Origin of the sequence: Frankia sp. QA3 (assembly GCF_000262465.1) — a bacterium.
Classification (GTDB): Bacteria; Actinomycetota; Actinomycetes; order Frankiales; family Frankiaceae; genus Frankia.
This window is the reverse complement of sequence record NZ_CM001489.1, coordinates 2,813,735-2,869,852: the sequence shown is the minus strand read 5'-3', so window position 1 is coordinate 2,869,852 and position 56,118 is coordinate 2,813,735. Positions and strand designations below refer to the sequence as shown.

Here is a 56,118-nt window from a genome sequence, read left to right as displayed (position 1 = left end):
TCGCCGTCGTGTTAGGCGCGACGGCCTGCGGTTCGTCGGACGGCGGCGGCGGCTCAGGCGGTTCCATCAAGGTCGGCGCGGTCGCCTCGCTGACCGGGCCGGTGCCCTTCCCGGACGCGACCGCCGGCGCGAAGGCCGCGTTCGACGAGATCAACGCGAAGGGCGGCATCGACGGGCGGATGATCGAGTACGTCGTCAAGGACGACGCCAGCGACCCGGCCACAGCCACGCAGGTGGCACGCCAGCTGGTCGACGAGGAGGGAGTGGTTGGCAACGTCGCCTCACTCAGCGCCGCCGGCGACTGCGTCACCAACGCCCCGCTCTACGAACGCAAAAAAGTCTACACGATCGGTCTGGGCCTGCAGCTGCAGTGCAGCACGATCTCCACGTTCGCCCCGGTCAACGCCGGCCCGGTGATCTCCGGCGCGCTCCAGGACATCTACGTCGCCGAAGAACTCGGCATCCCTGAACAGTGCTTCTTCGGCGTCACCGGCCAGGGTGCGCGGGCCACCTACGCGGCCATCCGTCGGATCGCGGAGTCCAAAGGCGTCACCTTCAAGTACTTCTCCGACACGTTCGCGGCGAACGACTCGCCGACTCCGTTCATCGTCAACGCCAAGCAGGCCGGCTGCCGGTCGCTGTACCACTCCGGCGTCGAGCCCTCGCTGGTCGCCACGCTGCAGGCCGCCGACGCCCAGGGTTACGAGGGCGTCATCGTCAGCACGACGAGCGCCTTCACCGAGTCCGTGATCGAGGCGGCCGGTGGGGCCGCCGAAGGCGTCTACAGCGCGACCGAGTTCGCCCCGCTCACCTCCGACGACGAGGCCGTGGTGAGCTACCGCAAGGCGATGGAAGCCTCCGGCGGCCCAATCAGCGCGCTGTCCGAGGGCGGCTACATCGCCGCCCAGCTGTTCGCCTCCGTCCTCGGCTCGATCGACGGCGACATCACCGCCAAGTCGGTGGCCGCCGCGCTCGACGCGAAGACCCCCCTCTCGAACCCGCTGCTGCTCGACAAGTGGGTGTTCGGCCACTACCCGAACCGCTCCATCCAGATGATGCAGGTGACCGACAGTGCCTGGGCGCCGGTCGGCGACGTCCAGACGCTGCCCGAGTCGGCGCTCCGGCAGTGAACCGCCGCGCAGTGCACCGCCGCGCAACCAGCCGCCGCGGTCTCCCGGGGACGATCTCGTGATCCAGGCAGGGGTGTCGGGGCTCGTCTCCGGCGGGGTCTACGCGCTGCTCGGGATCTGCCTGGTGCTGACGTACCGGATGGCCGGGGTGCTGAACCTGGCCCTGGCGGCCGTCGGCGCCTTCGCGGCCTTCGCGATGATCGAGCTGCAGGAGGAGGGCTGGCCTTACCTCCCGGCCGTCCTCGCGGGGTTCGCGGTCGGCGGGGCCGTCGCCGTGGTCCTCGGCCTCGCGATGAACCGTTGGTTCGGGGAGTCGGACACGCCCACCCGCGCCGGCGTCTCGATCGCCGTCCTCGTCGGCCTGCTCGCTCTCGGCAGCCGCCTGTTCGGCGGCGACGCCAGGCCCTTCCCGGCGATCCTCCCCGACGTCAAGGTGCGCATCGCGGGCGTGGTGCTCACCGCCGCCACCCTCATCGCGCTGGCCGCGTCGGTGGTGATCGCCGCCCTGCTCACCGCGATGCTGGGACGCACCCGCACCGGCCACCAGCTGCGGGCGGTGGCGGCCCGACCGGTGACCGCCGAACTGCTCGGCATCCCCGTGCGCCAGCTCACGACCGCCGTGTGGGCCGCCTCCGGACTTGTCTCGACCGGGGCGGTGCTGCTGATCGCGCCGGTCCAGTCGAGCCAGTTCTCGAGTCTGAGCCTGCTCGTCCTCCCGGCGACGGCTGCGGCGCTGCTGGGCGCGTTCCGGTCCTTCTGGCTGACGGTGGCCGGCGGGATCGGCATCGGGGTGCTGAGCAGCCTGATCGGCGACAACGAGCGGATCGCCGCGTTCAGCAACATCATCCCGTTCGTCGTCGTCGTGGTCGTGCTGTGTGTGGTCCAGCGCAGGGAGGTGTGGGATGCGGCTCGTTAGCCCGCCTGGCGCGGTCGGCAGGTCGACTGCCGTGGCGATGGTCGCCGTCGTGGCGGTGACGCTGCTTCCCCTGGGGTTGACGAGTTACTGGCTCTTCCTCGCCACCTCGGGGGTGATCGCCGCCTTCACGGCGCTGAGCATCGGAGTCGTGTCCGGCCGCGCCGGCCTGATCTCGCTGTGCCAGCTCAGCTTCGCCGCGATCGGCGCCTGGGCCGTCGCCTGGCTGAGCATGCACCACCCGGATCTGCCCGTGCTGGTGCTGGTGCTGGCGGGAGGCGCGGCGGCCGTGCCGTTCGGCCTGCTCGCCGGACTGCCGGCGCTACGGCTGCGCGGGGTCAACATCGCCATCGTGACCCTGGGCTGCGCCTCGGTCGTCGACACGCTCCTCAACCGGTACGGCATTCCCGGGGTGGACGACGGGATCATCGTGACGCGCTCCGGCGTGTTCGGCGACGACCTTTACTACTTCTGGCTGTGTTGGGGACTGCTGCTGGCGGTCGTGGTCGGCCTCGCCCTGCTCGGCGCGCGTCCGACCGGCGCCGCCTGGCTGGCGGTGCGGCGCAGCGAGCGGTCGGCCGCGGCGATGGGGCTGTCCGTCCCGCGGGCGAAGCTGACGGCGTTCGCCGCGGCGGCGTTCGTCGCGGGTCTCGGCGGGGCGCTGCTCGTCGTACAGCTGGGCCTGGCCGCCAACCAGTCGTTCGGTTCCTTCCCCTCGCTGGTGGCGTTCACCGTCGCGGTGATGTTCGGCGCCCGCTTCCCCGAAGGGGCGATGTTCGCGGGCGCCGCGACGGTGCTCATGCCGGAGCTGCTCCGGCGGGTCGACGTGCCCGCCGACGTCGGCAGCATGCTGTTCGCGGTGGGTACGGTCTTCGCCCTGCGGCAGGGATCGGGCGTCGCCGAGGCGTTACGCGCCCGGGCGAGCCGACGGCGGGCGGACGCCGCGCTCGGTCGGTCCGCCGCGATCTCCGGCGAGCCGGCACCGGTCGCCCTGCCGGTCGCGGTGCCGGTCGCGGTGCCGGTCGAGGCCACCCGGCCGGGGGCGCGGCGGGCCGCGGCGGGCTCGGCGCGACCGGGCCCGGCCGACGCGCTGGAGGTCCGTGACCTGACAGTCCGTTACGGCAGCGTCGTCGCCCTGGACGCGGTGAGCTTCACCGTGCCGGCCGACCGGGTCATCGGGCTCATCGGCCCCAACGGCGCAGGCAAGTCGACCCTCGTCGACGCCGTCAGCGGATTTCTGCCGGGCCACACCGGCGACGTCCGACTCGGCGGCCGGTCGGTGACCGGGCTGTCGGCGGCGAAGCGGGCACGGACCGGTATCCGGCGCACCTTCCAACAGGGCCTGGCGGTGCCCGAGCTCACCGTCGGCCAGTACCTGCGGCTGGCCGCCGGGCGAGCGTTGCCCCGGGCGGAGGTCCGGGCGCTGCTGGAGTTCGTCGGCGGCCCGCCGTCCGACCTGGTGATCGCCGACATCGACGTCGGTACGCGACGGCTGGTCGACGTCGCGGCGGGTCTCGCCGCCCGGCCGCGGGTCCTGCTCCTCGACGAACCGGCGGCGGGGCTGCCCGCCGACACCTCCGAGCTGCTGGCGGCGCGGATCGCCGAGATCCCGGTCCGCTTCGGCTGCGGGGTGCTGCTCATCGAGCACGACATGACGATGGTGCAGGCCGCCTGCTCCGACGCCGTCGTGCTCGACTTCGGCAAGGTCATCGCCGCTGGTCCGGTCGAGGAGGTACTGGCGCACGCGGATGTGGTGAGTGCGTACCTGGGTGGCCAGCAGTTGGGCGGTGGCGCGGAAGCGGGTGGTCCCGGCGGCCAGCAGGTGGTGGCGGTATGAGCGGCGTGGCGAGCGGGCTGCGGCTCGAGGCTGTGCGGGTCGACCGGGGCGGTTTCCCGGTCGTGCACGGCGTGGATCTCGTCGCACCGGCGGGGGAGGTGACCGTCCTGCTCGGGCCGAACGGCGCCGGGAAGACAACGCTGATGGAGGCGGTGTCCGGGGTCGTCCGGGTGGTGTCGGGGACGGTGAACCTGGGCGGGCGGGTGCTGACCCGGGCGAGCCGGGTGGCCCGGGTGCGGGCCGGGCTGAGCCACGTCGAGCAGGGGCGGACCGTCTTCGCCGACCTGACGGTCGAGGAGAACCTTGAGATCGCGGGCGCCGGCGGCTACGACCGGGCCCGGGCACTGTTCCCGGAGCTCGCGAGCCGGCGCAACGTGCGGGCGGGCCTGCTCTCCGGCGGCGAGCAGCAGATGCTCGTGCTCGCCAGGGCGATCGCGCGTGAACCGGCGATGATCCTGGTCGACGAGCTGTCGCTCGGCCTCGCCCCGGTCATCGTCAAGCGGCTGATCCCGGTCGTACGCGCCCTTGCCGACGAGGGGGTCGGGGTGCTGCTCGTCGAACAGTTCGCCGCCGACGCACTGAGCATCGGGGACAGCGCCTACCTGCTCAACCGGGGCACGATCGTGCACCACGGCCCGGCAGAGGTGCTCGCGGAGCAGCCCGAGCTGCTGCGCCGGGCCTACTTCGGTGGGGGCGACGAGCCCGCCGACGATGCCGTCCCCGCCTACGCCGCGACCTCCGCGGACGCGGCGGTCACCGCGGACGCCGCGGAGGCCGCGACACACCCCGACCCCAAGCGAGGCTGACATGAACTGTGGGCACGTGATTCGCAAGTCCGGCAGGTACAGCGCCGACAACGTCGCGGTCTGGTTCGACGGCGCTTCGATGACCTACGGCCAGCTCTACGAGCGCTCGTGCCGGCTGGTGAACGTCCTGCTCGACCTCGGGATCGCGCCCCAGGACAGGGTCGCGACCCTCGGACCCAACAACATGTGGTCGCTCGAGGAGATCGCCGGGCTCGCCCTCGGCGGGTTCGTGCGGATCCCGCTGCATTACCGCAACACCGTCGACCTGCACCTGTTCATGATCTCCCATGTCGGGGCGCGGACCCTCGTGGTCGACGAGCCGCGTTATCGGGAGCTCGCCGACCGGCTCGACGAGGTGCCCTCCCTCGAGCTCGTCCTGGTCCACGGCCTGGCTGACGCCGGTGGCGGTACTGGCGACGGTGACCGCCGCCGGGTACGCGTCCTCGACTACGAACGTCTGCTGCGGACCGTCAGGCCCGACGACCCGGAGATCGTCGTCCATCCGGACGACATGCTGCACATGGCGTTCACCTCGGGTACGACAGGGCGGCCAAAGGCGACCGTGCAGACCCACCGGAGCTGGCTGAACGTCACCGCCGAAAACATGATCATGTTACGGCCGATCACAGGGGACGACCGCTATCTCGCCGCGGGGCCGCTGTCGCACGCCGCTTCCACCATCATCTTCGCACTGCTCGCCAAGGCGGCCGGCAACGTGGTGATGGCGAGCTTCGAGCCCAGACGAGCCGCGGAGCTGATCGAACAGTACCGGGCGACCATCACGGTGCTGGTGCCAACGATGATCCAGATGCTGGTCAGCGAGCCGTCCACCGCCGACCGCGACCTGTCGAGCCTGCAGGCGGTGCTGGCCACCGGGGCGCCGATCACCGAGCGCACGATCCGGGAGGCGCAGGGGGTCCTCGGCGACGTGCTGTACCTCGGCTTCGGCCAGAGCGAGGGCATCCCCGCCACGATCCTCACTCCCGCGGAGATCAGGAGCGGTCTCGCTGCCGACCCGTCGCTGCTGCGTAGTGCCGGGCGCTGCACCCCCCGTTCGATGGTGAAGATCCTCGACGAGGACGGCAACGAGTGCCCGCCCGGCCAGCAGGGCGAGATCGCGATCGACACCCCCGGCAACATGAAGGAGATCTGGGGCGATCCCGAGGCCACGGCGAGCCGCTTCACCTCCGAGGGCTTCATCCTCACCCGCGACATCGGCTACCTCGACGAGCGTGGCTATCTGTTCCTGGCCGATCGCAAGGAAGACATGATCATCTCTGGCGGGTTCAACATCTGGCCCGCCGAGGTCGAGAACGCGGTCGCCGCGCACCCCGCGGTGCTCGAGGTCGCGGTCGTCGGCGTGCCGCATCCCAAGTGGGGGGAGACCCCGCGCGCGGTCGTCGTCCTGCGGGCTGGCCGCACCGCCACGGAGGACGAGATCGTCCAGTGGTGCCGCGACCGGATCGGCTCCATGAAGAAGCCGACCAGTGTCGCGTTCCGCACGCAGCCGCTGCCCAAGAGCCCGGTCGGCAAGCTGCTGCGCCGCGTTGTCCGGGAGCAGGAGTGGCCGGCGGACGCCGGCTCGATGATCGGCGGTGCCTGAAGCCGGCCACGCCGCGGCGGGCGCTGTTCCTGGTGTCCCACCGGCACGTTCCGCCCTTCCTTCGGCCCAGGGCCCACCCAGGGGCGACAGCGACGAAAGGTCCGTCATGAGTGGTCCGGCCAGCAGACGTCCCGACGACCGGGACGCCGTGATCGTCGATGCCGTGCGCACACCGATCGGCCGCGGCCATCCTGAGCGCGGTGCCTACCGGCGCCTGCACGCCAGCACCCTGCTCGCGCATTCGCTGCGCGCCCTGGTCACCCGGACCGGCATCGCACCCGAGCTCGTCGAGGACGTGCTGGCCGGCTGCGGCGCGCAGCTCGGCGAACAGGGCCGCAACATCGCCCGCAACGCGTGGCTTGAAGCCGGCCTCCCGGTGGCCACCCCGGCGATCACGCTGGACCGGCAGTGCGGCTCCGGGCAGGACGCGGTGAACTTCGCGGCGGCGCTCATCGCCTCCGGCGCGCGTGACGTCGTGGTCGCGGCCGGCGTCGAACATATGGGCCACGTCTCGTTCGCCGTCGGCGAGCAGGTCGCGCGCGATCACGGCAACCCGTTCTCGCCGCCGCTGCGCGACCGCTACGAGCTCGTGCCGCAGGGAATCAGCGCGGAGCTCGTCGCGGAACAGTGGGGCCTGTCGCGCGGCGAGCTCGACGAGCTCGCGCTGCGGTCCCACCAGCTGGCCGCCCGGGCCAGCGAGCAGGGGCGGTTCGCGGCCGAGATCGTGCCGGTGCCGCTCGGGGGCGGCGAGGGCGAGGTGACCGCCGACCAGTGCATCCGCCCTGACACCACGCTCGACCGGCTCGCGGCCCTGCCACCGGTCTTCCGGGAGGGCGGGACGGTGACCGCGGGCAACGCCTCGCAGATCGCCGACGGTTCGGCCGCCGTCCTGCTGATGAGCCGGGGCAAGGCCGCGGCGCTGGGGCTGCGCCCGCGTGCCCGGGTGGTCGACCACGTCGCTGTCGGCGTCGACCCTGTGATCATGCTGACCGGTCCGATCCCGGCCACCCGCACGGTGCTCGACCGCAACCGGATGTCCGTCGGCGACGTCGACCGCTTCGAGGTCAACGAGGCGTTCGCGTCGGTCCTGGCGGCCTGGGCCCGTGAACTCGAGCCCGACCTGGACCGGGTCAACGTCCGCGGAGGCGCGATCGGGCTCGGTCATCCCCTCGGTTCGTCTGGAGCCCGGCTCGTCACGACGCTGCTCAACGAGTTGGAGCACTGCGGCGGGACGACCGGCCTGGTCACGATGTGCTGCGCGGGCGGCCTGGGGACCGCGACGGTGATCGAACGTGTCTGACCCTGCCGGCACGACCCGGCTGACGGTTGACGGGCTGACGGTGGACGGTCTCGCGCTTGACGGGCTCGCGCTTGACGTGGCCGACGGTGTCCTGCGGGTCCGGCTCGACCGGCCGGGCAGCCTCAACTCCCTCACCGGGCGGATGCGGATCGGGCTCGCCGAGGCGTTGCGCTGGGCGGCTGGCGCCGCGCGGGTGCGGGTGGTGGTGCTGACCGGAACGGGGCGCGCCTTCTGCGCCGGCCAGGACCTCGGCGAGCTGGCCACCGACCCGGACGACTCCGGCGACCGGCTGCGCACCGAGTACGCGCCGCTGGTGACGGCGCTCGGCGAGCTCGACAAACCGGTCCTCGCCGCGGTCAACGGTGCGTGCGCGGGTGCCGCGCTGTCGCTGGTCGCGGGCTGCGACCTGCGGATCGCGGCGCAGCGGGCGACGTTCGTGCCCGCATTCGTCGATCTCGGCCTGGTGCCGGACGCCGGCGGTTCCTACCACCTGCCGCGGCTGCTCGGCCGCGGTCGCGCCCTGGCCTGGCTGGCTTCCGGGCGGCGGCTGTCGGCGGCCCAGGCATACGAGATCGGCCTGGTCGACGAGGTGGTGCCCGACGGCGAGCTCGACAGGCGCACGGCGCAGTACGCGGCGTCGCTGGCCGCCCGCTCCGCGCCGGCCGTCGAACAGACCAAACGCCTGCTGCGCGCCGCCGCCACTGCCTCGCTCGCCGACCAGCTCGAGGCCGAGGCGCGGGCCCAGCACCGGATGAAGGCCACGGCCGAACACGCGGCGGCGCTCGCCTCGGTGCTCCCCCCGGCCTCCAGTCGCTGACGGGACAACGCCATCAGCCGCCGTCCCGGTGCCGGACCGGGGACGGCCCCGGTGGCTCCGGGGCCGCCTGGCAGCTCGTCGTGGTGGCCCTGGACGCGGGCCTGGGGCTGGACAACCTGCCGCGGTAGCCGGGGTGAACCATGCCTGCCGGGGCGCTAGGCGCGAGGGCCGCCCGCGACGTAGAGGATCTGGCCGGAGACGAAGGACGCGTCCTCGCTCACCAGGAACGACACCGTGTTGGCGATGTCGGCGGGCTGCCCGACCCGGCGCACCGGGATCTCCTGGGCGGCGACGGCCTGGAACTCCTCGAACGTCATGCCCACCCGGGCCGCCGTGGCCGCGGTCATCTCGGTCACGATGAAGCCGGGGGCGATCGCGTTCACCGTTACCCCGAACTTGCCGAGCTCGATGGCCAGTGTCTTGGTGAAGCCCTGCAGGCCGGCCTTGGCCGCGGCGTAGTTCGCCTGCCCGCGACTGCCCAGCGCCGACACGCTCGACAGGTTGACGATGCGGCCCCAGCCGGTCTCGGTCATGTAGCCCTGCACCGCCCGGCTCATCAGGAACGACCCGCGCAGGTGCACGGCCATGACCGTGTCCCAGTCGTCCACGGTCATCCGGAACAGCAGGTTGTCGCGGAGTACCCCGGCGTTGTTCACGAGCACAACGGGGTTGCCCAGGCACTCGGCCACCCGGCGCACGGCCGCGTCGACCGATGCCGGGTCGGTCACGTCGACCTCGGCCACGACTGCCCGCCCGCCCACGGCCTCGATCTCCTTGGCGACGGCCGTGCAACCGTCCGCGTCGAGGTCCAGGACCCCGACGCTCAGCCCGTCGCGGGCGAGCCGGCGGGCCGTGGCCGCGCCGATCCCGCGGGCGGCTCCGGTCACGATCGCGCACCTGCCGGCTGGCGGCCCGGACGAGTTCGACGCGGTGTTCCCCGACATGGGTTCCTCCTTGGGACGGGATGATCCGAGATGGGGCCCGGTCGCCACTGGCGTGGACCGGCGGCGATTGGCACACAGGTCATCGAATACGATCCAGGGGATTCTTGGAGACGTGACCCCGAGTGTGGTGACAGTGCTTACTCACGTCGGGGGTGTGTCGTTGCGATGAACCGCGGCCGTGAGCACTGGCCGTAGTACGTGCAGACCGAACCAGCCCGCCTAGGTGCGGCGGTGTCGCTGCGCGGTACTCCTTGTTGGGGGAGATTGAATCATATATGTTCTCCTCGATGGTTGTTCTTGATCGCGAGGCTGAGGGTGTCCCGCGCGGGGCACCAGAGTCCACCACGCAGGACGCGAGGTCCGATGACTGCAGTCAGCGCCGGGGCCGTATCGCCCACCCAGGCCGTATCGCCTACTGAGGCCGTATCGCCTACTGAGGCCGAGCGCGTCCCCTGGCCCGGGTTCGAGCGGGCATCGACCATGGAGCACCTGGCGCTGGAGTTCGTCATGGAGGTCCGCCTGCGGTTCACGCGGGTGCAGACCATCCCGACGATGCCGACCGGGGCCGGCCGGGGCGCCGTCTACGTGGACGGCGGCGAGTTCGAAGGCCCGCGGCTGCGCGGGAGGGCGGTCCCGAACAGCGGCGGCGACTACTCCCTGTTCCGGCCGGACGGCGTGCTCGCCTTCGACGCGCGCTATCTGCTCGAGGTGGACGACGGCACACTGATCATGCTGTACAACCGCGGCTACCTGTGGGGCCGGCAACCCGAGACCATGCAGCGGCTGCGGGGCTGGGCGTTCGCCGGGGGCCCGCCCGTCGACCACGCCGAGTACTACCTGCGCGCGTTCCCCACCTTCGAGGTGGCGGCCGGCAGGCACGACTGGCTGATGCGGCACGTGTTCGTGGGGGTTGGTGAACGCCGACCCGACGGCAACGTCATCCGCTACTACGCGCTGCTTTAGCCCGCGCTGCGCTGGCACGCACTGCTCCAGCACCCCCTTCGCAACCGGCTGCGGGGATTCCCGGCAGTACCAGTCCTACGGAAGGACCGCCATGACATCCAGCCTTGCCCCGGCCGACCCCGAGATCCGTTCCCTGCCGACGGGCATCCTCGTCGGCGGCGAATGGCGGGAGGCGGCGTCGGGGCAGACGTTACCCGACATCAATCCGGTCACCGAGGAGGTCCTCGCCGACGTCGCCGCCGGCGGTGAGGCCGACATCGACGCCGCGGTGCGGGCCGCGCGCGCACAGTTCGACGGGGGCGAATGGTCGCGGCGCTCCGGTGCCGACCGCGGCGCGCTGCTGCTTCGGCTGGCCGACCTGATCGAGCGCGACGCCGACCGGCTCGCCCGGATCCAGTCCCTGGAGAACGGCGTGCCCACCGCGATCGCTCGGGTGAGCGATGTCGCGAACGCTGTGCAGACCCTGCGCTACTTTGCCGGCTGGGCCGACAAGATCTCGGGGACCGTCGTCCCGACGTCGGGGTTCATGGGGCGCCCGACGCACTCGTACACGGTGCGCGAACCCGTCGGGGTGGTCGGCGCGATCATCCCGTGGAACGCGCCGCTGGCAGGGGCGGTCTACAAGCTGTGCCCCGCGCTGACGGTCGGCTGCACCGTCGTGCTCAAGCCTGCCGAGGACGCCCTGCTCACCGTGCTGCATCTCGGCACGCTGATCGAGGAGGCAGGGTTCCCGCCTGGCACGGTCAACATCGTGCCCGGGCTCGGCGAGGTCGCCGGCGCCGCACTGGTCGCGCACCCCGGCGTGGACCTGATCTCGTTCACCGGCAGCCCGGACGTCGGCCGTGTCATCCAGCGGTCGGCGGCGGAGACGTTCAAGCGGACGACCCTGGAGCTCGGCGGCAAGTCGCCGCAGCTGGTCTTCGCCGACGCCGACATTCCGGCGGCGGTCGCCGGCACCGCGATGGGCTTGTTCGCCAACCAGGGCCAGATCTGCGCCGCGGCGACCCGCATCCTGGTCGAGCGGCCGGTCTACGAGGAGTTCGTCGCGGGGCTGGGTGCGGCGGCCGCGGGTGTTCGCCTTGGTGACCCCGACGCCGCGGACGTCGACATGGGGCCGTTGATCAACCGGTCGCAGCTCCACCGGGTGCTCGGCTACATCGAGGTGGGCCGCATGGAAGGCGCCCGGCTGGTGGCCGGGGGCGGCCGGCCCGAGGGGGCCGGCTACTTCGTCCAACCGACGATCTTCGCGGACGCGACGAACGACATGACGATCGCGCGGGAGGAGATCTTCGGCCCGGTCGGCACCGTCATCCCGTTCGACGACGAGGCGCAGGCGGTCGCCATCGGCAACGACTCGATCTTCGGCCTCACCGCGACCGTGTGGACGTCGGACCTCTCCCGCGCCCACCGGGTCGCCGGGCGGGTGCGCGCCGGTCAGGTGTGGGTGAACGCCTGGGGCGCGTTCCACCCCGGCCTGCCGTGGGGCGGGTTCAAGCAGAGCGGCGTCGGCCGCGAGCTCGGGCTGAGCGGCCTGCACGAACTCACCGAGGAAAAAGTCGTCACCGTCGTGCTCTGACCCGTCCGCAGCTCTGTGGATGCGGTCTGCCGCGGTACGGGTACGTGTCCGGGTCCGGGTGGATGCCGGTCGCCGCGTTGCCGGCGCCGGCCGGAGAGAATCGAGGCACCTCGTGAGTGTGGTTGTGACGGGCGCGTCGGGGCAGTACGGCCGGCTGGCCGCGCGGCGCCTGCTGGCCCGGATCCCGGCGGCCGAGCTCATTCTCACCACCCGCACCCCGGGCGACCTGGCGGAGTTCGCGCAGCGCGGGGTGGACGTGCGCCGGGCCGACTTCGACGAACCGGAGACCCTGCGCACGGCCTTCGCCGGAGCTGAGCGTCTGCTGCTGATCAGCACGACGAGCGTCGGTCGCCGGGTCCGGCAGCACAGCCACGCGGTCGACGCGGCCAAGGCGGCCGGCGTGCGCCACGTGGTGTACACGTCCTTCGTCGGCACCGACAGCTCCAGCGCCGCCCTGGTGCTCGTCGACCACCGGGGCACCGAGGACGCGTTACGCCGCTCGGGCCTGGCCTGGACGTTCCTGCGTGACAGCCAGTACGCCGACGCGATCGCGGACGTCATCGCGCCGACGGCGCTGGCCACCGGCAGGTGGCGGGCCGCGGCCGGTGACGGTCTGATCGCGCCGGTCGCCCGCGAGGACTGCGTCGACTGCGCGGTCGCCGTCCTCACCGGGTCCGGGCACGAGAACACCGCCTACGACATCACCGGGCCGCAGTTGTTGTCCTACCGCCAGGCCGCCGAGCTCGTCGCCGAGGTCGCCGGCCGGCCGGTCGACTACGAGGTGATCAGCGACGGGGAGCTGTACGAGGTGTTCGACGCGCTCGGCGTCCCGCGTTGCGCCGACGAGGCCAGCGGCGCGCAGATCCCGTGGTCCAGCGACGACATGGTCTCGTTCGAACGAGCCATCCGGGACGGGGAGCTGGCGGTGCGCTCCGAGCACGTGCGCGAGCTGCTCGGCCGGCCACCGCGTTCCCTGCGCGACCTGCTTGCAGGCCGGGACTACAGCGCTGGGGCCCGGCGGTCGACGTCCAGTGAACATGGCCCCGCTGGGGGAGCCGAGGGTTGTTCGCCATGAGGAGCTGAACGTTCTGTGCTAGATCATGTACGAGTGTCACGAACCTCCGGCAGGTGCACGACTACGAAAGGGCCGGCCTGCTGCCGCGGGCGGTCGATGTCGAGGACTCGGTCGGCCAGCTGAACACCTGCTACGAGTTCGTCCGGGTGGCCGATGACGGGTCCCGGTTCGTGCCCTACGAGCCGAGCCTGCGCTGCGGCGCCCGGCTCGACCGCTGAGACAGGACGGAAGCGCACGGTGACCGTGTCCGACGGGACCCCCACTTGCATGCTGGTGGCCGGGCAGTGGCGCGCCGGCTCCGCCGGGACGTTCGGGGTCGCCGATCCCTCTACCGGCCGGGAGCTCGCCCGCGTGCCGCGGGCCGGCGCGGACGATGCCGCGGCCGCGGTGGCCGCGGCGTCGGCCGCGCTGCCGAGCTGGGCGAGCGCCGCCCCGCGCGAGCGCGCCGAGGTGCTGCGCCGGGCGTTCGACCTGACGCTCGCCCGGCGGGAGCAGCTCGCCTTCCTGATCAGCCTGGAGATGGGTAAGTCGCTGGCCGACGCGCGGGGCGAGGTCGGCTACGCCGCCGAGTTCTTCCGTTGGTTCTCGGAGGAGGCGGTGCGGGTCGGCGGCGAGCTGCGTACCGCCCCGGCGGGCGCGCACCGCATCCTGACGCTGCGCCGGCCGATCGGCGTGACGCTGCTGGTCACGCCGTGGAACTTCCCGCTCGCGATGGTGACCCGCAAGCTCGCGCCGGCGCTGGCGGCGGGCTGCACGGTGGTGGTGAAGCCGGCCGAGGACACACCGCTGACCGCGTTGGTGCTGGGTGGGCTGCTCGCGGAGGCCGGCGTGCCGCCCGGGGTGGTCAACGTGCTCACCACCGACCGTCCCGCCGAACTGGTGGGGCGGGTGCTGGCCGACGACCGGGTGCGCAAGCTGTCCTTCACCGGTTCCACGCAGGTCGGGCGGAGCCTGCTCCGGCAGGCCGCGGACCGGGTGCTGGGAGTGTCGATGGAGCTGGGGGGCAACGCGCCGTTCATCGTGCTCGACGACGCCGACCTGGACGCCGCTGTCGACGGGGCGATGGTCGCCAAGATGCGCAGCGGCGGGCAGGCGTGCACCGCGGCCAACCGCTTCTTCGTCCAGGCCGCTGTGGCCGGTGAGTTCGCGGACCGGCTGGCGGCACGCATGGCCGCGCTGCGCACCGGGCCCGCCACCGACGAGCGCACCGAGCTCGGCCCGATGGTGAACGAACGACAGGTCGAGGGGATCGCTCGGCGAGTCGAAGACTCCGTCGCGGCCGGGGCGAAGGTGCTGCTCGGCGGCTCGCGCCCGGCCGGGCTTGGTTACTACTACCCGGCGACCGTGCTCGTCGACGTGCCGGCGGATGCGCCGGTGGCGCGGGAGGAGATCTTCGGCCCGGTCGCGCCGGTCGTCGCCGTCCGTGACGAAACCGAAGCTCTCGCGCTGGCCAACGACACCGAGACCGGGCTCGCCGCCTATGTGTACACGGCCGACCTGGCGCGCGGGCTGCGGGTCAGCGAGCGCCTCGAGGTGGGAATGGTGGGCCTCAACCGCGGCCTCGTGTCCGACCCCGCCGCCCCGTTCGGCGGGGTCAAGCAGTCGGGCCTCGGCCGCGAAGGCGGCTTCGAAGGCATCCACGAGTACCTCGAGACGGTCTACGTCGCGACCGCCTGGTGACCGCGGGGCGCGCCCGGCGCCAGGATTCGGCAGCGAGGTCTTCCAGCAGCCAGAAGGCGCCATGACGGAGCAGTCGGCGCCCGCCATTCTCGGTCTTGCCATACGAATCCGTCGGGCCACGAGGAGCGCCGATGTCGAGTTTTGTGCGTGAGCACTGGTACGTGGCCGCTTACCAGCGCGAAATCGGACGGGAACTGTTCAGCCGCACGATCTGCGGCGAACCGATCCTGTTCTGGCGTACCGAGGCCGGTGGCGTGGCGGCGATGGCGGACCGGTGCGTGCACCGACGGTTTCCGCTGTCGCAGGCGCCGAGCCAGCTTGTCGGCGACACTGTGGTCTGCGGCTATCACGGGTTCACCTACGGCGCGGACGGCGGGTGCGTCTCCGTACCCGGCCAGACTCGCGTTCCGCGCACTGCCCGGCTGAAGTCCTACCCGGTCGTCGAACTGGACTCGTTCGTCTGGGTGTGGATCGGCGATCCGGGCTCGGCGGACCCCGAGACGGTGCCGCGCGTGCCGTGGCTGGACCAGCCCGGCTGGACGACGGTGTGCGGGATGGAGCCACTGGCGGCGCGCGCCTCGCTGCTCGTCGACAACCTGCTCGACCTGTCCCACGAGACGTACCTGCACAACGGGTACATCGGGACGCCGGAGGTCGCGAGCACACCGGTGACGACGAAGGTCGACGAGCAGGCGTCGATCGTCTACAGCAGTCGGCACATGCCCGACGCCGACTGCCCGCCCTTCTACGCGAAGTCGACCGGCATCACCGGGCGCATCACGCGCTGGCAGGACATCGAGTACCACGCCCCGTCCCTCTACCTGCTGCACAGCAGGATCGCGCCGGTCGGCGTGGTGCCAGCGCCCGACGGCAGCGATCCGGACGGCTTCCATGTCAAGGTGGTCTACGGGATCACTCCCGAAACCGAGCACAGCACGTTCGACTTCTGGGCCGTGGCGCGTGACTTCGCGGTCGACGACACCGCGGTGTCGGACTACCTGCTCCAGAACAACCGCACGGTGGTGCTGCAGGACGTCACGGCGCTCGGCGTGCTCGAGACGGTGATCGCCGCCGAACCCGCCGGCTACCAGGAACTGAGCATCGACATCGACGCAGGCGCGCTGGCCGCGCGGCGGGTGCTCGCGAAGCTGGGCGCGCGGAAAGGACAGTAGGTAGCCCGCAGCGCCCCCCGCCGGGCGGCCGTGGTGCTGTGCCGGCAGGTCGGGAGCTGCGGGACCGGAACTGCCAGCGGGGGGACGTGGGCGGGGGCGGACGGGTCAGGCGTACTGCGCGAGGAAACGGAGCAGGTGCTTGGTGAAGGCCGCCCGGTTGAGCCGCTCGTCGTGGATGCCGTGGCCGGCGCCGGCCAGCCTGACGACCCCGTGCACGTTTTCGGGGAAGGCGGTGGACATCGTCGGCGGGCGGCCGCCGCTGGGGCGGACAGCCACGAAGGTGGTGGGCGGCTCGGCGGTATACCGGGCCTCGACCTGGGGCGCGACTCAGGCCCGCGACCTAGTGCTTTCACGTCGCGGAAACATGGCTTGGCGGTGGGCGGGCCACCGGGCAGCCTTCGTCGAGCACGGACCCGCTGCCGGAAAAACTTTTTCCCGGGGGACTGCCGGGCCGCGCGGAGGAGGAACAATGGCCCTTCCAGGCCAGCAGCCCGGACGGCCGGCTTTCCGGCGGATGGCGGTACGTGCCCGGTTAGCCGTCGCACTCGTCGGCGTCCTGACAGCGGCTCTGCTCACGACGGTGGTGTCGACCGCGAACGCGGCCGAAGGTGACACCGTCACCGTGGAGCAGGGGCAACTGCGGGGAACTGTCGGCGACGGCTACCGCTCGTTCGTCGGTATTCCCTTTGCCGCACCACCGACCGGTGACCTGAGGTGGAAACCGCCGAGTGAACCCGCGTCCTGGTCGGGCACCCGATCGGCCACGACAGCGGGCAGCGACTGCGCACAGAACTCCGTCGACGCGTCCGGCAACCCGACGGTCGGCGGCAGTGAGGACTGCCTCTACCTGAACGTGTACACGCCCCATACGGCGGGGAAGAGCCTGTCCGATGCGCCGGTGCTGGTGTGGATCCACGGCGGCGTCTTCGTCCTCGGGTCCGGCTCCCAGTACGACCCGACCACGCTCGTGACCGAGGGCAACGTCATCGTCGTCACCGTGAACTACCGGCTCGGGCCGTTCGGCTTCCTCGCGCACAGCGACCTGGACGCCCGGGGAGCGAACTCGGGCGTCTATGGCCTGCTCGACCAGCAGGCGGCGCTGCGCTGGGTACAGGACAACATCGCCAGCTTCGGTGGGGACAGCTCGAACGTCACCGTGGCGGGCGAGTCGGCGGGCGCGATGAGCATCTGCGACCAGCTGCTCGCGCCGAGTTCGGCCGGCCTGTTCCAGAAGGCGGTCGTGATGAGTGGGCCGTGCGACGTCACGCCGCTGCGGGCCCGCAGCGACGCCCAGGCCGCGGGGGCGGACTTCGCGGCCCAACTGGGTTGTTCCTCGAACACCGCCAGCTGCCTGCGGGCAGAAACCACCGCCGACCTCCTCGCCGCCAGCAGTGAGCTCGGGTTGACCGCCTGGACTCCGGTGGTCGACGGCAGCTTCCTGACAACGGGCGCCGAGGGGTTCCGTTCGGGTGACTACACCAAGCTGCCCTCGATCATCGGCGGCGTGCGGGACGAGGCGCACGTCTTCGTCGAGCAGCAGTTCGACGGGACGGGTAATCCGGTGACCGCGGCGCAGTACCCCGACGTCCTCACCGGGATCTACGGCTCGACGAACGGGCCGCTCGTCGCCGCCGAGTACCCGGCCGAGAGCTACTCCTCGCCGAGCCTGGCGCTCGCGGCCGCGCAGTCCGACTTCAGCCCCACCCTGCCCCTCGGCGCGTGCAGTGACCTCGCCACCTACCAGGCCACCGCACCGAATGCGGCGGTGTTCGCCTACGAGTTCGCCGACACGGCCGCGCCGTCGGCGAGTTCGGCACTCGGCACCACCGCCGGCGCCTACCACGGCAGTGAACTGCAGTACCTGTTCACGATCACCGGGTTCGGGGACGGCCCCGATCTGTCGTCCACCCAGGCCACGCTCGCCCACCAGCTGCGGCAGTACTGGGCGAACTTCGCGCGTGGCGCAGACCCCAACGGGCGCGGCCTGACGAGCTGGCCCCGCTACCGCAGCTCGTCGTCGGTGCTGGCCTTCGCTCCCTCCGATGGCGGCGGGACCCGCACCGTCGACATCGCGGCCAGGCACAACTGCTCGTTCTGGACCGAGCTGGGGTACTGAGCGTCCCGGTCGGGACGGCCCGGCGCGCGGCCCTTGGGCCCGCGCCCGCCGTCCCGGCCGGCCGCCGGGGCCTGCGGGAGCCGTCGGCTACTGCAGGGCGGCGGCCCCGGCCACGGCGACGGCGTGGTCGTCCTCGACGGTGCTGCCGCTGACGCCGACGCTGCCGACCACCTCGCCCGAACTGCTCCGCAGCGGGACGCCGCCCGGGAACGTGATCAGCCCACCGTTGGACACCTCTATGTTGAACAGCGGGCCGCCGGGCTGGGACAGGACGCCGAGCTTGCCGGTGTCCAGGTTGAAGTAGCGCGCGGTGCGGGCCTTCTTGATGGCGATGTCGATGCTGCCCAGCCAGGCGTCGTCCATCCGGGCGAAGGCCTTGAGGTGGCCGCCGGCGTCGACGACGGCGATGTCCATGAGGACGCCGATCTCGGCCGACTTCTTCAGCGCGGCATCCACGACGGCCTGTGCCTGATTCAGAGAGATGTCTGCCATGTTCGCTCCTGTGTTGGTGTGGGCGAGATCGGGTCGGGTCAGCGGGTGGCGCCGACGAGCCCGTGCGGGTCGAGGACGTACTTGACGGCCGCGCCCTGGTCGAAGTTCTGGTAACCGGCCGGCGCGTCGGCCAGCGGGAGGGCGGTGGCGTTCACGGCCTGCGCGATCTGCACCCGGTCGTGCAGGATCGCCTTCATGAGCTGGCGGTGGTAGCGCATCACCGGGCACTGCCCGGTGAACATGGCGTGCGACTTCGCCCAGCCGAGACCGATCCGGACGGACAGCGCCCCGACCTTGGCCGCGTCGTCGACGGCGCCGGGATCGCCGGTGACGTAGAGCCCCGGGATGCCGATCGCGCCACCCGCGCGGGTGAGTTCCATGACGGCGTTGAGCACAGTCGCGGGCGCCTCGCCCGCACCGTGGGCATGCGCCCGGGCCTCGAAGCCGACGGCGTCGACCGCGCAGTCGACCTCCGGTTCGCCCAGGATCTCCGCGAGCTGGCCCGGTAGGTCGCCCTGGGTGACGTCGACGGTCGCGCAGCCGAAGCTGGCGGCCTGGGCGAGCCTGGCCGGGTTGAGGTCGCCGACGACGACAGCCGCCGCGCCGAGCAGGAAGGCCGAGGCGGCCGCGGCGAGGCCCACCGGCCCGGCTCCCGCCACGTAAACGGTGGAGCCCGGGCCGACGCCGGCCGTGACACAGCCGTGGAAACCGGTGGGAAAGATGTCCGACAGCAGGGTGAGGTCGAGGATCTTCGCCATGGCCTGGTCGCGGTCGGGGAAGCGCAGCAGGTTCCAGTCGGCGTAGGGCACCATGACGTACTCGGCCTGGCCGCCGACCCAGCCGCCCATGTCGACGTATCCGTACGCCGAGCCGGGCCGGTCCGGGTTGACGTTCAGGCAGATGCCGGTCTTGCCCTCCTTGCAGCTGCGGCACCGGCCGCAGGCGATGTTGAAGGGAACCGAGACGAGGTCGCCGACCTTCACGAACTCGACGTCGCGGCCGGATTCGATGACCTCGCCGGTGATCTCGTGGCCGAGCACGAGACCGCTCGGAGCGGTCGTGCGACCGCGGACCATGTGCTGGTCGCTCCCGCAGATGTTGGTGGAGACGACCTTGAGGACGACGCCGTGCGGGCAGGATCGACCGACGTTGTCGGGATGCACGCCGGGGCCGTCTCTGAGTACCAGTTCGGGAAAGTCCAGGTCGACGACGTCAACCTTTCCTGGTTCGACGTAGACGACCCCACGGTTGTTCGACATCAGGCTCTCTTTTCCGTTGCCTTGTCTGTGCTTCGGTTCGTCTCGGGTTCTGCCGCGGACTGGGCCGACCGGCAGCAGGAGGTGGTCCGCCTCCCGTCAGCCGCGCAACGCCTCCTCGCGGGGCGCGGGACGTCCCAGGATCAGGTCCGCCGCCTTCTCCGCGATCATGATGGCCGGAGCGTTGGTGTTGCCGCTGACGATCGTCGGCATCACCGAGGCGTCCACGACTCGCAGGCCCGGCACGGCGCGCACGCGCAGTTCGCCGTCCAGTACCGCGTCGCCGCCGGTGCCCATGGCGACGGTCCCGACGGGGTGCATCCCGGTGCCCGCCGCACCGCGGACGAAATCGTCGAGTTCGGCGTCGGAGCTCACCGCCGGCCCTGGCACCAGCTCGCGGGTGGTGAGCGGCGCGACGGCCGCGGTAGCGAACAGGCGCCGGATCAGCCGGGACATGTCGCGCATCCGTCGCCTGTCCTCGTCGTTGTCGAGCAGGTTGAACCGGATCGTCGGGCTGTCCGTCGGGTCCGCCGAGCGCAGGCCCACCGTGCCGCGGCTCTGCGGCCGCAGCAGCAGCGCGCCGGCCGAGATCTGGTGGCCGGCGCCCCTGCGCAGGCCCGGGAACCACGGGCGTGCGGCCAGGGAGGTGTGGACCACCTGGAGCTGGGTGTCCGGGCGGTCGATGTCCGGGCGGCTGCGCAGGAACGCCTGCACGGACATCGGCTGGTGGGAGAACGGGCCCCGGCCGGCGAGCAGCCAGCGCAGGCCGTTGAGCGCGAGGCGGTCCAGCCGGACCTGGGTCTCGAACGTGCCGTGCCCGCTCGCCTCGAAGACGTGGTAGATCATGGGATGGTCCTGCAGGTTCGCACCGACGCCAGGGACGTCGGCGTGCACGGTGATCCCGTGCCGCCGGAGCTCGTCGGCCGGCCCGATGCCCGACAGCATCAGCAGGTGCGGCGAACGGTACGCCCCGGCGCTCACGACCGTCTGCGGGGCGCGCGCCTCGGTGAGATCGCGGCCCGTCGAGTACCGCACGCCGACCGCCCGACCGCCCTCGACGAGCACCTGGTGGACGAGGGCGCCGGTCCGCACCACCAGGTTCGGCCGGTCGCGCACCGGGTCGAGGTAGGCGCGGGCCGTGCTGCTGCGCCGGCCCCGGTAGATGGTGAACTCCGGCAGGCCGAATCCTTCGGGCGCCGCGACGTTGAAGTCGTCGGCGTTCGGGTAGCCCAGCTCCCACGCCGCCTCCCGGAACCTGCCGAGGTCCCTGCCCGGTGGCAGGGGACAGACGTGCAGCGGTCCGGTGCGGCCGTGGTAGCGGTCGTCGGTGCGGGTGCTGGCCTCGGACCGCCGGAAGTAGGGAAGGACGTCGTCGTAGCCCCAGCCCGCGAGACCCGCGTCGCGCCAGGCGTCGTAGTCGGCCGCCTGGCCACGGGTGTACATCATGCCGTTGATCGACGAGGTTCCGCCCAGGAGCCTGCCGGTCGGTTGCGCCAGTGCGCGGCCCGCGAGGTGCGGCTCGGGTTCGCTCAGGTTCTGCCAGGTCAGGGACGGGCGGCCGGCCGCGGTGGTCCAGCCGACCGGCACGTCGATGATCAGGCGACGGTGGGTGCCGCCGGCTTCGAGCAGCAACACCCGGGTGCCCTCGTCGGCGGAGAGCCGGTTGGCGAGCACGCTTCCCGACGACCCCGCCCCGACGATGATGTAATCAAAGGTGTTCATGATACGAAATCATATTTGATCTGGCCTTCAGGGGTTTGCGGGGGTACCTGTGGTCCCGTCCGAGTCGTCGGCGACCGTCGCCGTCTGGCCGGTGACGGTCGCGACCAGCTCACCGGAGTCGGTCACCCGGACCGTGTAGAGCGACAGTCGCCGGCCGCGGTGGCCCTCCTCGGCGGTGGCCACGAGCCGGGCCCCGCCGCGAACCGGCCGAACCAGGTGGATCGTGGCCGCGCTGAGCACGGCGGTGCGCCCCCGCTGGTTGGCGGCCACGGCCACGGCCTGGTCGGCGAGGGAGAAGATGGCCCCGCCGTGGGCGATCCCCACGTGGTTGAGATGCTCCGGCGCCACGTCCAGGGCGACCACCGCGTGCCCGGGCCGGACTTCGACCGTTCTGAGCCCGACCAGCCCGTGGCCGTACGCGTCCGCGGCCGAACCGGGGCCCGCCGCCACGACGGGGGAATTCGTCATCGTTGATCCCTGCTGCCTGTCGTGGGGTCTGCCTGTCATGGTGTGCACGCGGACCAGATCACCGATTACATCATATATGACAGGCTGAGATGTCTAGACCTGGGACGGGTAGAACGGAGCCGCGAACGACGGGTGGGTCGGGCGCGGGTTCACCTCAACAGCCGGCGCAGGACTTTGCCGGTCGGCGAGCGGGGGATGCTGTCGACGAACTCGACGTACCGGATCTTCTTGTAGGGCGCCACCCGTTCGGCGACCCAGCCCATGAGTTCGTCGGCCCCGACGGCGGCGGTGGGGCCGACGCCGTCAGGTGCCCCGCGCGCGTCAGTCCTGGTCACGAACGCCTTCGGAGCCTCACCGCCCTCCTCGTGCGGCACCCCGACGACCGCGGCGTCGAGCACGCCGGGGTGGGTGAGCAGCAGGGCCTCGAGCTCCGCCGGCGCGACCTGGTATCCCTTGTACTTGATCAGTTCCTTGAGTCGGTCCACCACCGAGAACACGCCGTCGTCGTCGACCCGCAGGATGTCGCCTGTCCGCAGCCACCCGCCCGCGACGACCGTCTCGACCGTCGCGGTGGGGTTGTCCAGGTAGCCCGCCATCACCTGGGGCCCCCGCACCCACAGCTCCCCTGGTTCGCCCGGGGGCGCATCCTGGCCGGTCGTCGGGTCGACGAGGCGCGCCTCGGTGTTCGGGACGAGCCGCCCGACCGAGCCCGCCGGGATCGTCGAGACCTCGGCGTCGGGCACGAGGTGGGTGCCCGGGCTCGCCTCCGTCATCCCGTAGCCCTGGCGGATCAGGCAGCCCAGCCGCTCCTCGGCGCGCTCGGCCAGGCTGACGTCGAGCGGCGCGGCCCCGCAGATGGCGACGCGCAGCGAAGAGAGATCATAATCGCCCAGGTCGGGCGCGGTGGCGATGTCGAGCACCATCGGAGGCGCGAGGAACGCGCGGGTCACCTGGTAGTCCTGCACCATCCGCGCGAAGGCCGGCAGGCGGTAGCGCGGCAGGGTCACGATCGTCGCGCCCGCGGTGAGTGCGGAGTTCAGAATGATCGTGAAACCGTAGATGTGGAAGAACGGCAGGGCCGCGGCGACCACGTCGTCCCTGCTCACCGGCCACGCGGCAGCGTTCTGCTCGATATTGGCCACGAGGTTGCGGTGGGTGAGCATCACGCCCTTGGCCGTGCCCGTCGTCCCGCTCGAGAACGGCAGCATGGCCACGGCGACGGCGGGGTCCAGCTCGACGGCCGGCGGCTGGTGACCGGCGGCGACGAGCCGCGCGAGCGGTACGAAACCGTCGTGGTGGCCGAGCACGACGCGATGGGTCACGCCAGCCTCGTCGGCTGCTTTGGCCACCTTCTCGGCGGCCTGATCCGAGCTGACGACCACGACCGCACGGGAGGCCCGCAGATGTCTGGTGAGTTCGTCGATCGTCAGCACCGGGTTGACCGGCGAGACGGTGGCACCGGTGGCGAGCGCGCCGAACAGCGCGGTGGCGTACGACGGCTGGTTGTGGCTCGCGATCGCCACGACGCTGCCCGGCCCGGCGCCGAGGCCGGCCAGCGCGCCGGCGACGGAGTCCACACCGTCCGCCAGTTCACGGTAGGTGAGCCTTTCCCCGGTCGTGGCGTCGACGAGGGCGACCTTGTCGCCGTGCTCGCGGGCCCGGCCCAGCACGTGCCCGGTCAGCGACCCGCGCGGGATCTCGATGTCCGCCAGACTGCTTCGATAGATCATTTCGGTTCCTCCGGAGCCAGGCCGAACACACGCACCGCGTTCTCCTTGAGGATCTTCGGGCGGATGTGGTCCTTGATGTCGATCTCGGCGAAGTCGGCCAGCCAGCGGTCCGGGGTGATGAGCGGGTAGTCCGAGCCGAACATGACCTTGTCCTGGAGTAGCGAGTTGGCGTAGCGCACCAGCTGCGGCGGGAAGTACTTCGGGGACCAGCCGGAGAGGTCGATGTAGACGTTAGCCTTGTGCGTCGCCACGGCCAGCGCCTCGTCCTGCCAGGGGAACGAGGGATGCGCCATCACGATGGTGAGATCGGGGAAGGTCGCGGCCACCTCGTCGAGCAGCATCGGGTTCGAGTGCGCCAACCGGATGCCGCGCCCGCCGGGCAGGCCGGCGCCGATTCCGGTCTGGCCGGTGTGGAAGATCGCCGGCACCCCCAGCTCCTGCGCGGCCTCGAGCAGCGGGTAGGCGCTGCCGTCGTCGGGGGCGAAGTTCTGGATCGAGGGATGGAACTTGATGCCCCGCATCCCGTGCTTGGTGACGAGCCTGCGCAGGGTCCGTGCACCGGCGTGACCCTTGGCGGGGTCGATGCTCGCGAACGGGATCACCACGTCGCTGTGGCGGGCCGCGTGCTCGGCGATCTTTTCGTTCGACAGCGCCGGGTGGCCGTTCGCGGATTCCGCGTCGACGGTGAACAGCACGACCGCCATCTGCCGCTCGCGGTAGTACTGCGCGGTCTGGTCGATGGTCGGAGCGCGGTGATCGGCGGAGAAGTACTTCGACGACGCCGCGACGAGATCGTCGGGCAGCGACAGGTGGCCGTGCTCGTCGGTCTCGACGTGCGCGTGCACGTCGACGGCCACGAGCGCGGCGATGTCCAGCCCCGGTCCGGTCGCCGCAGGCCGCGGGCTCATCGGGGTGCCTTCGGCAGGTTCTCGCCGACCGTCTGGTGGTGCTGGGCGAACACGGTCGGCCAGGCCTGTGCGATCGCGTCGGCGTCCCAGCCGCCGTCGGCGTAGGCGGCGACGGCCTGCTCGGGGTGCGTCCACAACGACAGGCGGTCGCCGCCGATCCCGATGGCCTGGCCGGTGATGCCGGCTGCCTCCACCGAGCAGAGGAACGCGACCAGCCCGGCCGCGTCCTCGGCGGAGCCGAAGGCCAGCGCCCGGCGGGCGAACGGCGGCAGCGGCTGACCGTCGCGCAGCGCGGCGGCGTACGGCGCCAGTGCCGGGACGGTTTCGGTCATCGCCGTGGCGGCCACCGGGACGATCGCGTTCACGGTGACCTGCGCCCGCTCGAGCTCCATCGCCCAGGTGCGGACGAACCCGACGATGCCGGCCTTGGCCGCGGAGTAGTTGGTCTGCCCGAAGTTGCCGCGCTGGCCGGCGGGGGAGCCGACGACCACGATGCGTCCGCCCTCGCCCTGCTCGCGGAACCGCACGGCGGCGGCGCGCGCGCAGGTGAAGGTCCCGCGCAGATGGACGTGGACGACCGTGTCGAAATCGTCGTCGGTCATCTTCCACAGCACCCGGTCGCGGAGCACGCCGGCGTTGGTGATCATAGCGTCGAGCCGGCCGAACTCGTCGACGGCCACGCCGACGAGCTTGTCCGCCGCTTCGGCCGTGCCGACGGCCGCGGGGGCGGGGGCGGCGAACCCGCCGACGGACGCGACCTCCTTGGCGGCTGCTTCGGCGACCACCGGGTCCACGTCGTTCACCACCACGGCGGCGCCCGCCGCGGACAGCGCCTTCGCGTAGGCCAGGCCGAGGCCCCGCCCCGCTCCGGTCACCACCGCGACCTTGCCACTGAGGTCTACCACTGTTGCCTCCTGCGTTGAAGAGATGGCGCTGGGGCCGGGTGCCGGTGGGCCCGGCACGGCGTCAGCCACCGAAGACACGGAAGATCGGCTCCGCGACACAGACCGGCTTGTCGCCGCCCTCCCGCTCGATGACGGCGGAAACGGTCAGTGCCAGGCCGCCGTCGATCACTGCGGCGTCCTTGAGGGTCGCCCTCAACCGCAGCCGGGAACCGACCGGCACGGGCGCCGGAAAGCGCACCTTGTTCAGCCCGTAGTTGACGCCCATCGTCGAGTCGCTCACCGTCAGTACCTGGGTCCACATCGGGATGATCAGGGAGAGCGTGAGATACCCGTGCCCGATCGGGCCGCCGTACGGGCTTTCCTGCTGGGCCCGCTCGGGGTCGACGTGAATCCACTGGTGGTCGTCGGTGGCGTCGGCGAAGAGCCCGACGCGGTCCTGCGTGACCTCGTACCAGTCGCTCGTGCCGAGCTCGCTGCCCACCAGGGACGGCAGCTCCCCGAGCGTCGTGGTGGTCGTCCTGGCTGTCGTGTCCGTGGTCATCGGGATGTCTCCTTCGCGGTCGGGTTGCTGTGCCGTGCTCCCGGCGCCCGCGCCGGCCCGGGCGGGCCGGCGAACGCCTGGGCGATGTCAAGCCACTGGTCGGCCTGCGCGCCCCGACACCGCAGGGCGAGGTCGTCGCGGTGCCGTCGGCGCGTCACCAGCAGGCAGAAGTCCAGTGCCGGTCCGGTTACCCCCTGCCGGGCGCCGGCCGGCCCCCAGGCCCAGACCTGGTCACCGGGGCCTACCAGCTCGATCCGGAACTCCTCGGCCGGCGGCCGCAGGCCGCGCTGGCGGAAGGCGAAATCTCGGGTGCGGGCGCCGAGGTGGGCGATGCCGCGCAGCCGCGGGGTCGCGACCGGTCCGGCACCGAAGGACTCCCGGACGTCCAGACCGTGCGCCCAGGTCTCCATCAGTCGGGCGGTGGCCATCGTGGTGGCGCTCATGGGCGGCCCGGCCCACGGCAGCACCGCGCCGACGGGAACCTCGGCCAGCGCGGCCGCGAGCGCCGCGCGACCCCGGCGCCACCGGGCGAGCAGTGCTTCTGGTGGATCGTCGGCACCGGCGGCGGCGGTCTCAACAGCGGCGGGGCCGGTGAACGCGGTGAAGCCGTGGGCGCTCGTGGCCGTGGCCGTGATCTTGACCGCGGTGCGCGGGTCGCCGGAGCCGGTGGCCGCGCGCAGCGCGCAGGCGTCCGTCCAGGCGAGATGGGCGACCTGATGCGCGACCGTCCAGCCCGCAGCCGGTGTGGGGGTGCGCCAACCCGCCGGGCCCAGCCGCGCCACGATGGCGTCGAGCTCCGCCGACTCCTCGGCCAGGTCGGCCAGGATCCGTGCCAGGTACCCGCCGGCGTTCACCGCGCGGTCCCGCTGCCCGCGGTCCCGCTGCCCGCGGACAGGGTGCCCGCGGCCTGGGCGGCGACGGCGAGCTCCCGTAGCTCCGCCCGCCGGACCTTCGACGATGCCGTGGTGGGAAGTTCGTCGAGCACGTGCCAACGCCGCGGCACCTTGAACGGGGACAGCAGCGAGCGGCAGTGGTTTTCCAGCTCCGCGGGCAGCACCACCCCGCCGCTCGGCACGACGAAGGCGACGACGAGCTCGCCCCACCGCTCGTCAGGCAGGCCGACGACGGCCGCGTGCCGCACGCTGGGATGGCTCGCGACGGCCTCCTCCACCTCCTCGGGCGAGACGTTCTCGCCCCCGGTCTTGATCACGTCCTTGTCGCGGCCCGCCACGCGGCAGACGCCTCGGGAGTCCATCGCGGCGAGGTCGCCCGTGCGCAGCCAGCCGTCGGACGTGAGCGCCGCCGAGGTGGCCGTCTCGTCGTTGAGGTAGCCGCGGGTCAGCCGGGTTCCGCGCAGCCACAGTTCCCCGACCTCGCCCAGCGGCGCAGGTTCGCCCGCCGGTGTCGCGACGCGCACGTCCGTTCCGTCGAGCGGTCGCCCGACGCTGTGCCGCCGGACGTCGTCGCCATCCCACGGCGAGGTCTGCAACGCGGCGCCGCAGGTCTCCGTCATCCCGAAGGTCGCCGACAGCCGTGCGCCGAAGGTCGACTCCACCCGCTCGACGAACGCGGGGGTCACGCGTTGGCCGCCGGTGAACACGACCTGAAGGCTGCTCAGGTCCGTCGAGCCGATGTCCGGATGGGCCATGAGGAGGTCGAGCAGGGTCGGCGCGGCGGACAGCACGGTCGCCCGACGCGCGGCCGCGGCCCGCAGTGTCCGGCCCGGCTCGAAGGCCAGGACGACGAGTTCGCACCGCTGCCACAGCGCGCCCATCACACCGAGCACGTTCCCGGCGGTGTGGAACAGCGGCATCGGGCTGAGCCACGCGCCGCCGGGCGGCAGGCCGATGCGCCGCGTGAACGCGTGCGAGGTCACCACCATCCCGTGATGAGTGATCTTCACCGCCTTGGGGTGGCCGCTCGTCCCGGAGGTGAACTGGAGTTGGGCGAGACCGTCCGGGTCGACGACGGGCAGCGGACGGTCCGTCTCCCCGCCGTCGGTCAGGTTTCGCCACTCCCCGTCGCAGCGCCGGACCTCGAGCAGGTCGGGAAGGGACGCGGCGAGTTCGGCGGCGGTGTCCGCGACGGGGTTGCCGGCGACGTCCAGCGCCGCGAACACGCACGACGCCCGGGAGCGCCGCAGGGCGTGGTCGAGTTCGGGTGGCCGGGAGCGCGGGTTGACCGGCACCAGCACCATGCCGGCGAGGGCGACGCCGAGCTGGATCAGCACCGCCTCCGCACCGTTGGGCAGGCAGGTCGCGACGCGGCTGCCCACCGGGAGACGCGCCAGCAGTCCCCGGGCGACCCGTTCGGCGTCGGCCAGGAGCTCGACGGCCGACCACGTGTGCGTTCCCGTGCTGTGGACCGCCGTGAGCGCAAGGGCGCGACCAGCGGCCTCGGCACCGCCCCGTGCGCCGGTACCGCCGTCGGCGTCGACGGCGGTACCGGCGGGCTGGGCTGCCCGACGCAGGACGTCACCGACGACCCGTTCGGCCAGGTTCCCGGTCGGGGAGGCGAGCAGTTCGCTCGCCACGAGTGAGTCGGACATGCTAGTCGGCGACGGGGTAGCTGCTGGCGCTCGGACCCGTCATGGTCGTCAGGAGCCGCAGCCCACCTGGCACCTGCCTGTCGACCTTGGAGACGAACACACTGCGGGTCGCCGGCTGGCCGGCCTTGGTGAAGTCGAGCTTGCCGGGGAACACGCCGTCGGCGTCGATGCCCGACGCGGAGTGCATCGCCTTGACCAGTCCCTCGGGGGTCAGGTCACCCGCGTCGCAGGCCCGATCCAGCGCGTCGCGCAGCAGCACGCCCTGGCCGTAGGCCAGCGGAACCTCCCAACCGTCCGCGCCGTTTGGCGCCGCCGCCTGGTACAGCTCGACGGCCTTGCGCACACCCGGGGCGTCATGGCTGAACGGAGCGATCGCGGTGATGCTGTAGCCGTTGGCGTTCAGCGCGGGCCCGGCCGAGGTTTTGAGCAGCGCGGGGTTGAACGCCGGGGTGTTGCCGACGATCGGCACGTCGACACCGAGCGAGTCCAACACGCCGGACAGCGAGCCCAGCTGGGTGGGCGCGGTGGAGACGAGAACCGCCGACACCCCGGCCTGCCGCAGTGCGGCGGCCTGAGCGGACAGGTCGGTGTCGCGAGGCGTGATCTCCTGCGGGAAGATCTTCACGCCCCGCTCCTGCGCGGCGTGCTGCGAACCGCGCAGCGCGTCGCTGCCGTAGTCGCCGACGAAGTACACATGGCCGATGGTGGAGCCCTTGGGGAGGTGCAGCTCGTCGACCAGGAAGTCGACGGCGTTCGCGCCTTCGAGGCTGTAGGTGGTGCCGGGGATCTGGGCGACCTCGTAGCCGAGCGCGACGCTGGGCCATCCCATGCCGCCGACGTACAGGCCGTCATCGTCGGCCAGCGGCAGCACCGCCGCGACCACCGGCGAACCGAGGACCTGCTGCAGCCCGACCACGTTGGTGGCCATGCTCCGGTAGAGAGAGACGGCTTTCTGCGGGTCGTAGCCATGGTCCCGGACGTCGAGCTTGACCTGCCGGCCGCAGACCCCACCGTCGGCGTTCACCGAGGCCCAGTACGCCTTGAACTCCGCGGTCTGCACCGCGGCGCCCGCCGCGAACGGACCCGACAGGTCGGTGAGGCTGCCGATCGTGATGGTCGTGTCCGTGACGCCGTTGCCGGTCTTGACACCGCCGCCCGCTCCGGTGCCGTCACCGGAGTCGGGGTTGGTGGAGCAGGCGGCGAGCGCCGCCGTGCAGGCGGCAACTAACGCAACGGCGGTGCGCACGCGGGCGTTCATGCGGAGGTCTCCTTCGACCTGGACGGGACGGCGGGTGCGGAGTGGGAGGGAAGTTCGTGCTCCGGGCGGTCCGCTGGCCCGGCCGGGTCTTTCGCGGTGCCCGGGTCTTTCGCGGTGCCCGGGTCTTTCGCGGTGCCGGAGTCGGCCTGCCTTCCTGGCTGCGCCTGCCCGTCCGCACCGGCGGAAGGGGCGCGCCGCCGGTCGCGCAGCGTGCTGCGGGCTCGACCCAACCCACCTGCCAACCCGCCCCGCAGGAACAGGAGGACCGCGATGATCGCGGCGCCGTACGCGAAGCGCGACAGCGTTGCGCCGTCCAGGCCGCCCGAGCCGGGGGCGGCGAGGAACGGCAGGTCGGCGCCGTACTCGGTCAGGACCAACGGGAGGGTGGTGACGAACACCGCTCCGACGGCGGCGCCGGCCACGGAACCCAGCCCACCGATCACGATCATGATCAGGAAGTCGATCGAGAGCTGCAGTCCGAACAGGTCCGGGGCGATCCGGCCGAACGCCAGGGCCATCAGCGCTCCACCCAGCCCCGCGTACGCCGAGGAGACGGTGAAGGCCGTGGCCTTGGCCCTCCTGACGTTGATCCCCATCGCCGCGGCGGTGGTCTCGCCGTCCCGGACGCTGGCCAGCGCGCGGCCGCTGCGGCTGCGCCGCAGGTTGCTCGCCAGCGCGGCGGCGACGGCGGTGACGAGGACGAAGAGATACCAGAGCCGGTGCAGACCCTCGAACTCGACGCCCGCCACCGCGAGGTAGTCGGGCTCGGAGTTGCTGAAACTGAACCCGGGGACGGAGAAGGGTTCGACCCGGCGCCCGTTGTAACCGCCGGTGACCGATGACGCGTTGACCAGGACGTGACGGGAGACGAAGACCAGGCCGACGGTCGCCAGGCCGAGGTAGATGCCGCGCAGCCGGCCCGATATCGGGCTGAACAGCGCCCCCGCGATCGCGCCGCAGCCGGCGGCGGCGACCAGCGCGAGCAGCGGCGGCAGGCCGAGCCCGGCGGGGGCGGCGCCGGTGTCGCCCGCGGTCCACGTGTACGCGTACGCGCCGAGCGCGGCGAAGGCGGCGTGCCCGAGGGAGAGCTGCCCGGCGGTGCCGACGAGCAGGGTCAGTCCGACCGCCGCGACGATCGCAGCCATCGAGAACAGCCCGGCCTGCAGCCAGAAGTCGTTCAGGAACAACGGCAGGCCGAGCGCCACGACAAGGGCCAGCACCAGGGCGAGCCGGCGCCCGGCGGACACCCGGCGGGCGGACACCCGGCGGGCGGGGTGCCGCCGGGCGGGCCGGTCAGCGAGATCAGGCAGACGGGAGGAATCAAGGAAGTCAGACACGGTTGGCCGCCTGGCGTCCGAACAGCCCGTTGGGCCGCACCAGCAGCACGAGGATCATCACCGCGTACGGCACGACCTCGCCCAGCCCGCGGCCCAGCACCTGCAGGTCGTCCTCGTAGCCGACGGTCAGCGCCGTCGCGACTCCCACGATCAGGCCGCCTGCGACGGCCCCTGGCAGCGAGTCGAACCCGCCGAGCACCCAGGCCGGAATGGCCGCGAACGCGGTCAGACCGATCGAGGGGGCGACGCCCTGGGTCGGGAAGGAGGTGAGGAAGATGCCGGCGACGGCCGCCAGGCCGCCCGCCAGCGCCCAGCCCGCCGCGCCCGTGCGCGACAGCCGGATGCCCATCATCGAGGCGGTGTCGCCGTCGGCTGCGGCCGCCCGCATCGCGACCCCGAATCCCGTCCGGGTGAAGAGGAACCACAGCGCCGCGAACAGCACCACCGCCACCCCGGCGGCGACCACCCGGGCCGTCGGTACGGTGACGCCGCCGACCGACACCACGTCAGCGCCCCACGGCGCCCCGAGCGGGAGGATCCGGTTGCCGATGCGCCGGGTCATCTCGGTGAGCAGGACGGTGTCCACGCCGAGCATGAGGATGGCGGCGGTGGCCGGGTTGTGCTCCGCGAGGTTGCGCACCAGCACCGCGTTCACGAGCACCCCGAGCAGTGCCGCCGCAGCCGTCGCCACCAGCGCCGCCAACCAGAACCCGATGTCCGGCTGCAGCGCGGCGACGAGGTAGGCGCCGGTCAGCACCACGGAGCCGTGGGCGAAGTTCAGGACGCCCGTCGAGGTGAAGACGATCACGAACCCGCCGGCGACCAGGCCGAGGACCAGGCCGATCGAGACGCCGTTGGCGAGCTGGGTGAGGAGGTAGCTCATGCCGCGGCCTCTGCTGCTCCCAGGTACGCGCGAACCACCTCGGGGTCGCGCTGCACCTCCTGCGGCGTGCCCTCGGCGATCCGACGGCCGAAGTCGAGAACGGTGATGCGCTCGGCCAGTCCCATCACGAAGGGCATGTCGTGCTCCACCAGCAGGATCGACAGGCCGAGCCGGCGCTGGACCGACGCGATGGCGGCGGCCATGTCGCTGGACTCCCCGTGGGTCATCCCGGCGACCGGCTCGTCGAGCAGCAGCAGGGAGGGCTCGGCCGCCAGCGCCCGGCCCAGCTCGACCCGTTTGCGGTCGCCGTAGGGCAGGGTGTGCACCGGTCGGGGGAGCAGGTGCCCGATCCCCAGCAGGTCGGCGATCCCCCGGACGACCTCGCGGTGCTCCGACTCCTCCCGGCGGGCGCGGGGCAGCCGCAGTGCCCCGGCCAACGTCCCGGCGCGCATGAGGCGGTGCCGTCCGACCAGCAGGTTGTCCTCGGCGCTCACCTCGAGCGACAGCGAGATGTTCTGGAACGTCCGGGCGACGCCGAGGTCGGCGACCTGGTGCGACCGCAGGCCGGTCAGCTCACGCTGGCCGTAGTGCACGGTGCCGGAGGTGGCGCGGTACGCGCCGCCGAGCACGTTGATACAGGTCGACTTGCCCGCGCCGTTGGGGCCGATCAGAGCGTGCACGGTGCCGGGTTCGACGGTGAACGACACGTCGCGCAGCGCCGTGACACCGCCGAAGCGGACCGTCAGCTCCGCCACGGTCAAGCGGTGCTCGGAACGTGGCTGCGCCTCGGCGGGCCCCGCCCCGATCGGCGCCGCCCCGGTCTGCGCCGCCCCGGTCTGCGTCGTCAGTGTCACCGTTGCCCGCGGGGCCGGCGCCGGCGCGCAGGACGCAGGCTGCTCGCCGGGTTCGCTGACACCGAGATACCGGTTGCGCACCTCGTCGGTTGCCGCCAGATCGGCCGCCGCGCCCGACGCGGTGATCCGGCCGGTCTCGAGGACGTAGGCGGTGTCGGCGACGCGCAGGCCCATCGCCGCGTTCTGTTCGATCAGAAGCACGGCGGTGCCGGTGACATTGATCTGTTTGATGATTTCGCCGATCTGATCGACCAGCTGTGGGGCCAGACCGAGCGAGGGTTCGTCCAACAGGAGCAGACGCGGCGACGTCATGAGAGCGCGGCCGATGGCGAGCATCTGCTGCTGCCCGCCGGAGAGCAGCCCGCCGCGCTGGTGGCGCCGCTCCCGCAGGATGGGGAAAAGGTCGAGCACATCGTCGTGCGCCCGCCGTCGGGCGGCGGCGTCGCGCACGGTGTGTCCGCCGGCCCGCAGGTTCTCCTCGACCGTGAGGTCCGCGAAGATCCGGCGGCCCTCGGGAACCTGAACCAGCCCGGCCCGCACGGCGGCGGACGTGTCGGTGTGGGCGAGGTCAGCGCCGTCGTAGCGCACCGTGCCGGCTGTCACCCGGCCGCCGATCGCGCCGAGCGAGCGGGACACGGCCCGCAGCAGTGTGGACTTCCCGGCCCCGTTGCTGCCGAGCACAGCAACGACCGTTCCGGCCTGGACCTGTAACGAGACGCCGCGTAAGGCCTGCACCGTGCCGCCATAGGACACGGCCAGCCCCGCCACGTCGAGCAGTGGGTCGGACAAAGAGGACTCCAGGGGCTTGTGCGTACGGATATGCGGGTTTCGGCGCGGGGAGGACGCGCGCTTCGACCACCCCCGGGCGCTGTGGGAACGGCCTGTCCGGCAGCGGCGAGGGATGTGGTGGCGCGAAGCTGGTGACGACCGCCGGGCGGGGGGGAAGGTGCTCCGGGTCACATGTAACTTAGATGTGTTTATAACGCTCGTCAAGAAGTTGTCGAATGATAATCTGACGAAGTCGGCTGGCGGGAGCGAGGCGGTGCACCGGAGGAGAGCCGTCGCCAAGCCGTCCGGCCCGCGGGCCGTCGCTTTCGGCTCAGGAAGGGAGACGCGTGGTGGCCTCACCGGCGCAGGTCGGCGCCGACCTCGAGTCGACCGCGCTCGCTGCCGGTCGCCGCCCGCAGCAGCTGCTGCTGGGTCTGCTGGGCGCGGTCGTGATGAACCGCCACCCCGTTCCCGTGCCCACCCGCGTGTTCCTGCGGATCTTCGGGAGTCTGGGCATCGGTGACGCCGCAACCCGTGCCACCCTCGCGCGCATGACGCGCAGTGGGCTGCTCGCGCGCCACCAGCTCGGCCGGACGGCGGCGTTTCGCCTCACCGACCGCGGTGAGGGTCTGCTGCGGGAGGCGGCCAGCCGCGTGCAGTCGTCGAAGCCCTTCGAGCATGCCGACGGCGAGTGGACGCTGCTGAGCTTCTCGTTGCCGGAGAGCCGGCGCGACCTGCGCCACCAGCTACGCGCCCGGCTGACGTGGGCGGGGTTCGGGCCGCTGCGGGACGGATTGTGGATCGCGCCGGGCACGGTCGACGTCGACAAGGTGCTTGCTGACGTGCCGCTCGGCGACGACGAGGAGCAGATCCCGCACGCGTTCGTCGCTCGACCGGCTCCTCCGACCCGGCTCGACCTTGTCGTCAGGCGCGCGTGGGACCTCGCTGAGCTGCGTGCCGAACACGAGCGCTTTCTGCGCCTGTGGGAACGTCACCCCGCCACCGGTGGAAAACAGCTGGCCGAACTGACCTTGTTCGTCTCCGACTGGTTGCGACTGCTGCGAGCCGACCCAGGGCTGCCGGCGGCCTACCTGCCCGAGGACTGGCCGTCCGCTCGGTCGGTGGCCACCTACCTGCGACTACGCGGTGAGCTGGAGGGGCCGGCGAGAACTGCCTTCGGCCGGCTCGTCGGCTCGCCCTGACTCCACGGCCGCGATCGGCCGTTCCCCGCAGACCGGATGTTTCAGGAGAACCTGACTATGCGCGACGCTGTTATCTGCGAGCCGATCCGCACCCCGGTCGGCGGCTTCGGTGGACTCCTGAGATCGCTGCAGGCGGTCGAGCTTGCCGCCGCGGTGGTGCGCGCGTTGTTGGAGCGCACCGGCCTCCCGCCCGCCGAGGTGGAAGATGTCATCTTCGGCTCGTCCTACCCGACGATGGACGCACCGGCTCTCGGTCGGGTCGTCGGCCTGGACGCGGGGTTGCCGGTGACGGCGGCCGGGCTGCAGCTCGACCGTCGCTGCGGCTCGGGGGTGCAGGCGGTGGTGACCGCGGCGATGCAGGTGCAGACGGGCGTGAGCGAGCTGGTGCTCGCCGGGGGCGCCGAGAGCATGAGCAATGCGCCCCTCTACTCGACCGACCTGCGCTGGGGCGTGCGCGGCGGGGCCGGGGCGCAGCTGCACGACGCGCTGACCCGGGGGCGGGTGACGGCGGGCGGGCAGCACTACCCGGTTCCCGGCGGCATGATCGAGACAGCCGAGAACCTGCGACGCGAATACGGCATCTCGCGCGCGGAGCAGGACGCCCTCGCGTTGCGTTCCCACCAGCGTGCGGTCGCGGCGCAGCGCGAGGGGCGTTTCGTTGACGAGACCGTGCCTGTGACGGTGCGCAACCGGCGGGGTGACGTCGTCGTCGACACCGACGAGCATCCCCGGGCGGACACCACCCTCGATGCTCTCGGTGCGCTGCGGCCGATCATGGGCCGGGACGATCCGGAGGCGACCGTCACGGCGGGTAACGCATCGGGCCAGAACGACGGGGCGTCGGTGTGCGTCGTGACCCATCCCGCGAACGCCGCGCGGCTCGGGTTGCGGCCACTCGCGCGGCTGGTGTCGTGGGCGGTGGCCGGAGTACCGCCGCGCACCATGGGCATCGGGCCGGTACCGGCGACGGCGAAGGCGCTGGACCGGGCGGGGCTGCAGCTCGCGGACGTCGACCTCGTCGAACTCAACGAGGCGTTCGCCGCGCAGGTCCTCGCCGTCACGCGCGAGTGGGGCTTCGTCGAGGCCGATTTCGACCGGGTCAACGTCAACGGCTCGGGGATCTCCCTGGGGCACCCGGTCGCCGCCACCGGCGGGCGCATCCTCGCGACCCTGCTGCGCGAGATGCACCGGCGTGACGCCCGCTACGGGCTGGAGACCATGTGCATCGGCGGCGGCCAGGGCATCGCCGCCGTCTTCGAACGCGTGTGAACGTGTGCGAGGGCGTGAACGTGGGCGGTCCGCGTCAGGTCAACGAGAACCGGTCGCTCGGCGGCGGCGTCCGGAACGCCGACACCGCGCTCAGGTTCCCGGCGATGGCCGTGGCGGTCGCCCGCAGTGGGACGAGCAGGTCCCGGCGGGCGGCCTCGGGGCTCATCCGACGGGCGTTCATGGAGACGTTGACGGCGGCGACCGGCCGGCCGGTGGTGTCGCGCACGGGCACGGCGATCGCCTGCAGGCCGTCCTCGAGCTCCTCGGTCACCAGCGAGAACCCGTCCCGCCCGGCCGCCGTGACGATCCGGCGCAGCCGCCGTGGATCGGTCTCGGTCCGGCGGGTCAGGGCAGCCGGTGCCACCCGCGACAGGTAGCCGGTCAGCTCGGCGTCGCCCAGGCCGGCGAGCAGTACCCGCCCGGTCGAGGTCGGGTAGGCCGGCAGGCGGCTGCCGGCGCCCACGTCCACCGTCATGATCCGTCGAACGGGGATGCGGGCCAGGTAGAGGATCTCGTCGCCGGACAGCACCGTGAGGGACACCGACTCCCCGACCGCGGCGGCGAGAGCTCGTAGCTCCGGCTCGGCCAGCTCCGCCAGCCCCATCCGCGTCAACGGGGCGTAGCCGAGCTCGAGAACCCGGGGGAGCAGCCGGAACCGCCCGTCCTGCGCCGCCGCGTAGCCCAGGCGCACCAGTGTGAGCAGCGATCTACGTACCGTCGCGCGGGGCAGGCCGGTGGCGGACGCCAGCTCGCTGAGGGCGGGCGTTCGGCGGACCGCGTCGAACGCCGTCAGGACGGCGAGCCCCCGACTGAGCGAGCGGACCTGGCCCGCCGAGGTCCGCGCCGCCCGCCCGGTGGTCCCGAGAGTCTGCTCGTCCTCCATCCGGGCCGCCGCCGCGAGGAAGGCGCCCTCCTCGACGACGCCGGCTGTCGATCGACCTTCGGCCTGGTCGCTCGGCGAGGCGAGAGCGGCGGCGGCGCGCGAGGAGGCTTCGCGCACGGCGCCGAGGACGTGGTCGGCGAGCGACGCGGCGGTGTGCCGGCTGGTGTGGCTCACCACGCTGAGTGCGGCGGGTTCGACGAACTGCCCCCTCTCAGCGGCGTCCGGCAGTGGCGTGAACCGTGTCGTGTCGACGGCGACCGCGACGAGGCCGGGCTCCACGAGCTGGTCGTCCAGCGCGAAACCGGCCGCCGCCGACCGCGCCACCCGCCCGGGGAACGTCTCGGCGGGACGGCCCGGGGCGAACCCGCTCCGCCAGGCATGCCAGCTCTGGTCGCTCCAGGCGGCGGCGAACAGCGCCCCGGGGGCGCACCGTTCGGCGGGCAGCAGGTCACCGACGCGGAACGCCGTGGCCGTTGTCCTGCGGCGGGGAACCTGCGTGACGAACCGGACACCCAGCCCGTCCGGCACGGCGACGGACACGGACTCGTCGAACCTGTCCGCGAGTTCCTGGACGACGGCCGCGAACGCGGCCGGCAGGTGGCAGGAGCTCAGGTAGGCGTTGCCGAGCGCCGCCGCGCCGGGCGCCAGCGCCACGTAGTGGCCGGCGGTACGGACGATCCCGCAGGCCGCGAGGGTGAGGACCGCCCGGTCGACCGTCGAGCGCGGCAGGCCGGTGACGCGGGCCAACCGGGCCGTCGGGACCGCCGCGCCGGGAGTCGGCGCCTCGTCGGCCGCCGCCGCGAGGGCGCGCACGACGTGCAGGCCCCGCACGAGGGGGCCGACGGCCGCCTCGTTGTTTCTTTCGCCGTTCGACGGTGTCGCCATGTTCCGTCCCCTGTCTGGCGCGAGGTTCGCCTTCCGGCGAGTGGAAAGTCGCGTTGACCTGCCTGACACCGCTGCGGACACTACGGCAGCAGCCTGGCGAACAGAAGTTCGCCAGACGAACACCATCACCATCACCATCACCAGCACCCGGCTGCCGCGGGTCGGATGTGCGAAGGAGGGACCGGATGGCTACTACCAGGAGCGATCTCGGCGCTCGCGCCGGCCGTCAGCCGTCGAGCGGGGCCTCGTCGGAGTCGGGCAAGGCTCGCGGCGCGGCGGTCGCCGCCGCGCCGGGCCGCCCCGAAGCCGGCCCGGCGGAGGTCCTCGGCGCGTCGGCGGTCGACCGAATGCCGACGCAGCGGGAGATCAGCGGTGCGATAGCGGAGTTCCACCGCGGCGCGGCACCACGCGGGCAGGGCGCCCTCGACCATCCCGAGCGCGACTTCCCGCCCTATCGCAGCAGCGTGCTGCGCCATCCTCGCCAGCCCCTGGTCAGGGTGCCCGCGACGGCGGTCGAGCTCGCGGGACCTGTGTTCGGCGAGCGCGACGTCAGCGACCTCGACGCCGACCTCACCCGCCAGCACCGGGGCGAGCCTCTCGGCGAGCGCATCGTGGTCACCGGGCGGGTACTCGACCGCGCCGGCCGGCCGGTGCGCGGCCAGCTCGTCGAGATCTGGCAGGCGAACGCCGCCGGGCGCTACGTCCATCGCCGCGACCGCCACCCGGCTCCGCTCGACCCGAACTTCACCGGGGCGGGCCGCTGCCTCACCGACGACGAGGGCCGGTACCGGTTCGTCACGATCAGGCCGGGTGCCTACCCGTGGCGCAACCACGAGAACGCCTGGCGTCCCGCCCACATCCACTTCTCGGTGTTCGGGCCGGCGTTCACGCAGCGGCTCGTGACACAGATGTACTTCCCGGGCGACCCGTTGTTCCCGCTCGACCCGATCTACAACGCGATCACGGACCAGAAGGTGCGCGAACGGCTGGTGTCGACCTACGACCACGACCTGACCAGTCCGGAGTGGGCGATGGGCTACCGGTGGGATGTCGTTCTCGACGGTCCCGAGGCCACCTGGCGGGAACGGCCCGGGCGATGACGACGCTGCCATCGCCCGGGCCCGTTCCGACCACGGAGCTGGTGCGGGCACCGTCCCCCGCCCAGACCGTCGGCCCGTTCTACGGCTACGCGCTCCCGTTCGCCCGGGGCGGCGACGTGGCACCCGTCGGGCACCCGGACCTCGTCACCGTGCACGGCGCGGTGCTCGACGGCGCCGGGCGGCCGGTGCCGGACGCGCTGCTCGAGTTCTGGCAGGCCGACCCGAGCGGCTCGGTCAGCGGCACGCCCGGCTCCCTCGCCCGCGACGGTCTGACCTTCACCGGGTTCGGCCGGGTGCCCACCGACGCGGCCGGCGGCTGGACCCTGCGGACCCTGCTACCCGCTGCCCTCGACGGCGCGACTCCCTACCTGGTGGTAGCGGTCTTCGCCCGCGGCCTGCTCCACCACCTGTTCACCCGCTGCTACCTGCCCAACCCGGCCGCGGCGGCCGCCCCCGCCGACCCGCTGCTCGACAGCCTCGCCCCGGACCGGCGCGACACGCTCGTCGCACGGTTGGAACGACCCGGTGTGTACCGGTTCGACGTGTACCTGCAGGGCGAGAAGGAGACGGTGTTCCTTGCCTACCAGTGAGGTGCCTACCAGTGAGGTCCCCGTCGGCGAGGGGGCCGGTGGAGCTGGGGTGGCTGGCATGGGCGTGGCCGACGTCGGGCTGCTCGCGCCGGTCCGGGCGGCCGGTGCCGCACAGCGGTCCACCAGCGACGGGGCGTGGCTGCGGGCGATGCTGGAAGCCGAGGTCGGGCTGGTGCGCGCGGCCGCGGCGACGGGCCAGGCCCCCTGGCACGCCGCGCGGATCGTCGCCGAGTGCGCCGCCGCGCTCGGGCGCGACTGCGACGTCCACGATCTGGCCGTTCGGGCTCGCGCGACAGGCAACCCGGTCGTACCCCTGGTCCGGGACCTGACGGCCGCGGTCCACATGAAGGACGCGCCGGCCGCGGAGTACGTCCACCGTGGGGTGACCAGTCAGGACGTGCTCGACACCGCGACGATGCTGGTCGTGGCCCGCACGCTGCCGGTGGTGCTCGCCGACCTCGACCGCTGCGCGCAGGCCGCGGCCGCGCTGGCCGCACGCCATCGCAGCACCCCGATGGCCGGGCGCACGCTCACGCAGCACGCCGTGCCGACCACCTTCGGTCTGAAGGCGGCGGGCTGGCGTTCGCTGGTACTCGATGCCCGCGAGAACCTCGCCGCGCTGCTCGACGGCGGGCTGCCGGTGCAGCTCGGCGGCGCGGCCGGCACGCTCGCGGCCGTCGACGCCTTCGCCTCCACCGCACCCATCGGGGTGACGGACGGCGAGCCGCGCCCCGCCGGGCTCGCGACGAGCCCGGGTACGGCGCTGGTCGCCGCCTTCGCCCGCGAACTCGGCCTGGCCGAGCCGATCCTGCCCTGGCACACGCTGCGCACGCCCGTGGCGAGACTCGGCACGGCGCTCGGTTTCGCGGCGGCCGCGCTCGGCAAGATCGCCGCGGACGTCCTGGTGCTGTCCCGCACCGAGATCGCCGAAGTGGCCGAGGCGGCGGGGGGCGGGTCATCGGCCATGCCACACAAGTCCAACCCGGTCGGCTCCGTCCTCGTCGCGGCGGCGGCCCGGCAGGTGCCGGTGCTGACCTCGGTGCTGCTGGGCGCGCTGAGCGCCGAGGACGAGCGGCCACCGGGAGCCTGGCACGCCGAGTGGCAGCCACTGCGGGAAGCGTTGCGTCTCACGGCGGGCGCGGCGGCCACCGCCGCGGATGTCGTGGAGGGTCTGCGGGTCGATGCGGCGCGGATGCGGCGCAACCTCGGCGCCACCACCGGGTTGGTCGGGTCAGAACAGGTGTCGGTGCTGCTCGCCGGCCTGCTGGACCGGCCGGCGGCGGCCCGGGTGGTCGGGGCAGCCGTGCGCCGAACCGCCAGCGGTCACACCGACCTGGCCGCGGCGCTGCTCGCCGACCCGGAGGTCCGCGGCTGCCTCGACGACGGGCGGCTCGACGGGGCGGACCTGGCCGCCGCGCTGGACCCGACGTCCTACCTCGGGTCGGCCGTCGACCTGGTCGACCGCGCCCTCGCCCGGCCCGCGCCCGCGCCCGTGCCCGCGCCACAACGGCACCCGGAGGGGACCGAGCGGCCCTCAGCCGAGCAGGAGAACGTCCATGTCTGACGGCGCCGCGACGCTGCTGCACCACGTCCACGACGGCCCGGTCGGGGCGCCGCTGCTGGTACTCGGCCCCTCGCTCGGGACCACGACCGCCCTGTGGGACGAACTGCTGCCCGCGCTGTCCCGCGCCCGCAGCGTGCTTCGCTTCGACCTGCCCGGCCACGGCGGCACCCCGTCAACCGTGCCGGCCGCGGACCCTTCGACGCTGACGGTCGCCGGCCTCGCCGAGGCGGTACTCGCCACGGTGGACGGGGTGCGGGGCATCGGGGCCCCGTTCGCCTACGCCGGGGTGTCGCTGGGCGGCGCGGTCGGAGCCCAGCTGGCCGCGTCACATCCCGCGCGGGTGACCGCGCTCGCCCTGGTCTGTTCGTCGGCCAGGTTCGGCGAGCCGGGAGACTGGCGGGAACGGGCTGACCTCGTGGCCCGTGAGGGCACGAGCGCGCTGGTGGAGATCGCCGAACGACGCTGGTTCTCGCCGCGCGGCTCGGCGCCCGCGCACCGCCGCGCCGCACTGCTCGACGGGTTGGCGGGCGTCGCCGCTGACGGCTACGCCGGATGCTGCCGCGCGCTGGCCGACTACGACCTCAGGGCCGAACTCGGTCGCGTCGCCGCACCGACGATCGTCATCGCGGGCAGGGATGACCCGGCGACCCCACCGGGGCACGCGCGCACGTTGGTCGACGGCATCGCGGGCGCGACGCTGCTCGAAGTCGCGGGGGCGGCTCACCTCGGACCGGTCGACCAGCCCGACGTCGTCGCGGCGGCGCTGCTCGGCCACCTCGACCGGGTCGACCCGGTGCCGGCCGGCCACGCCGCGGCCGGGGCGCCGCCCTGGGCGCGCGATGGCGCGAGAGCCCGGGACGACGACGAACGCCGTGCCGGCGGCATGTCGGTGCGGCGGGAGGTGCTGGGCGACGCGCACGTCGACCGTGCACTGGCCATGACGACCGAGGCCACGGCCGACTTCCAGGACTTCATCACCCGGTACGCCTGGGGGGAGATCTGGACCAGGCCGGGGCTGGACCGCCGAACCCGCAGCTGCGTCACACTCACCGCGCTCGTCGCCCACGGCCATCTCGAGGAGCTCGCGATGCACGTGCGGGCGGCCCTGCGCAACGGCCTGAGCCCGGCGGAGATCTGCGAGGTCCTGCTCCAGACCGCCGTGTACTGCGGGGTGCCGGCCGCCAACTCGGCGTTCGCCGTCGCGCGCACGATTCTCGCCGACCTACCGCCCGCCCCGACGGGGGCAGGTCCGGCCGGTCCGACGGCCCCGACCGCGCTGGGCACGTGACGACCGCCCGCTGAAAGGACTACCCATGCGTACTCGCGTCGGCATCGTCGGCGGTGGTCCGGCCGGCCTGCTGCTCTCCCACCTGTTGCACCTGGAAGGCATCGACTCCGTCGTCATCGAGGCCCGGACCCGCGAGTACTGCGAGCGCCGTCAGCGGGCCGGCATCCTCGAGCAGGCGAGCGCCGATGTGCTGCGCGCGGCCGGCGTCGGCGACCGGATGGACCGGGTCGGTCTCGTCCACGAGGGCGTGGAGCTGCGCTTCGAAGGTGAGCGCCACCGGGTGGATTTCGTCGAGCTCACCGGCCGGACGGTCACCGTGTATGCCCAGACCGAGGTGGTGAAGGACCTGATCGCACGACGCTGCGCCGACGGCGGCCAGGTGCTGTTCGAAGCAGAAGCCTACGCCGTCGAGGGCATCGACACGGACGCTCCGGTCGTGCGGTTCCGGCACGGCGACGCGGATGTCGAGCTGCGGTGCGAGGTGGTCGTCGGCGTGGACGGTTACCACGGCCTGTGCCGGCGCAGCCTGCCCGCCGGGGCGTCGCGCACGTGGGAGCGGACCTATCCGTTCGGCTGGCTCGGCGTGCTGGCCGAGGTGGCGCCGTCCTGTGACGAACTGATCTACGCCCGCCACGACAACGGCTTCGCGCTGCACAGCATGCGCTCGTCCACGGTCAGCCGGCTCTACCTGCAGGTGCCCCCGGCCACCGACGCGAACGCGTGGACCGACGACCAGATCTGGGACGAGCTCGACATCCGTTTCGCCCTCGACGACTGGAAGCTGGAACGAGGACCGATCATCGAAAAGAACGTCACGCCCATGCGCAGCTTCGTGACGGAGCCGATGCGCCACGGCCGGCTGTTCCTCGCCGGCGACGCCGCGCACATCGTCCCGCCGACAGGCGCGAAGGGCCTGAACCTCGCAGTGGCGGACGTGACGTTGCTGGCCGGGGCGCTGCGACGCTGGCTGCTGGACGGCGATCAGCGAGCCGCCGACGACTATTCGGCCACGGCACTGCGCCGCATCTGGCGGGCCCAGCAGTTCTCGAACTACATGACGACGATGCTGCACACGGACCCGACCAGCAATCCCTTCGACGGTCAGCTGGCGCTCTCGCAGCTGCGGTACGCCGCCACGTCACGGGCTGCGGCGACCACCCTCGCCGAGAACTACGTCGGGCTGTGGCACCCGTGACGGCGGGAAAAGCCGGCCGCATGGTCGTCGTGGGAGCCGAATTCAGTGCAGTCAGGAGCCTGTCGTGGACAAGGTGGTAGCCGACACCGACCAGGCGGTCGCCGACGTCGCGGACGGCGCGTCGCTCGCGGTCGGGGGGTTCGGCCTGTGCGGCGTCCCGACGGTGCTCGTGGCCGCGCTCGACCGGGCGGGTGTCGGCCGGCTGCACGTGGTGTCGAACAACTGCGGCACCGACGGCGCCGGCCTCGGCATCCTGCTGGCGAAGGGCCGCATCCGACGAGTGACCGGCTCCTATGTCGGTGAGAACAAGGAGTTCGCCCGGCAGTACCTCGCCGGGGAACTCGAACTGGAGCTGACCCCGCAGGGCACCCTCGCCGAGCGGCTGCGGGCGGGCGGCTGCGGCATTCCCGCCTTCTACACCCCGGCCGGGGTGGGTACCCAGATCGCCGAGGGCGGCGTACCGCGCCGGTACCGGACCGACGGCACGGTGGAGATCTTCTCGCCGCCGAAGGAGGTGCGGGAGTTCGGCGGCAGGCATTACGTCCTTGAAGAGGGCATCGTCACCGACGTCGCCCTCGTCCGGGCGGCGAAGGGCGACCGGCACGGCAACCTGGTGTTCCACAAGGCCGCCCGCAACTTCAATCCGCTGGTGGCGATGGCCGGCCGGCTGACGGTGGCCGAGGTCGAGGAGCTCGTCGAGCCCGACGAGCTCGACCCGGACGACGTGCACCTGCCCGGCATCTTCGTCCAGAGGGTGGTCGCGCTCAGCGCCGACGAAGCCGGCGACAAGGGGATCGAGAAGAGGACGGTGCGCGCCTGATGGCCTGGACACGCGACGAGATCGCGGCCCGCGCCGCCGCGGAACTGACCAACGGCCAGTACGTCAACCTCGGTATCGGTCTGCCGACGCTCGTGCCGAACCATCTGCCGGCCGGGGTGAGCGTCGTGATGCAGTCGGAGAACGGGCTGCTCGGCGTGGGCCCCTACCCGACCGAGGACGAGGTCGACCCGGATCTCATCAACGCCGGCAAGGAGACGGTGACACTGCTCCCCGGGGCCGCCTCGTTCGACTCCTCGCTGTCGTTCGGGATGATCCGCGGGGGGCACGTCGACGTCGCGATCCTGGGCGGGATGCAGGTGTCCGAACGTGGCGACCTCGCCAACTGGATGATCCCCGGCAAGATGGTCAAGGGGATGGGCGGCGCCATGGACCTCGTGCACGGCGCCCGGACAGTCATCGTGCTCATGGAACACGTCGCCAAGGACGGCTCGCCCAAGATTCTCCCGTCGTGCACGCTGCCGTTGACGGGAGCCCGGTGCGTGCAGCGGATCATCACCGACCTGGTTGTCCTCGATGTCACCGCGGAAGGTCTCACCCTGGTCGAGCTCGCCCCGGATGTCACCGTCGACGAGGTTCGGGCGGCGACGGCTGTCGAGCTACGCGTCCCCTGGACGGCAGAGGAGTTGACCGTGTCGACCGTTTCCCACAGCCGTTCGTACGTGGCTGTCTCCGGAGGCGAGCTCGGGCAGGAGCAGGGCGTGGCGCCGGTTTCCGGAGCAGACCGATGAAGAGTACTCACGCCGAGGTCGAACTCGATCTAGGCGTGGCCGAGCGGCACCAGGCGGCCGACGGTGTGATCACGCTCGTGTTGTGCGACCCTTCCGGGGCGGACCTGCCGGGCTGGGCGCCTGGGGCGCACATAGATCTCGTTCTCGACCACGATCTGACCCGGCAGTACTCGCTGTGCGGCGACCCCGCCGACCGGACCACCTGGCGCGTCGGCGTCCTGCGCGAACCTGATGGCCGCGGCGGCTCGGCGTTCGTCCACGACAAACTCGTCACCGGGTCCACGGTCCGGGTACGCGGCCCGCGCAACCACTTCGCTCTCGAACCCGCCCTGCGCTACCTGTTCGTGGCCGGCGGCATCGGAATCACCCCGATCCTGCCCATGCTCGCCGTGGCCGCCGCGTCGGGAGCGGACTGGCGGCTGGTCTACGGCGGCCGCACCGCCGCGTCGATGGCGTTCGTCGACGAGCTGCGGCAGGCCCACGGCGACCGGGTGGAGGTGCGCCCGCAGGATGAGTACGGCCTGCTGGATCTCGACGCGTTGCTCGGCGAACCCGCGGACGACACGCTCATCTACTGCTGCGGTCCGGGTCCGCTGCTCGACGCCGTCGAACAGCGTTGCAGGTCATGGCCGGCGGGAGCGTTGCGCATCGAACGGTTCACCCCCAGGGAGCAGGGTGAGCCCCTGCTTGCCGGCTCGTTCCAGGTCGAGCTCGTCGTCGCGGGCCGCACCCTCACCGTCCCGCCGGACCGCTCGATCCTCGAGGTTGTCGAGGAAGCGGGCGTCCAGGTCCTGTCCTCCTGCCAGGAAGGCACCTGCGGCACCTGCGAGACCGGGGTCGTTGCCGGCGAGGTGGACCATCGCGACTCGCTGCTCACCGATGAGGAGAAGGCCGCCAACGACACCATGTTCATCTGCGTGTCACGGGCTGCCAGCCCCAGGCTCGTCCTCGACCTCTGACGCCGTCCTACAAACCGGCTTCAGCTTCACGGCGGGCCCAGGTGGGCAAGACATGGCTGCGTCCGCCGAACGGCTGATCAGAGTGCCCGGGCGAGCTCGGTGAAGGCAGCCGGCACCCGCAGCCGTGAGTCGACCTCCATGCCGAGTTCGTCATGGCCGCGGCGGATGTTCTGAACCAGCGCATTCCCTGCGCTGATCGTCTGGGCGGAGCGCAGCCGTTTCAGCCCGCGCATCGGCCGGAGCCGGGCTTTGAGCCGGCTGTGGTCGGATTCGATCCGGTTGTTCGCCCGGGCGACGTCCACATGGTGGGCGGCGGGAAGCTGTTCGTCGAGGACCCGCGGATAGACCGGTGCCCGGTCGGTCGTCACCTCGACCGGCTTCCGGCTGTGGGACAGCGCCCGGGTGAAGAACCGTCGGGCCGCGGCCAGATCCCGGTGCTCGGCGGCCAGCATGTCGATGACCTGCCCGAACTGGTCCACTGCCCGGTACAAGTAGGTCCACCGGCCGGCGACCTTGACGTAGGTCTCATCGACGAACCATCTGTCCCCGGTGCTGTGTCGGCAGGGCCGGGCGGCGTCGACGAGCAGTGGAGTGAACCGCTGGACCCACCGGGAGATCGTGACATGATCGGCGGTGATGCCGTGTTCCGTGAGCAGCTCCTCGACGTCGCGGTAGGACAGGCCGTACCGCAGGTACCACCGGACTGCCAGAACGATTACTTCCGGTGAGAACCGGAACCCGGCGAACTCCGAAACCGGGACGGCTGGTCGGACGTGCTGGCGATGGCGGCGCATCGCCTGATCATGCCGGCCGCCGGGGTGGACCGCAGCCCGTGCAACAGACCCCCGCCCGGACCGCTGAGATCAGGTGGCCGGTGCCTCTCTGACCTTGGGGTCCTGTTCCCTCATCTCGCGAACGTGGTCCTGGAACGGGTCGAGCGTGCCGGCGACCGGGTGCGGCTCCTCGTCCGCTCCCGCGCCGTCCGGGGGGCCTGCCCTGGTTGCGCGACGGTGTCGGGCCGGGTGCACGACCGGTACCGCCGCCGGCTTGTGGACACCGCGCTCGTCGGGGCGAGGGTCGTGGTCGACCTGCTGGTCCGGCGGTTCCGGTGCTCGTCGGCGGACTGCGAGGCGGTGACGTTTGCGGAGCAGGTCGACGGGCTGACCAGCCCGCATGCCCGGTACACGCCGCTGGCGGGGCAGGCTGTCGAGGCGATCGGGCTGGCGCTCGCCGGACGCGCCGGGGCGCGGCTGGACGCAAGGCTCGGCCTGGACGTCGGTCGTGACACGTTGTTGCGCGGGGTGCGGGCCTGACTTGGGCCATCTAAACCGGGGATACAACCAGGCGCCTCGTGGCGCAGGATGGACCTACCTGTATCGGGCCGTCGACCAGTTCGGCCAGGTCATCGACATGCTGGCCTCCGAGAAGCGGGATCTCGCCGCGGCCCGCCGGTTCTTTAAGCCGCGGTCCCGATACTCATGCCAACGATCGTCGCTGGCGCCACAAGGCTCGATCCCGGGCTTCACGCCAAGATCGACGAGGACATTGGGAGGAAATATGCAATACGGCGAGGTCTGGTGGGCGGATTTCGACGAGCGTCGACTTGTCGTACTGCTGTCGGGAGAACCGACGTACGGGTTCCGTGCGATGCAGGTCGTCGAGCCTGCGGGCACCGACCTGGGCGACATGGCCGTCGAGGTGGCCGTGGGCGCGCCTGACGGACTGCCACGTGAAGGCGTCCTGCGGATCGCACTCCCACGTCCAGGTCTGATCCCCTGCACCTGGCTGGTCACGCTGACCCGAGAGGACCTGATCGAGCGAGCGGGAGTCCTGCCGTCCGCGAAGCTCGGCGAGATCGAGGAACTCCTCCGTCTCGGTGGACTCATCTAAGTACATCCGATCCTCGAAGGGCGGCGCGTCCGTGAGCTCGGGCAATGCCACCGTCGAGCTGCCGAACTCCTGCACCGCAGGATGGGCACAGGCCTCGCGGATCGCGGGAATAGTCTTCGCTCCCAGACGGCGGAGTTCCCGCAACCCCTCGTCCGGAACCGCGGCGACCTCTTCCACCGTGGTGAACGGAGACTTCTCGAACGCGGTGATCGTGGCCAGCGGCAGGAGCGGGAAAAGCGCGAACACCGGTAAGGGTCAGCACGGTGCGGTGTACTCGCGGTTGTTGACGAAGGTGCGCCAGTCTGTCTTGGTCATCGGCTGGGAGACTCCGTTGCAGGCGCGGCCGACGAGTGTTTCGGGGTCGACGTCCCATTGTTTCGCGAGGTAGTCGGAGCCGAGAGTCACGAGTGTTCTGCTGTCGTCGGTGAACGCCGCGAGGCGGGTCCCGTTGTCGTGGCCGGGGAGGCTGGTGAGCGGCTTCGGCTGGCTGGGGCGGCTGGTGTCCCAGATTGCGATGTCGTCGTCGTTGCCGGCTGCCGTCAGCAGGCGGCCGTCCGGGCTGAAGTCAACCGTGCTCACCGCCGCCTCCTTGCTTCCGACGGGGAGGGGTGTGCCCTGTTGCTGTGGCGTTGGGCCGGTGATGTCCCAGGTCGTGACGGTGCCGTGGCCGCCGACGGCGAGTGTGTGTCCGTCGGGGCTGAGCGCGACACCTCCGGAGAGGTTCCCAGTGGTTGCGTCCGAGATGTCGGTGACCGTGGTCAGCAGCCCGCCGGTGCTGACGTCCGGGACGTCGTAGACGCCCACACCGCTATCACCGCCAGTCACCAATGTTCCGTTGTCGGCGCTGAAGGTGATTCCCTGGACCGAGCCGTGGGTGGATGTCGCCTCGGCGATGCGCTTCGGGGGATGGGTGCCGTCGAGTCGGAAGAGTTTGATCGTCCCCTCCTGGTCTCCGGACGCGAGCAGTCTGCCGTCGCTGGTGAAGGCGAGGCCCTGCACGATCCCGCCGTGCTCGGCGAGGTCGGCCACAGGTGATGTGGCGGCGCGTGTCGAGAGGGCAGCGCGCAGGTCCCACACCCTGACGACCCCGTCGTCGTATCCGGCGGCGAGCAGGGCGCCGTCCGGGCTGATCGCGATCGAGTAGACCGTCGCTTCGCGGCCGGGGAACGTGACGGTCGGCTCGCTCGATCCGGCGCGGAGATCCCAGATCTCGATCGCGCCGTCCACGCCGTCGACAGCGAGCGATACAGCGACGGTCGTTCCCGCGCCGTCCACCGCCACGTGGTCCCCGAGGATGTCCGGCACCGTGAGTCTGGGCTGAGGCATCCCGGGAGACGCAACGGTCGACAGCCGCACAGCACCGTCCTTGGTCCCGACCGCGAGGGTCTGACCGGCCCGGTCGAAGGTCAGGGAGGTCGGCGAGTCGTTGAGCCGCTCGATCAGGGCGCCTTGGGACGGGCTGCTCTCGTCGGTGACGTCCCATACGTTGACGGTCCCGCCGTTGTCCCCGAAGCCAGCGGCCAGGTGGAGGCCGTCGGCGCTGTAGGCGATGGCGTCAACGGCGGGCGCGCCGTCGCCGAGTTCCGCGGTCGGCTTCGTGGGCAGATTCGCGGGGGCGTTCTGCGATGCCAGCGTGGGATCGGTCCCGGTGACGTCCCACAGGCGCACCACGCCGTCGCCTCCAGCCACGGCGAGGGTCGCGCCGTCGTCCGGGCGGAACAGCAGTCGCGTGACGGGTTGCCGCTGCGGCGGGAGGTGGCTGGTTTCCAGCGTGTCCGGTGGCGTCGTCTGTCCCGCAGTGCCTTCGACTGCTTCGGCACTCATGGCGCCGGCATAGTTGGTCCGCCGCATCAGTGGTTCCGCCGGCCGCCCCAGAGCGAAGACAGCGAAGGTTCCCCCGGACGTTCCAACGGCCAGCCGACCGCTGTCGGGGGTGAACGCCAGCGCGGACACGCCGGGATCGTCGATGCCGCTGACGACGCCGGGGATTTGGAGCGGCAGGGCCTCGGGGCCGGGGCCTGTGCTGTTCTGGGCAGAGGCGCTCCCGGCCGGCGGCCGGGTGTTCCAGACCTCCACCGACCCTTCGGGGCCGGGGACCGCGAGCAGGGTGCCGTCGGAGTTGAACGCCATTGCTGGCGAGGCGGAGTCGTTCCCGGGCAGGGACGCTTGTGCTGTGAGCTCCACCGGGTTGTTCCCGGGTGGTCCGGAGGTGGCACTCTCGACGTTCCAGATGAGGACGCTGCCGTCGACTGCCATGGTCGCGAGCCGTCGACCATCCGGGCTGAAGACCGCCGCGGTGATCCGATCGTGGCCCGGCAGCACGGCCAGTGGTTCGGCCTTGCGGCTGACCCGGGTGACATCCCACAGCTGGGCCTTCGTGGACAGCGCGGTGACGGCGACGAACCGCTCACCGACGCGGCCCACCGCCAGGACCTGATCGTCCAAGTCGACCTCGGTCGGCAGATCGGCGACCGCGAACAGTGCTCGCCATGCCTCCATGGTCGGCGCGGTGCGCCATGCCAGCACAGCCAGTTGACGTGCCAGGTTCGGGTCGCTGTCCCGCGTGCTCTCCGCGTCGGCTGCCAACTGGCGGGAGTCAGCCAGGTTCCGCTCGTCAGTCGCGGAAGCCTGCCGGTCATGCACCGAATAGATCGCGGTACCCGCCCCCATTATCAGAACGGCAGCCAGGGCGGCCCCCCATAGCCACCTCGTCCTGCCAGGCCGGGTCGCCGACGCCAGGCTTCCCCTCAGCCGTGGCGCGCGGGCCGGCGGTTGCAGCGTGAGCCGGCCCCGCAGGTCGTGGCCCTCACTCGGATGGCTGGATGGCCGGGCGAGGCCGGACTGGTTCCCAGAGTTCTCAGGTGGGCTGCTGTGCTCGACGAGACCGATGCCGCGATCGCGCATCGCGGTTCGCCAACCTTCGAGGTTATGGCCACCGCGGCGGCGGGCCGCATGCCCCGCAGCATCAAGCAGCGCCGACCACGCGTTGCCTGCCGCCAGGGCGTCTCCGCCCGCGACGAGCCCGCGTAGCTGATGCAAGGCGTTCTGCGCGTCGGCCCGGTCCGTCTCCTCGACGTCGAGATGCCAGATGACCGCGCACTGAAGCACGATGTCTCGTGCCGCAGGGTCGAGCGGCGACAACAGTTCCTCGACGCGGCGGAGTTGGTCCGCTTCCTGCGGGCTCGGGGTTCCTGGGACCGACAACCGCCCCGCGTCGAGAGCCCGGCGCAGCGACTTCATCGAGTCCGACAGCTCACCCGCTGCGATCACCAACCGATGGCGGGCCGGGTCCAGTTGCCCCTCGCCCGCGCGCACCCACTGCGCGACCGCCTTCGCGAGGACGGGGCCTCTCCGCAAGGTCCTCTTCGCTTGGATGTACGCCGTCCAACCGGTCGCGAGTTCGACCCGCAGATCGTCGACCGCCTCCTCGGTCTCCAGGACCACCGCGGCTACCCGCGCGTCGACCTCGGAGATGCCCAGACCACGCAGCGGAGTGTCGGAGAGCCCAGCCACGACCGCATAGGCAGCGACGGCGCGCCTGAATTCCACCCCGCCGTCGCCGGACGACCCCGCGATACTTCCTCTGCCCGCACGGGCACTTGACGGCACGGGCTCATCCTATGAGCCGTGAGGCCACGTGATCGACGGGAGTACGCGGTCTCCGCGCCTGTCAGCACCCGGTTCTGGCGGACGCAGGTTCGGCCGAGCTGCCGACGCGCACCGGATGCCGGCTACGGAAAGCCCGAAGCGCCTCGATCGCAGCGGCATACCCATGCTTACTGTAGCTGACACGTGGGTGTTTCGTGGCAGCGCCGAAAGATGGGCTCCATCATCGTTGCGTCGCAAGCCAGCATCGGCGTTTAGCCGCCGAAGGCCGGTGTTGCGATAGGCTCCGACCTGTGACGCTCCGAAAATAAAGACCGGCCATTTTTCGGCGACCGCCGAATGCTGCATCTGGTTGAAATAAATGTAGGTTCTCATCTCTTCTGTCCCGCGACGACTCGACGAGCAGGCCGTTCGCGAGCCTTCTCGGCTATCTGTCCATCCTTCTTTTCGCCGATCTGTCGTTTTTCTACGGCCAGAATGTGAGCCTGGCGAGGGTACTCCACGGCCTGCGATCGTTGGCGCGACGGCCCGGAGGCTGCGGCCAGCTTGGATCTCGACCGACTGGCGGGCTCCGCTCACGGGGTGGATGTTCCCTCTCGTGTTCCCTCGGTATCGTTGAGGTAGCCGATGAGAGTATCGAACGCGACGTCGACGCCCTCGCCGGGAAGGTCCCCGCCCGGGCCTGGCAGACATGTTCCTGCGCGGATGGTTCGCAAGGACCCCGGCTGTACGACTGGGCGCTGGTCGACACGATCGACCGCGCCGGCCTGGACAACCGGCCCCAGCAGATCCTGATCCGCCAGGCCGCCGTCCCACCGGCCGTGATCACCTGGTGGTCGGACTGGCGTCGCGGCCACCAGGCACGCGCCCGCTATCACCACTTCCAGACCCGGATCCGGGCCGCCCAGCGGATCGTCAGGCCGGCCGCGGCCACATAAAGATCACTGTGACTGCAGTACTAGGGTCCGCCCGTCGGAGGAGAATGCCATCGACGAAACCGCTCCGTTCGGGCCAGTGAGGGGTTGGCCGAGCCGATGTGCTGCGGCCCGATCGGTGGTGTCCCCCAGCACAACCGTGCGGTTGGCGCTGGTGGCGGCCAGAGTCAGTCCGTCCGGGGAGAATGACACCGGGGTTGATGCTGTGGCGTTGGCAGGGTCGATGAGGGGCTGGCCGGTGTTCGCCCGGGCGGCGTCGGCGTGGCAGGCCTCAGGGAGCAGCTCGTCGAGGAGCCTCGGGTAGACCGGTGTCTTGTCGGTGGTGACCTCGACCGGCCGGCGGCCAGGGGACAGCGCCCGGGCGAAGAAGCGGCGTGCCGCGGCCTGGTCACGGCGGGTGCCGGCCACAACGTCGATGACCTGGCCGTGCTGGTCGACGGCCCGGTACAGGTAGGTCCACCGGCCGGCGACCTTCACAGAGGTCTCGTCGACGAACCACCTGTCCCCAGGGCGGTGCCGACACGGCCGGGCCGCGTCGGCCAAGAGCGGAGTGAAGCGCTGCACCCACCGGTAGACCGTGACGTGATCAACCTTGAGGCCGCGTTCGGCGAGCAGCTCTTCGACATCCCGGTACGACAGGGCGAACCGCAGGTACCAGCGGACTGCCAGCACGATCACCTCGGGCGGGAACCGGAACCCGGCGAACTCCGACGTCGGAGCCGGTGGACGGACACGACGTCGACGCGTCATTCGATCACGGCTGATCGGCAGCTTCGTGATGGCGGACTTCGCCGCTGCAACAGTGCCCATCCGCCCAGCTCGACGGCACCGGCGATCTGCGGGTAGCCGGCGAGGTACGAGTTCTGCCGCTCGAAGATCTCCTCGGGGCCCAGCTCGGCGAAGGTGTCCGGGTAGCCGCCCATCCGGCGGAGTGCCTCAGCGGCATCGACTCCACGGACGAAGGTGAGGCAGAAGATCTCGCCGAGCGTCTCGCAGAGCCATCTGGCCTCCGTCAGCTTCGGATCATTCCCGAACTGTACAGATCTTGAGCTGCCGGCCATCACCGCGGTGAGACAGGCCCACCGCTTTCCAGCATCGCGAGCAGGGCTGTCAGCCGGGTGGCGCGGGTCGCCGGGTTCGATGCCGTCAGCAGGCGGTGCAGGATGGAGTAGCGATCGGCGCCGTTCAGCGCGGCGAACGCCGAGCCGGCCGTTGGGGACGCCGCCAGCGCGGCCGCCAGGTCGTCGGGGACCTGGGCCTTCGCCGCCCCCGGGTAGGCCCGGTCCCAGCGCCCGTCCGCCTTCGCGCGCTCGATCTCGGCCTGCCCCCGGGGCCGCATCCGACCCTCCTCGATCAGTCGCGCCACCAGGACGGTGTTTCGCTCCGACCACAGTGAGGCCTTACGGCGCGGGGTGAAGTGCTGCTGGAAGGTGGCGGCGTCCAGGCTCTTCTTCTGCCCGTCGATCCAGCCGCTGCACAGCGCCTCCTCGAGCGCGAGGTCGTAGCGCAACGACGTCGGCGAGGTGGTGCCCTTCTTGGCCAGGACCAGCCAGACGCCGTCGGAGACGTCCTCGTTCACGTCGAGCCAGGCCCGCCACGCGACGCCGTCGGCAACGATCAGCAGCTCCGGCGCGGCGGCGGTCCGCGCCCTGGTCCCGGCCGCCTCGTCACCCACACCCATGGTGGCGAGCGTACAAAACCCGGATGTCGGCCGAACCGGGCGCCGTTTCAGGGCAGGACCTGGGTTACGCCCGAGCCGCTGGACATCGTCAATCCGTCACCGACCAGTCGGAACTGACCGCCGTTCGGGCCGGCCAGACTCGCCGCCCGCGGGATCACCCCGATCATCGCCCGCCGCGGGAAACCCCACGGCACCGGTCTGGGTCGCCAACGCTGGCCGGTCGAGCCGACCTTCGCCTGGCTGCACCAGTTCCGCCGGCTACGCACCCGGTGGGAACGCCGCGTCGACATCCATCAAGCGTTCCTCGGTCTCGCCTGCTCGATCATCTGCTTACGCAAACTCAGAGGATAATTCCGAAACGAGCTGTTAGTCGCCGAATGCGTGCACCGACTCTGCGTGCGTAAATCCCGGCGCAGGTGATCTGGCGTGGGGCGGCCGCAGAAGGCTGGCAGCGGTGGCGGGCCACCCGGCGCTCGCGCATGCTGGGCCGACAACGAATGGGGGTGGGCCCATGCCGAAATCCATCACCACTCACCATCCATCCGACTTCCGGCCAGCGACCTGACACCGACTTCCTCCGACCCGACCGGCCTCGTCGCCAGCGGATTTCTCGCGGCAATCAGGATCAGTCGGGCGGCCCGAAACCCGATCAGCCCGTCCGCACGCCAGAGCAGTGTTCCCTAATCGGGAAAAAGGAATGGGTGGTGCATCATGAGGATGGCGCAGAGGATTTCTGGTGCGATAGTCGCACTGGTCCTGGGTCTGTTGGTCGTGGCGGTTCCGGCGCGAGCCGGAGGGCCAACGGTAACTCCGGTTACACCGGTGTCTCCGGCCGCACCCGTCACACCGGTCACGCCGGTCACGCCGGTCCTGACGCGCATCAGCGCGGCACACGCGGCGAGTGCCCGCGCGGACCTCGTCCGGTTCCACTTCCAGCCGGCCGCCCCCTCCGAGGTCACCGCCCGGTACGTGCCGGCCTCGGAACTGATTCAGGACGGCTCCGGTCTTCCTGTCGCCGTGCGGGGCCGGTCCTTCGTCAAGGTGGTCTTCCGCAATGCGGCTGCCCATGACGAGGAGGGCAGGGCTACGGCTCCGCGCAACCTGTTCCCGGTCCGCGCGACCACCAATGTCGTCCAGGCGCGGTCGGGTGGCGACTTCGAGGGCGTGGTCACATACTTCATCGGCCTGCGCCAGCGTGCGCCCGGACCGCAGGTACAGCCGACGGTGCAGTACATCGGGACCAGCGTGATCGTGGCGATCCCGACCCGATAACCCGGAAGGACAAGGGGTGCAACGGGCCCGCCGCCGTGCCCGGTGGCCTGCCCGGACGCGAACGGGGGGAGTGTTCACGATGAACCTCGGACACTCCCCCCGTTCGGACGTCAACACCCCCTGCTCACCCACAGGCCACCCGGGTCCGCTCCAGACAAGGCTCGAGGCGGCCTGCCACTGCTTCTTGTCCATCCCGGTGCCCCGCTCGGTGCGCCGCTCGGCGATCTCCCGGCGCACCACCCCGATCACGTACGCATCGACCGCAGCGATCACCGGCACGACGGTGTCCACGTCGACGCCGCCGAATGCGGCTACCACAGCCTGCATCCTGGCCAACGCGTGCGGCCCGAGCTGCGGCCCGCAGCCTCGATCATGTCGACGAGGTACAGCTCGTCACGCCGCATACGGCACTGTTGCAGCGGCGAAGTCCGCCATCACGAAGCTGCCGATCAGCCGTGATCGAATGACGCGTCGACGTCGTGTCCGTCCACCGGCTCCGACGTCGGAGTTCGCCGGGTTCCGGTTCCCGCCCGAGGTGATCGTGCTGGCAGTCCGCTGGTACCTGCGGTTCGCCCTGTCGTACCGGGATGTCGAAGAGCTGCTCGCCGAACGCGGCCTCAAGGTTGAT

General features: G+C 71.7%; 48 protein-coding genes and 5 pseudogenes (1 of these 53 running past the window's edge). 30 read left to right on the top strand and 23 right to left on the bottom strand.

Annotation, left to right across the window (positions count from 1 at the left end):
- The 7 genes from FRAQA3DRAFT_RS11775 to FRAQA3DRAFT_RS11745 form a co-directional block, all read left to right on the top strand.
- Positions 1–1,130 carry the 3' portion of an ABC transporter substrate-binding protein gene (locus FRAQA3DRAFT_RS11775; protein WP_083873593.1) on the top strand. The gene continues 277 nt to the left of window position 1, outside the view, so 1,130 of the gene's 1,407 nt are visible here — the last part of the coding sequence; the start codon falls outside the window, past its left edge; it ends in the stop codon at positions 1,128–1,130.
- A 58-nt stretch (positions 1,131–1,188) separates the two neighbouring features.
- Complete coding sequence (locus tag FRAQA3DRAFT_RS11770) at positions 1,189–2,046, top strand: branched-chain amino acid ABC transporter permease (protein WP_009739257.1); 858 nt, start codon at positions 1,189–1,191, stop codon at positions 2,044–2,046.
- A complete protein-coding gene (locus tag FRAQA3DRAFT_RS11765; RefSeq protein ID WP_009739256.1) occupies positions 2,033–3,880 on the top strand; it encodes an ATP-binding cassette domain-containing protein in 1,848 nt (615 codons plus the stop codon). The genes FRAQA3DRAFT_RS11770 and FRAQA3DRAFT_RS11765 overlap by 14 nt, the downstream gene beginning before the upstream one ends.
- Positions 3,877–4,686, top strand: a complete 810-nt coding sequence (locus FRAQA3DRAFT_RS11760) for an ABC transporter ATP-binding protein (RefSeq protein WP_009739255.1) — start codon at positions 3,877–3,879, stop codon at positions 4,684–4,686. The genes FRAQA3DRAFT_RS11765 and FRAQA3DRAFT_RS11760 overlap by 4 nt, the downstream gene beginning before the upstream one ends.
- 1 nt (position 4,687) lies before the next feature.
- Positions 4,688–6,289, top strand: coding sequence for a class I adenylate-forming enzyme family protein (locus tag FRAQA3DRAFT_RS11755; protein WP_009739254.1), 1,602 nt, complete (start codon positions 4,688–4,690; stop codon positions 6,287–6,289).
- A 106-nt stretch (positions 6,290–6,395) separates the two neighbouring features.
- Positions 6,396–7,589 (top strand): thiolase family protein, encoded by a 1,194-nt coding sequence (locus tag FRAQA3DRAFT_RS11750; protein WP_009739253.1) that lies wholly within the window; start codon positions 6,396–6,398, stop codon positions 7,587–7,589.
- Positions 7,582–8,406, top strand: a complete 825-nt coding sequence (locus FRAQA3DRAFT_RS11745; protein WP_009739252.1) for an enoyl-CoA hydratase/isomerase family protein — start codon at positions 7,582–7,584, stop codon at positions 8,404–8,406. The genes FRAQA3DRAFT_RS11750 and FRAQA3DRAFT_RS11745 overlap by 8 nt, the downstream gene beginning before the upstream one ends.
- Before the next feature lie 155 nt (positions 8,407–8,561).
- Here FRAQA3DRAFT_RS11745 and fabG read toward each other — a convergent pair whose 3' ends face one another.
- The gene (fabG, locus tag FRAQA3DRAFT_RS11740) at positions 8,562–9,350 is read right to left on the bottom strand and encodes a 3-oxoacyl-ACP reductase FabG (RefSeq protein ID WP_009739251.1); all 789 of its coding nucleotides are present in this window, start codon (positions 9,348–9,350) and stop codon (positions 8,562–8,564) included.
- 480 nt (positions 9,351–9,830) lie between these two features.
- Between fabG and FRAQA3DRAFT_RS11735 the strand changes: the two genes are divergently transcribed.
- From FRAQA3DRAFT_RS11735 to FRAQA3DRAFT_RS11715, 6 genes are all read left to right on the top strand, one after another.
- On the top strand, positions 9,831–10,313 hold the full coding sequence (locus tag FRAQA3DRAFT_RS11735; RefSeq protein WP_035920884.1) for a DUF3237 domain-containing protein: 483 nt from the start codon (positions 9,831–9,833) through the stop codon (positions 10,311–10,313).
- A 91-nt stretch (positions 10,314–10,404) separates the two neighbouring features.
- Complete coding sequence (locus FRAQA3DRAFT_RS11730; protein WP_009739249.1) at positions 10,405–11,889, top strand: aldehyde dehydrogenase family protein; 1,485 nt, start codon at positions 10,405–10,407, stop codon at positions 11,887–11,889.
- A gap of 112 nt (positions 11,890–12,001) precedes the next feature.
- Positions 12,002–12,964, top strand: coding sequence for an SDR family oxidoreductase (locus FRAQA3DRAFT_RS11725; RefSeq protein WP_009739248.1), 963 nt, complete (start codon positions 12,002–12,004; stop codon positions 12,962–12,964).
- 53 nt (positions 12,965–13,017) lie between these two features.
- Positions 13,018–13,182, top strand: coding sequence for a hypothetical protein (locus FRAQA3DRAFT_RS34990; protein ID WP_157467307.1), 165 nt, complete (start codon positions 13,018–13,020; stop codon positions 13,180–13,182).
- 49 nt (positions 13,183–13,231) lie between these two features.
- Positions 13,232–14,644, top strand: a complete 1,413-nt coding sequence (locus FRAQA3DRAFT_RS11720; RefSeq protein WP_085950031.1) for an NAD-dependent succinate-semialdehyde dehydrogenase — start codon at positions 13,232–13,234, stop codon at positions 14,642–14,644.
- Positions 14,645–14,775: 131 nt separating this feature from the next.
- Positions 14,776–15,816: an aromatic ring-hydroxylating dioxygenase subunit alpha gene (locus FRAQA3DRAFT_RS11715; protein ID WP_009739246.1), complete on the top strand. Its 1,041-nt coding sequence runs from the start codon at positions 14,776–14,778 to the stop codon at positions 15,814–15,816.
- A 105-nt stretch (positions 15,817–15,921) separates the two neighbouring features.
- Here the strand turns inward: FRAQA3DRAFT_RS11715 and FRAQA3DRAFT_RS34985 are convergent, their stop codons facing one another.
- A complete protein-coding gene (locus FRAQA3DRAFT_RS34985) occupies positions 15,922–16,092 on the bottom strand; it encodes a hypothetical protein (RefSeq protein ID WP_157467305.1) in 171 nt (56 codons plus the stop codon).
- Positions 16,093–16,285: 193 nt separating this feature from the next.
- On the opposite strand from FRAQA3DRAFT_RS34985, the gene FRAQA3DRAFT_RS11710 reads away from it, so the two are divergent.
- The gene (locus FRAQA3DRAFT_RS11710) at positions 16,286–17,932 is read left to right on the top strand and encodes a carboxylesterase/lipase family protein (protein ID WP_009739244.1); all 1,647 of its coding nucleotides are present in this window, start codon (positions 16,286–16,288) and stop codon (positions 17,930–17,932) included.
- An 87-nt stretch (positions 17,933–18,019) separates the two neighbouring features.
- On the opposite strand, the gene FRAQA3DRAFT_RS11705 is transcribed toward FRAQA3DRAFT_RS11710, so the two are convergent.
- The 14 genes from FRAQA3DRAFT_RS11705 to FRAQA3DRAFT_RS37140 all read right to left on the bottom strand — a co-directional run bounded on the left by FRAQA3DRAFT_RS11705 (position 18,020) and on the right by FRAQA3DRAFT_RS37140 (position 33,623).
- The gene (locus FRAQA3DRAFT_RS11705) at positions 18,020–18,424 is read right to left on the bottom strand and encodes a heme-binding protein (RefSeq protein WP_009739243.1); all 405 of its coding nucleotides are present in this window, start codon (positions 18,422–18,424) and stop codon (positions 18,020–18,022) included.
- A gap of 38 nt (positions 18,425–18,462) precedes the next feature.
- Positions 18,463–19,683: a formaldehyde dehydrogenase, glutathione-independent gene (gene fdhA, locus FRAQA3DRAFT_RS11700; protein WP_009739242.1), complete on the bottom strand. Its 1,221-nt coding sequence runs from the start codon at positions 19,681–19,683 to the stop codon at positions 18,463–18,465.
- 96 nt (positions 19,684–19,779) lie between these two features.
- On the bottom strand, positions 19,780–21,402 hold the full coding sequence (locus tag FRAQA3DRAFT_RS11695) for a GMC family oxidoreductase (protein WP_009739241.1): 1,623 nt from the start codon (positions 21,400–21,402) through the stop codon (positions 19,780–19,782).
- Positions 21,403–21,429: 27 nt separating this feature from the next.
- Positions 21,430–21,870, bottom strand: coding sequence for a PaaI family thioesterase (locus FRAQA3DRAFT_RS11690; RefSeq protein ID WP_009739240.1), 441 nt, complete (start codon positions 21,868–21,870; stop codon positions 21,430–21,432).
- Between the two features lie 149 nt (positions 21,871–22,019).
- A complete protein-coding gene (locus tag FRAQA3DRAFT_RS11685; protein WP_009739239.1) occupies positions 22,020–23,600 on the bottom strand; it encodes an AMP-binding protein in 1,581 nt (526 codons plus the stop codon).
- On the bottom strand, positions 23,597–24,508 hold the full coding sequence (locus FRAQA3DRAFT_RS11680) for a 4-hydroxyphenyl-beta-ketoacyl-CoA hydrolase (protein WP_009739238.1): 912 nt from the start codon (positions 24,506–24,508) through the stop codon (positions 23,597–23,599). The genes FRAQA3DRAFT_RS11685 and FRAQA3DRAFT_RS11680 overlap by 4 nt, the downstream gene beginning before the upstream one ends.
- Complete coding sequence (locus FRAQA3DRAFT_RS11675; protein WP_009739237.1) at positions 24,505–25,413, bottom strand: SDR family NAD(P)-dependent oxidoreductase; 909 nt, start codon at positions 25,411–25,413, stop codon at positions 24,505–24,507. The genes FRAQA3DRAFT_RS11680 and FRAQA3DRAFT_RS11675 overlap by 4 nt, the downstream gene beginning before the upstream one ends.
- Before the next feature lie 61 nt (positions 25,414–25,474).
- Entirely contained in the window at positions 25,475–25,954 is a 480-nt protein-coding gene (locus FRAQA3DRAFT_RS11670) for a MaoC family dehydratase (RefSeq protein WP_009739236.1), read from the bottom strand.
- Complete coding sequence (locus FRAQA3DRAFT_RS11665; RefSeq protein WP_009739235.1) at positions 25,951–26,808, bottom strand: TIGR03084 family metal-binding protein; 858 nt, start codon at positions 26,806–26,808, stop codon at positions 25,951–25,953. The genes FRAQA3DRAFT_RS11670 and FRAQA3DRAFT_RS11665 overlap by 4 nt, the downstream gene beginning before the upstream one ends.
- Complete coding sequence (locus tag FRAQA3DRAFT_RS11660; protein WP_009739234.1) at positions 26,805–28,502, bottom strand: class I adenylate-forming enzyme family protein; 1,698 nt, start codon at positions 28,500–28,502, stop codon at positions 26,805–26,807. The genes FRAQA3DRAFT_RS11665 and FRAQA3DRAFT_RS11660 overlap by 4 nt, the downstream gene beginning before the upstream one ends.
- Position 28,503: 1 nt before the next feature.
- Positions 28,504–29,760, bottom strand: coding sequence for an ABC transporter substrate-binding protein (locus FRAQA3DRAFT_RS11655; RefSeq protein WP_009739233.1), 1,257 nt, complete (start codon positions 29,758–29,760; stop codon positions 28,504–28,506).
- Positions 29,757–31,097, bottom strand: a complete 1,341-nt coding sequence (locus FRAQA3DRAFT_RS11650; protein WP_009739232.1) for a branched-chain amino acid ABC transporter permease — start codon at positions 31,095–31,097, stop codon at positions 29,757–29,759. The genes FRAQA3DRAFT_RS11655 and FRAQA3DRAFT_RS11650 overlap by 4 nt, the downstream gene beginning before the upstream one ends.
- Positions 31,090–31,980, bottom strand: a complete 891-nt coding sequence (locus tag FRAQA3DRAFT_RS11645) for a branched-chain amino acid ABC transporter permease (RefSeq protein WP_009739231.1) — start codon at positions 31,978–31,980, stop codon at positions 31,090–31,092. Before FRAQA3DRAFT_RS11645 ends, FRAQA3DRAFT_RS11650 begins: the two co-directional genes overlap by 8 nt.
- The gene (locus FRAQA3DRAFT_RS37140) at positions 31,977–33,623 is read right to left on the bottom strand and encodes an ATP-binding cassette domain-containing protein (RefSeq protein ID WP_009739230.1); all 1,647 of its coding nucleotides are present in this window, start codon (positions 33,621–33,623) and stop codon (positions 31,977–31,979) included. Before FRAQA3DRAFT_RS37140 ends, FRAQA3DRAFT_RS11645 begins: the two co-directional genes overlap by 4 nt.
- Before the next feature lie 326 nt (positions 33,624–33,949).
- Here FRAQA3DRAFT_RS37140 and FRAQA3DRAFT_RS11635 point away from each other — a divergent pair, with 326 nt between their 5' ends.
- Positions 33,950–34,804: a PaaX family transcriptional regulator C-terminal domain-containing protein gene (locus tag FRAQA3DRAFT_RS11635; protein WP_009739229.1), complete on the top strand. Its 855-nt coding sequence runs from the start codon at positions 33,950–33,952 to the stop codon at positions 34,802–34,804.
- Positions 34,805–34,861: 57 nt separating this feature from the next.
- Positions 34,862–36,073 carry an acetyl-CoA C-acetyltransferase gene (locus tag FRAQA3DRAFT_RS11630; RefSeq protein ID WP_009739228.1) on the top strand — a complete coding sequence of 404 codons (1,212 nt, stop codon included), beginning with the start codon at positions 34,862–34,864 and terminating at the stop codon, positions 36,071–36,073.
- Between the two features lie 34 nt (positions 36,074–36,107).
- Here FRAQA3DRAFT_RS11630 and FRAQA3DRAFT_RS11625 read toward each other — a convergent pair whose 3' ends face one another.
- Positions 36,108–37,841 (bottom strand): IclR family transcriptional regulator C-terminal domain-containing protein, encoded by a 1,734-nt coding sequence (locus FRAQA3DRAFT_RS11625; protein ID WP_009739227.1) that lies wholly within the window; start codon positions 37,839–37,841, stop codon positions 36,108–36,110.
- A 347-nt stretch (positions 37,842–38,188) separates the two neighbouring features.
- Between FRAQA3DRAFT_RS11625 and pcaH the strand changes: the two genes are divergently transcribed.
- From pcaH to FRAQA3DRAFT_RS11585, 8 genes are all read left to right on the top strand, one after another.
- Positions 38,189–38,941, top strand: coding sequence for a protocatechuate 3,4-dioxygenase subunit beta (pcaH, locus tag FRAQA3DRAFT_RS11620; protein WP_035922788.1), 753 nt, complete (start codon positions 38,189–38,191; stop codon positions 38,939–38,941).
- Positions 38,938–39,531 carry a protocatechuate 3,4-dioxygenase subunit alpha gene (pcaG, locus tag FRAQA3DRAFT_RS11615; RefSeq protein WP_009739225.1) on the top strand — a complete coding sequence of 198 codons (594 nt, stop codon included), beginning with the start codon at positions 38,938–38,940 and terminating at the stop codon, positions 39,529–39,531. Before pcaH ends, pcaG begins: the two co-directional genes overlap by 4 nt.
- A gap of 58 nt (positions 39,532–39,589) precedes the next feature.
- A complete protein-coding gene (gene pcaB, locus FRAQA3DRAFT_RS11610) occupies positions 39,590–41,095 on the top strand; it encodes a 3-carboxy-cis,cis-muconate cycloisomerase (protein ID WP_083873587.1) in 1,506 nt (501 codons plus the stop codon).
- A complete protein-coding gene (pcaC, locus tag FRAQA3DRAFT_RS11605; protein ID WP_009739223.1) occupies positions 41,088–42,383 on the top strand; it encodes a 4-carboxymuconolactone decarboxylase in 1,296 nt (431 codons plus the stop codon). The genes pcaB and pcaC overlap by 8 nt, the downstream gene beginning before the upstream one ends.
- 25 nt (positions 42,384–42,408) lie before the next feature.
- A complete protein-coding gene (locus tag FRAQA3DRAFT_RS11600) occupies positions 42,409–43,578 on the top strand; it encodes a 4-hydroxybenzoate 3-monooxygenase (protein WP_009739222.1) in 1,170 nt (389 codons plus the stop codon).
- Positions 43,579–43,642: 64 nt separating this feature from the next.
- A complete protein-coding gene (locus FRAQA3DRAFT_RS11595; RefSeq protein ID WP_009739221.1) occupies positions 43,643–44,398 on the top strand; it encodes a CoA transferase subunit A in 756 nt (251 codons plus the stop codon).
- Positions 44,398–45,147, top strand: a complete 750-nt coding sequence (locus tag FRAQA3DRAFT_RS11590) for a CoA transferase subunit B (protein ID WP_009739220.1) — start codon at positions 44,398–44,400, stop codon at positions 45,145–45,147. Before FRAQA3DRAFT_RS11595 ends, FRAQA3DRAFT_RS11590 begins: the two co-directional genes overlap by 1 nt.
- Positions 45,144–46,106: a PDR/VanB family oxidoreductase gene (locus FRAQA3DRAFT_RS11585; RefSeq protein WP_009739219.1), complete on the top strand. Its 963-nt coding sequence runs from the start codon at positions 45,144–45,146 to the stop codon at positions 46,104–46,106. The genes FRAQA3DRAFT_RS11590 and FRAQA3DRAFT_RS11585 overlap by 4 nt, the downstream gene beginning before the upstream one ends.
- 77 nt (positions 46,107–46,183) lie before the next feature.
- Here FRAQA3DRAFT_RS11585 and FRAQA3DRAFT_RS11580 read toward each other — a convergent pair whose 3' ends face one another.
- Positions 46,184–46,900, bottom strand: a complete 717-nt coding sequence (locus tag FRAQA3DRAFT_RS11580) for an IS6 family transposase (protein WP_009739218.1) — start codon at positions 46,898–46,900, stop codon at positions 46,184–46,186.
- Between the two features lie 228 nt (positions 46,901–47,128).
- Here FRAQA3DRAFT_RS11580 and FRAQA3DRAFT_RS11575 point away from each other — a divergent pair, with 228 nt between their 5' ends.
- Together FRAQA3DRAFT_RS11575 and FRAQA3DRAFT_RS34980 are read left to right on the top strand one after the other, a co-directional pair.
- Positions 47,129–47,419, top strand: coding sequence for a hypothetical protein (locus tag FRAQA3DRAFT_RS11575; protein ID WP_232292009.1), 291 nt, complete (start codon positions 47,129–47,131; stop codon positions 47,417–47,419).
- Between the two features lie 49 nt (positions 47,420–47,468).
- Positions 47,469–47,567 (top strand): annotated as a pseudogene (locus tag FRAQA3DRAFT_RS34980) (DDE-type integrase/transposase/recombinase); the annotation flags it as partial.
- 15 nt (positions 47,568–47,582) lie between these two features.
- Here the strand turns inward: FRAQA3DRAFT_RS34980 and FRAQA3DRAFT_RS35985 are convergent.
- On the bottom strand, positions 47,583–48,242 hold the full coding sequence (locus FRAQA3DRAFT_RS35985; protein ID WP_198287239.1) for a hypothetical protein: 660 nt from the start codon (positions 48,240–48,242) through the stop codon (positions 47,583–47,585).
- Positions 48,243–48,251: 9 nt separating this feature from the next.
- Positions 48,252–51,545, bottom strand: a complete 3,294-nt coding sequence (locus FRAQA3DRAFT_RS11565; protein WP_232292008.1) for a WD40 repeat domain-containing protein — start codon at positions 51,543–51,545, stop codon at positions 48,252–48,254.
- A gap of 674 nt (positions 51,546–52,219) precedes the next feature.
- On the opposite strand from FRAQA3DRAFT_RS11565, the pseudogene FRAQA3DRAFT_RS34970 reads away from it, so the two are divergent.
- Positions 52,220–52,540: pseudogene (locus FRAQA3DRAFT_RS34970) on the top strand (hypothetical protein); the annotation flags it as partial.
- Positions 52,541–52,777: 237 nt separating this feature from the next.
- On the opposite strand, the pseudogene FRAQA3DRAFT_RS11555 reads toward FRAQA3DRAFT_RS34970, so the two are convergent.
- From FRAQA3DRAFT_RS11555 to FRAQA3DRAFT_RS11545, 3 genes and pseudogenes are all read right to left on the bottom strand, one after another.
- Positions 52,778–53,287: pseudogene (locus FRAQA3DRAFT_RS11555) on the bottom strand (IS6 family transposase); the annotation flags it as partial.
- Positions 53,284–53,598, bottom strand: coding sequence for a DUF6461 domain-containing protein (locus FRAQA3DRAFT_RS37135; protein WP_009739214.1), 315 nt, complete (start codon positions 53,596–53,598; stop codon positions 53,284–53,286). The pseudogene FRAQA3DRAFT_RS11555 and the gene FRAQA3DRAFT_RS37135, both read right to left, overlap by 4 nt.
- Entirely contained in the window at positions 53,598–54,218 is a 621-nt protein-coding gene (locus tag FRAQA3DRAFT_RS11545) for a YdeI family protein (RefSeq protein WP_009739213.1), read from the bottom strand. Before FRAQA3DRAFT_RS11545 ends, FRAQA3DRAFT_RS37135 begins: the two co-directional genes overlap by 1 nt.
- A 135-nt stretch (positions 54,219–54,353) precedes the next feature.
- Between FRAQA3DRAFT_RS11545 and FRAQA3DRAFT_RS33050 the strand changes: the two are divergent.
- The 3 genes and pseudogenes from FRAQA3DRAFT_RS33050 to FRAQA3DRAFT_RS37130 all read left to right on the top strand — a co-directional run.
- Positions 54,354–54,569 (top strand): annotated as a pseudogene (locus tag FRAQA3DRAFT_RS33050) (transposase); the annotation flags it as partial.
- Between the two features lie 471 nt (positions 54,570–55,040).
- On the top strand, positions 55,041–55,490 hold the full coding sequence (locus FRAQA3DRAFT_RS11540) for a hypothetical protein (protein WP_232292007.1): 450 nt from the start codon (positions 55,041–55,043) through the stop codon (positions 55,488–55,490).
- A 463-nt stretch (positions 55,491–55,953) separates the two neighbouring features.
- Positions 55,954–56,118, top strand: a pseudogene (locus FRAQA3DRAFT_RS37130) (IS6 family transposase); the annotation flags it as partial.

Coding starts and splice junctions, on each gene's coding strand:
- FRAQA3DRAFT_RS11765 (WP_009739256.1), top strand. CDS start 2,033: ATGCGGCTCGTTAGCCCGCCTGGCGCGGTCGGCAGGTCGACTGCCGTG.
- FRAQA3DRAFT_RS11760 (WP_009739255.1), top strand. CDS start 3,877: ATGAGCGGCGTGGCGAGCGGGCTGCGGCTCGAGGCTGTGCGGGTCGAC.
- FRAQA3DRAFT_RS11755 (WP_009739254.1), top strand. CDS start 4,688: ATGAACTGTGGGCACGTGATTCGCAAGTCCGGCAGGTACAGCGCCGAC.
- FRAQA3DRAFT_RS11750 (WP_009739253.1), top strand. CDS start 6,396: ATGAGTGGTCCGGCCAGCAGACGTCCCGACGACCGGGACGCCGTGATC.
- fabG (WP_009739251.1), bottom strand. CDS start 9,350: ATGTCGGGGAACACCGCGTCGAACTCGTCCGGGCCGCCAGCCGGCAGG.
- FRAQA3DRAFT_RS11735 (WP_035920884.1), top strand. CDS start 9,831: ATGGAGCACCTGGCGCTGGAGTTCGTCATGGAGGTCCGCCTGCGGTTC.
- FRAQA3DRAFT_RS11730 (WP_009739249.1), top strand. CDS start 10,405: ATGACATCCAGCCTTGCCCCGGCCGACCCCGAGATCCGTTCCCTGCCG.
- FRAQA3DRAFT_RS11720 (WP_085950031.1), top strand. CDS start 13,232: ATGCTGGTGGCCGGGCAGTGGCGCGCCGGCTCCGCCGGGACGTTCGGG.
- FRAQA3DRAFT_RS11715 (WP_009739246.1), top strand. CDS start 14,776: ATGTCGAGTTTTGTGCGTGAGCACTGGTACGTGGCCGCTTACCAGCGC.
- FRAQA3DRAFT_RS11710 (WP_009739244.1), top strand. CDS start 16,286: ATGGCCCTTCCAGGCCAGCAGCCCGGACGGCCGGCTTTCCGGCGGATG.
- FRAQA3DRAFT_RS11705 (WP_009739243.1), bottom strand. CDS start 18,424: ATGGCAGACATCTCTCTGAATCAGGCACAGGCCGTCGTGGATGCCGCG.
- fdhA (WP_009739242.1), bottom strand. CDS start 19,683: ATGTCGAACAACCGTGGGGTCGTCTACGTCGAACCAGGAAAGGTTGAC.
- FRAQA3DRAFT_RS11695 (WP_009739241.1), bottom strand. CDS start 21,402: ATGAACACCTTTGATTACATCATCGTCGGGGCGGGGTCGTCGGGAAGC.
- FRAQA3DRAFT_RS11690 (WP_009739240.1), bottom strand. CDS start 21,870: ATGACGAATTCCCCCGTCGTGGCGGCGGGCCCCGGTTCGGCCGCGGAC.
- FRAQA3DRAFT_RS11685 (WP_009739239.1), bottom strand. CDS start 23,600: ATGATCTATCGAAGCAGTCTGGCGGACATCGAGATCCCGCGCGGGTCG.
- FRAQA3DRAFT_RS11680 (WP_009739238.1), bottom strand. CDS start 24,508: ATGAGCCCGCGGCCTGCGGCGACCGGACCGGGGCTGGACATCGCCGCG.
- FRAQA3DRAFT_RS11670 (WP_009739236.1), bottom strand. CDS start 25,954: ATGACCACGGACACGACAGCCAGGACGACCACCACGACGCTCGGGGAG.
- FRAQA3DRAFT_RS11660 (WP_009739234.1), bottom strand. CDS start 28,502: ATGTCCGACTCACTCGTGGCGAGCGAACTGCTCGCCTCCCCGACCGGG.
- FRAQA3DRAFT_RS11655 (WP_009739233.1), bottom strand. CDS start 29,760: ATGAACGCCCGCGTGCGCACCGCCGTTGCGTTAGTTGCCGCCTGCACG.
- FRAQA3DRAFT_RS11645 (WP_009739231.1), bottom strand. CDS start 31,980: ATGAGCTACCTCCTCACCCAGCTCGCCAACGGCGTCTCGATCGGCCTG.
- FRAQA3DRAFT_RS11630 (WP_009739228.1), top strand. CDS start 34,862: ATGCGCGACGCTGTTATCTGCGAGCCGATCCGCACCCCGGTCGGCGGC.
- FRAQA3DRAFT_RS11625 (WP_009739227.1), bottom strand. CDS start 37,841: ATGGCGACACCGTCGAACGGCGAAAGAAACAACGAGGCGGCCGTCGGC.
- pcaH (WP_035922788.1), top strand. CDS start 38,189: ATGCCGACGCAGCGGGAGATCAGCGGTGCGATAGCGGAGTTCCACCGC.
- pcaG (WP_009739225.1), top strand. CDS start 38,938: ATGACGACGCTGCCATCGCCCGGGCCCGTTCCGACCACGGAGCTGGTG.
- pcaB (WP_083873587.1), top strand. CDS start 39,590: ATGGGCGTGGCCGACGTCGGGCTGCTCGCGCCGGTCCGGGCGGCCGGT.
- pcaC (WP_009739223.1), top strand. CDS start 41,088: ATGTCTGACGGCGCCGCGACGCTGCTGCACCACGTCCACGACGGCCCG.
- FRAQA3DRAFT_RS11600 (WP_009739222.1), top strand. CDS start 42,409: ATGCGTACTCGCGTCGGCATCGTCGGCGGTGGTCCGGCCGGCCTGCTG.
- FRAQA3DRAFT_RS11590 (WP_009739220.1), top strand. CDS start 44,398: ATGGCCTGGACACGCGACGAGATCGCGGCCCGCGCCGCCGCGGAACTG.
- FRAQA3DRAFT_RS11585 (WP_009739219.1), top strand. CDS start 45,144: ATGAAGAGTACTCACGCCGAGGTCGAACTCGATCTAGGCGTGGCCGAG.
- FRAQA3DRAFT_RS11580 (WP_009739218.1), bottom strand. CDS start 46,900: ATGCGCCGCCATCGCCAGCACGTCCGACCAGCCGTCCCGGTTTCGGAG.
- FRAQA3DRAFT_RS37135 (WP_009739214.1), bottom strand. CDS start 53,598: ATGGCCGGCAGCTCAAGATCTGTACAGTTCGGGAATGATCCGAAGCTG.
- FRAQA3DRAFT_RS11545 (WP_009739213.1), bottom strand. CDS start 54,218: ATGGGTGTGGGTGACGAGGCGGCCGGGACCAGGGCGCGGACCGCCGCC.